General features: G+C 57.4%; 55 protein-coding genes (2 of these 55 only partly in view). 17 read left to right on the top strand and 38 right to left on the bottom strand.

Going from position 1 to position 57,496, the window contains the following annotated elements:
• The 27 genes from fliF to rfbF all read right to left on the bottom strand — a co-directional run.
• Positions 1-1,038 carry the 5' portion of a flagellar basal-body MS-ring/collar protein FliF gene (fliF, locus tag FZF01_RS12160; protein ID WP_150278442.1) on the bottom strand. The gene continues 696 nt to the left of window position 1, outside the view, so the window shows 1,038 of its 1,734 coding nt (coding positions 1-1,038); its start codon is at positions 1,036-1,038; its stop codon lies beyond the left edge, outside the window.
• Between the two features lie 27 nt (positions 1,039-1,065).
• A complete protein-coding gene (fliE, locus tag FZF01_RS12155) occupies positions 1,066-1,404 on the bottom strand; it encodes a flagellar hook-basal body complex protein FliE (protein WP_150278441.1) in 339 nt (112 codons plus the stop codon).
• 71 nt (positions 1,405-1,475) lie between these two features.
• On the bottom strand, positions 1,476-2,954 hold the full coding sequence (locus FZF01_RS12150; protein WP_150278440.1) for a sigma-54-dependent transcriptional regulator: 1,479 nt from the start codon (positions 2,952-2,954) through the stop codon (positions 1,476-1,478).
• The gene (locus FZF01_RS12145; RefSeq protein ID WP_150278439.1) at positions 2,951-4,198 is read right to left on the bottom strand and encodes a sensor histidine kinase; all 1,248 of its coding nucleotides are present in this window, start codon (positions 4,196-4,198) and stop codon (positions 2,951-2,953) included. Before FZF01_RS12145 ends, FZF01_RS12150 begins: the two co-directional genes overlap by 4 nt.
• Before the next feature lie 112 nt (positions 4,199-4,310).
• Complete coding sequence (locus FZF01_RS12140; RefSeq protein WP_150278438.1) at positions 4,311-5,777, bottom strand: sigma-54 dependent transcriptional regulator; 1,467 nt, start codon at positions 5,775-5,777, stop codon at positions 4,311-4,313.
• Positions 5,778-5,917: 140 nt separating this feature from the next.
• Positions 5,918-6,244 carry a flagellar protein FliT gene (fliT, locus tag FZF01_RS12135; RefSeq protein ID WP_150278437.1) on the bottom strand — a complete coding sequence of 109 codons (327 nt, stop codon included), beginning with the start codon at positions 6,242-6,244 and terminating at the stop codon, positions 5,918-5,920.
• Entirely contained in the window at positions 6,225-6,608 is a 384-nt protein-coding gene (gene fliS, locus FZF01_RS12130; protein ID WP_150278436.1) for a flagellar export chaperone FliS, read from the bottom strand. The genes fliT and fliS (FZF01_RS12130) overlap by 20 nt, the downstream gene beginning before the upstream one ends.
• Before the next feature lie 125 nt (positions 6,609-6,733).
• Entirely contained in the window at positions 6,734-7,132 is a 399-nt protein-coding gene (fliS, locus tag FZF01_RS12125; protein WP_150278435.1) for a flagellar export chaperone FliS, read from the bottom strand.
• Positions 7,132-8,604, bottom strand: a complete 1,473-nt coding sequence (gene fliD / locus FZF01_RS12120; RefSeq protein WP_150278434.1) for a flagellar filament capping protein FliD — start codon at positions 8,602-8,604, stop codon at positions 7,132-7,134. The genes fliS (FZF01_RS12125) and fliD overlap by 1 nt, the downstream gene beginning before the upstream one ends.
• 103 nt (positions 8,605-8,707) lie before the next feature.
• Positions 8,708-9,112: a flagellar protein FlaG gene (locus FZF01_RS12115; RefSeq protein ID WP_150278433.1), complete on the bottom strand. Its 405-nt coding sequence runs from the start codon at positions 9,110-9,112 to the stop codon at positions 8,708-8,710.
• Between the two features lie 75 nt (positions 9,113-9,187).
• A complete protein-coding gene (locus FZF01_RS12110) occupies positions 9,188-10,390 on the bottom strand; it encodes a flagellin (RefSeq protein ID WP_150278432.1) in 1,203 nt (400 codons plus the stop codon).
• 241 nt (positions 10,391-10,631) lie between these two features.
• Positions 10,632-15,692 (bottom strand): glycosyltransferase, encoded by a 5,061-nt coding sequence (locus FZF01_RS12105; RefSeq protein ID WP_223825496.1) that lies wholly within the window; start codon positions 15,690-15,692, stop codon positions 10,632-10,634.
• 122 nt (positions 15,693-15,814) lie between these two features.
• Positions 15,815-17,119 carry a polysaccharide pyruvyl transferase family protein gene (locus FZF01_RS12100; RefSeq protein WP_150278431.1) on the bottom strand — a complete coding sequence of 435 codons (1,305 nt, stop codon included), beginning with the start codon at positions 17,117-17,119 and terminating at the stop codon, positions 15,815-15,817.
• Between the two features lie 11 nt (positions 17,120-17,130).
• Complete coding sequence (locus FZF01_RS12095) at positions 17,131-18,090, bottom strand: FkbM family methyltransferase (RefSeq protein WP_150278430.1); 960 nt, start codon at positions 18,088-18,090, stop codon at positions 17,131-17,133.
• Positions 18,091-18,103: 13 nt separating this feature from the next.
• Positions 18,104-19,168: an NAD-dependent epimerase/dehydratase family protein gene (locus tag FZF01_RS12090; RefSeq protein WP_150278429.1), complete on the bottom strand. Its 1,065-nt coding sequence runs from the start codon at positions 19,166-19,168 to the stop codon at positions 18,104-18,106.
• 1 nt (position 19,169) lies between these two features.
• Positions 19,170-20,039: a class I SAM-dependent methyltransferase gene (locus FZF01_RS12085; RefSeq protein ID WP_150278428.1), complete on the bottom strand. Its 870-nt coding sequence runs from the start codon at positions 20,037-20,039 to the stop codon at positions 19,170-19,172.
• On the bottom strand, positions 20,033-20,863 hold the full coding sequence (locus FZF01_RS12080; RefSeq protein WP_150278427.1) for an SDR family oxidoreductase: 831 nt from the start codon (positions 20,861-20,863) through the stop codon (positions 20,033-20,035). Before FZF01_RS12080 ends, FZF01_RS12085 begins: the two co-directional genes overlap by 7 nt.
• Positions 20,850-21,911: a Gfo/Idh/MocA family protein gene (locus FZF01_RS12075; protein ID WP_150278426.1), complete on the bottom strand. Its 1,062-nt coding sequence runs from the start codon at positions 21,909-21,911 to the stop codon at positions 20,850-20,852. Before FZF01_RS12075 ends, FZF01_RS12080 begins: the two co-directional genes overlap by 14 nt.
• Positions 21,908-22,795 (bottom strand): sugar phosphate isomerase/epimerase family protein, encoded by an 888-nt coding sequence (locus FZF01_RS12070; RefSeq protein ID WP_150278425.1) that lies wholly within the window; start codon positions 22,793-22,795, stop codon positions 21,908-21,910. The genes FZF01_RS12075 and FZF01_RS12070 overlap by 4 nt, the downstream gene beginning before the upstream one ends.
• A gap of 1 nt (position 22,796) precedes the next feature.
• Positions 22,797-24,602 carry a thiamine pyrophosphate-binding protein gene (locus FZF01_RS12065; RefSeq protein WP_223825495.1) on the bottom strand — a complete coding sequence of 602 codons (1,806 nt, stop codon included), beginning with the start codon at positions 24,600-24,602 and terminating at the stop codon, positions 22,797-22,799.
• On the bottom strand, positions 24,599-25,789 hold the full coding sequence (locus FZF01_RS12060; protein WP_188434395.1) for an FkbM family methyltransferase: 1,191 nt from the start codon (positions 25,787-25,789) through the stop codon (positions 24,599-24,601). Before FZF01_RS12060 ends, FZF01_RS12065 begins: the two co-directional genes overlap by 4 nt.
• Before the next feature lie 10 nt (positions 25,790-25,799).
• The gene (locus tag FZF01_RS12055; RefSeq protein WP_223825494.1) at positions 25,800-27,713 is read right to left on the bottom strand and encodes an N-acetylneuraminate synthase family protein; all 1,914 of its coding nucleotides are present in this window, start codon (positions 27,711-27,713) and stop codon (positions 25,800-25,802) included.
• Positions 27,692-29,044: a GHMP family kinase ATP-binding protein gene (locus tag FZF01_RS12050; protein ID WP_223825493.1), complete on the bottom strand. Its 1,353-nt coding sequence runs from the start codon at positions 29,042-29,044 to the stop codon at positions 27,692-27,694. The genes FZF01_RS12055 and FZF01_RS12050 overlap by 22 nt, the downstream gene beginning before the upstream one ends.
• An 8-nt stretch (positions 29,045-29,052) precedes the next feature.
• Entirely contained in the window at positions 29,053-29,748 is a 696-nt protein-coding gene (locus tag FZF01_RS12045; RefSeq protein WP_150278423.1) for a sugar phosphate nucleotidyltransferase, read from the bottom strand.
• Positions 29,748-31,070, bottom strand: a complete 1,323-nt coding sequence (gene rfbH / locus FZF01_RS12040) for a lipopolysaccharide biosynthesis protein RfbH (RefSeq protein WP_150278422.1) — start codon at positions 31,068-31,070, stop codon at positions 29,748-29,750. Before rfbH ends, FZF01_RS12045 begins: the two co-directional genes overlap by 1 nt.
• Positions 31,067-32,134, bottom strand: coding sequence for a CDP-glucose 4,6-dehydratase (gene rfbG, locus FZF01_RS12035; protein ID WP_150278421.1), 1,068 nt, complete (start codon positions 32,132-32,134; stop codon positions 31,067-31,069). Before rfbG ends, rfbH begins: the two co-directional genes overlap by 4 nt.
• Positions 32,125-32,895, bottom strand: coding sequence for a glucose-1-phosphate cytidylyltransferase (gene rfbF / locus FZF01_RS12030; RefSeq protein WP_150278420.1), 771 nt, complete (start codon positions 32,893-32,895; stop codon positions 32,125-32,127). Before rfbF ends, rfbG begins: the two co-directional genes overlap by 10 nt.
• Before the next feature lie 262 nt (positions 32,896-33,157).
• Here rfbF and rfbB point away from each other — a divergent pair, with 262 nt between their 5' ends.
• The 4 genes from rfbB to rfbD are packed head-to-tail and all read left to right on the top strand — an operon-like array spanning position 33,158 to position 36,558.
• Positions 33,158-34,258 (top strand): dTDP-glucose 4,6-dehydratase, encoded by a 1,101-nt coding sequence (rfbB, locus tag FZF01_RS12025; protein WP_150278419.1) that lies wholly within the window; start codon positions 33,158-33,160, stop codon positions 34,256-34,258.
• Positions 34,259-34,263: 5 nt separating this feature from the next.
• The gene (rfbA, locus tag FZF01_RS12020; RefSeq protein WP_150278418.1) at positions 34,264-35,151 is read left to right on the top strand and encodes a glucose-1-phosphate thymidylyltransferase RfbA; all 888 of its coding nucleotides are present in this window, start codon (positions 34,264-34,266) and stop codon (positions 35,149-35,151) included.
• Complete coding sequence (rfbC, locus tag FZF01_RS12015) at positions 35,138-35,680, top strand: dTDP-4-dehydrorhamnose 3,5-epimerase (RefSeq protein ID WP_150278417.1); 543 nt, start codon at positions 35,138-35,140, stop codon at positions 35,678-35,680. The genes rfbA and rfbC overlap by 14 nt, the downstream gene beginning before the upstream one ends.
• Positions 35,677-36,558 (top strand): dTDP-4-dehydrorhamnose reductase, encoded by an 882-nt coding sequence (rfbD, locus tag FZF01_RS12010; RefSeq protein WP_150278416.1) that lies wholly within the window; start codon positions 35,677-35,679, stop codon positions 36,556-36,558. Before rfbC ends, rfbD begins: the two co-directional genes overlap by 4 nt.
• 299 nt (positions 36,559-36,857) lie before the next feature.
• Here the strand turns inward: rfbD and FZF01_RS12005 are convergent, their stop codons facing one another.
• A complete protein-coding gene (locus FZF01_RS12005) occupies positions 36,858-37,172 on the bottom strand; it encodes a YdcH family protein (protein ID WP_223825492.1) in 315 nt (104 codons plus the stop codon).
• A gap of 164 nt (positions 37,173-37,336) precedes the next feature.
• Here FZF01_RS12005 and FZF01_RS12000 point away from each other — a divergent pair, with 164 nt between their 5' ends.
• Positions 37,337-38,206 carry an alpha/beta fold hydrolase gene (locus FZF01_RS12000; protein WP_150278415.1) on the top strand — a complete coding sequence of 290 codons (870 nt, stop codon included), beginning with the start codon at positions 37,337-37,339 and terminating at the stop codon, positions 38,204-38,206.
• 413 nt (positions 38,207-38,619) lie between these two features.
• Here FZF01_RS12000 and FZF01_RS11995 read toward each other — a convergent pair whose 3' ends face one another.
• Together FZF01_RS11995 and FZF01_RS11990 are read right to left on the bottom strand one after the other, a co-directional pair.
• The gene (locus FZF01_RS11995; protein ID WP_150278414.1) at positions 38,620-40,368 is read right to left on the bottom strand and encodes a putative bifunctional diguanylate cyclase/phosphodiesterase; all 1,749 of its coding nucleotides are present in this window, start codon (positions 40,366-40,368) and stop codon (positions 38,620-38,622) included.
• A gap of 379 nt (positions 40,369-40,747) precedes the next feature.
• Positions 40,748-41,602 carry an SDR family NAD(P)-dependent oxidoreductase gene (locus tag FZF01_RS11990; protein ID WP_188434396.1) on the bottom strand — a complete coding sequence of 285 codons (855 nt, stop codon included), beginning with the start codon at positions 41,600-41,602 and terminating at the stop codon, positions 40,748-40,750.
• Positions 41,603-41,817: 215 nt separating this feature from the next.
• Between FZF01_RS11990 and FZF01_RS11985 the strand changes: the two genes are divergently transcribed.
• Positions 41,818-43,044: a substrate-binding periplasmic protein gene (locus FZF01_RS11985; RefSeq protein WP_150278412.1), complete on the top strand. Its 1,227-nt coding sequence runs from the start codon at positions 41,818-41,820 to the stop codon at positions 43,042-43,044.
• Positions 43,041-43,499, top strand: coding sequence for a PA0061/PA0062 family lipoprotein (locus tag FZF01_RS11980; RefSeq protein ID WP_150278411.1), 459 nt, complete (start codon positions 43,041-43,043; stop codon positions 43,497-43,499). The genes FZF01_RS11985 and FZF01_RS11980 overlap by 4 nt, the downstream gene beginning before the upstream one ends.
• Here FZF01_RS11980 and FZF01_RS11975 read toward each other — a convergent pair.
• Entirely contained in the window at positions 43,474-44,286 is an 813-nt protein-coding gene (locus FZF01_RS11975; protein ID WP_150278410.1) for a hydroxypyruvate isomerase family protein, read from the bottom strand. The two genes, FZF01_RS11980 and FZF01_RS11975, sit on opposite strands and share 26 nt — an antisense overlap.
• A gap of 165 nt (positions 44,287-44,451) precedes the next feature.
• On the opposite strand from FZF01_RS11975, the gene FZF01_RS11970 reads away from it, so the two are divergent.
• From FZF01_RS11970 to phnE, 4 genes are read left to right on the top strand one after another with little or no spacing between them, the layout of a single operon-like run.
• Positions 44,452-45,318: a putative selenate ABC transporter substrate-binding protein gene (locus FZF01_RS11970; RefSeq protein WP_150278522.1), complete on the top strand. Its 867-nt coding sequence runs from the start codon at positions 44,452-44,454 to the stop codon at positions 45,316-45,318.
• Positions 45,319-45,321: 3 nt separating this feature from the next.
• Positions 45,322-46,146, top strand: coding sequence for a phosphonate ABC transporter ATP-binding protein (locus FZF01_RS11965; protein WP_150278409.1), 825 nt, complete (start codon positions 45,322-45,324; stop codon positions 46,144-46,146).
• Positions 46,137-46,976, top strand: coding sequence for a PhnE/PtxC family ABC transporter permease (locus FZF01_RS11960; RefSeq protein WP_150278408.1), 840 nt, complete (start codon positions 46,137-46,139; stop codon positions 46,974-46,976). Before FZF01_RS11965 ends, FZF01_RS11960 begins: the two co-directional genes overlap by 10 nt.
• Complete coding sequence (gene phnE / locus FZF01_RS11955) at positions 46,973-47,737, top strand: phosphonate ABC transporter, permease protein PhnE (RefSeq protein WP_150278407.1); 765 nt, start codon at positions 46,973-46,975, stop codon at positions 47,735-47,737. Before FZF01_RS11960 ends, phnE begins: the two co-directional genes overlap by 4 nt.
• Positions 47,738-47,751: 14 nt before the next feature.
• On the opposite strand, the gene FZF01_RS11950 is transcribed toward phnE, so the two are convergent.
• A complete protein-coding gene (locus FZF01_RS11950) occupies positions 47,752-48,060 on the bottom strand; it encodes a DUF2288 domain-containing protein (RefSeq protein WP_150278406.1) in 309 nt (102 codons plus the stop codon).
• A gap of 307 nt (positions 48,061-48,367) precedes the next feature.
• Between FZF01_RS11950 and FZF01_RS11945 the strand changes: the two genes are divergently transcribed.
• From FZF01_RS11945 to FZF01_RS11925, 5 genes are all read left to right on the top strand, one after another.
• Positions 48,368-49,489, top strand: coding sequence for a branched-chain amino acid ABC transporter substrate-binding protein (locus tag FZF01_RS11945; RefSeq protein WP_223825504.1), 1,122 nt, complete (start codon positions 48,368-48,370; stop codon positions 49,487-49,489).
• A gap of 110 nt (positions 49,490-49,599) precedes the next feature.
• On the top strand, positions 49,600-50,526 hold the full coding sequence (livH, locus tag FZF01_RS11940) for a high-affinity branched-chain amino acid ABC transporter permease LivH (RefSeq protein WP_150278404.1): 927 nt from the start codon (positions 49,600-49,602) through the stop codon (positions 50,524-50,526).
• Complete coding sequence (locus FZF01_RS11935; protein ID WP_150278403.1) at positions 50,523-51,782, top strand: high-affinity branched-chain amino acid ABC transporter permease LivM; 1,260 nt, start codon at positions 50,523-50,525, stop codon at positions 51,780-51,782. The genes livH and FZF01_RS11935 overlap by 4 nt, the downstream gene beginning before the upstream one ends.
• A 5-nt stretch (positions 51,783-51,787) precedes the next feature.
• A complete protein-coding gene (gene livG, locus FZF01_RS11930; RefSeq protein WP_150278521.1) occupies positions 51,788-52,552 on the top strand; it encodes a high-affinity branched-chain amino acid ABC transporter ATP-binding protein LivG in 765 nt (254 codons plus the stop codon).
• A gap of 12 nt (positions 52,553-52,564) precedes the next feature.
• A complete protein-coding gene (locus FZF01_RS11925; RefSeq protein WP_150278402.1) occupies positions 52,565-53,266 on the top strand; it encodes an ABC transporter ATP-binding protein in 702 nt (233 codons plus the stop codon).
• A 6-nt stretch (positions 53,267-53,272) separates the two neighbouring features.
• Here FZF01_RS11925 and FZF01_RS11920 read toward each other — a convergent pair whose 3' ends face one another.
• Positions 53,273-53,926: a hypothetical protein gene (locus FZF01_RS11920; RefSeq protein ID WP_150278401.1), complete on the bottom strand. Its 654-nt coding sequence runs from the start codon at positions 53,924-53,926 to the stop codon at positions 53,273-53,275.
• A 147-nt stretch (positions 53,927-54,073) separates the two neighbouring features.
• Here FZF01_RS11920 and FZF01_RS11915 point away from each other — a divergent pair, with 147 nt between their 5' ends.
• Entirely contained in the window at positions 54,074-54,634 is a 561-nt protein-coding gene (locus tag FZF01_RS11915; RefSeq protein WP_150278400.1) for an OmpA family protein, read from the top strand.
• 112 nt (positions 54,635-54,746) lie between these two features.
• Here the strand turns inward: FZF01_RS11915 and FZF01_RS11910 are convergent, their stop codons facing one another.
• The 5 genes from FZF01_RS11910 to FZF01_RS11890 form a co-directional block, all read right to left on the bottom strand.
• Positions 54,747-55,265: an Hcp family type VI secretion system effector gene (locus FZF01_RS11910; protein WP_150278399.1), complete on the bottom strand. Its 519-nt coding sequence runs from the start codon at positions 55,263-55,265 to the stop codon at positions 54,747-54,749.
• A gap of 283 nt (positions 55,266-55,548) precedes the next feature.
• Entirely contained in the window at positions 55,549-55,896 is a 348-nt protein-coding gene (locus FZF01_RS11905) for a Na+/H+ antiporter subunit G (RefSeq protein ID WP_150278398.1), read from the bottom strand.
• A 9-nt stretch (positions 55,897-55,905) separates the two neighbouring features.
• Positions 55,906-56,175, bottom strand: coding sequence for a K+/H+ antiporter subunit F (locus FZF01_RS11900; protein WP_150278397.1), 270 nt, complete (start codon positions 56,173-56,175; stop codon positions 55,906-55,908).
• Positions 56,160-56,663, bottom strand: coding sequence for a Na+/H+ antiporter subunit E (locus tag FZF01_RS11895; RefSeq protein WP_373286439.1), 504 nt, complete (start codon positions 56,661-56,663; stop codon positions 56,160-56,162). Before FZF01_RS11895 ends, FZF01_RS11900 begins: the two co-directional genes overlap by 16 nt.
• Positions 56,663-57,496, bottom strand: the 3' portion of a protein-coding gene (locus tag FZF01_RS11890; protein ID WP_150278395.1) for a monovalent cation/H+ antiporter subunit D. Its footprint extends 690 nt past the window's final position; 834 of the gene's 1,524 nt are visible here — the last part of the coding sequence; its start codon lies off the right edge, out of view; it ends in the stop codon at positions 56,663-56,665. Before FZF01_RS11890 ends, FZF01_RS11895 begins: the two co-directional genes overlap by 1 nt.

The following is a 57,496-nucleotide window of genomic DNA, read 5'->3' as shown; positions in this document are numbered from 1 at the left end:
AACCTCGGGGGCCTGCTCGGGAACCTGCGCCGCGCCGGGGGGCTGATTGGTCAGGGCGCCGGGAATACCACGGGCCTCCTGACCGGCACCGCGGGCTTCGGTCATGACCTGCTCACTGCGCAGGGCCGACTCGGGGCTGTACATTTCGGCAGTGGACTCGACAGTACTGAAATCAACATCCGCGGAAACTTCTGCGCGGTAACGTCCCTCACCGACAATCGGCAGCAGAATTCCGTTCACGCGGCGCTCGTAGCTCTCTTCCATGCGTCTTGCGTAGTCAAACTGGCGACCGGCCACGGTCAGTTCGCTCAGCTCACTCTGGTCGGACAACAGATTGCCTGCCTGGTCAACGATGGTGACCTGATCCTTGTCCAGCTCGGGAACGCTGGTGGCCACCAGGTTGACGATGGCCATCACCTGGGCCGGCTCGAGCGAGCGGCCGGAATACATTTCGAGCAATACCGAAGCGCTGGGCTTGCGTTCATCACGCACAAAAACGGTGGAACGGGGCATGGCGATGTGCACCCGCGTTGATTTGATGTTGTACATACTGGAAATGGTGCGGGCAATTTCGCCTTCCAGACCGCGTCGGTAAGTCGCCGCCTCCATGAACTGACTGGTGCCCAGGCCCCGCTCACGATCAAGAATTTCGAAACCCAGATTGTCATCACGGGGTGTTACGCCAGCGCCGGCCAGGCGCATGCGGGCATCGTTGATATCCGCACTGGCAACCAGCAGGGCGCCGGTATTGGGGTCGATACGGTATTCGATACGGCTGGTCTGCAGTATTTCGGTTACCTGGGCTGAATCGAAACGCTGCATATCGTTGTAGAGGATCTGGTAGTCAGGCTGCTGTGACCAGAGCACAACCGCAAAACCGATGGCCACGCTGGCCGCCAGACCGACCAGCAATCCAAACTGACGCAGCATCGGGAGCTGGGCCAGGTTGTCAAGAAAGCTCATCCCCAGAAACGGCTTGCGATCAGCGGAAGCCTCGGGCCGGGTGGCCGGTGTATTTGCAGTGTTCGCGGAATCCATTTTCTACCCTCGGTCAATCACGGCAAATCAGATGGGCATGTTCATGATGCTTTCATAGGCAGACACCATCTTGTTCCGGACCTGCAATGCAGCCTGGAACGCAACGCTGGATTTCTGCGAAGCAATCATAACCTGGGTGAGATCAATGCCGGCATCGCCACGCTCATAGCCGGTTTGCAGTTCGGAGGTAGTCTTCTGTAATTCGCTTACCCGGTCCACTGCATTTTTCAGTAGATCGTCGAAGGCGGGGCCTTTGACGTCGGCGTTCTGCTCCAGGGGCGTCGGCGCTTGCGGCCGGCCCATGGCTTCCATCTGCATGGAACGCATCTGCAACATCAAACGATTGAACTCGACACCCTGGGTCATACCAATCTCCAAACCGTATTTTTTTGACGGCGACTGTAGCTTTAAGATTGATACAGCAAGATCGATGCCAACTAAAAGCGCATCTCGATGTCCAGCCCCGCATCACGCATCTGGGCCAGCTTGTAGCGCAGAGTGCGTGGACTGATACCCAGTTTGTCGGCCGCCTCTTTGCGGCGGCCGCGTTCGGTCCGCAACACATCGAGAATCAACTGGAACTCGCGCTGACGCACACCAGCCCCGAGATCGGTTGTCAGATTGTTGGCAGCCGAACCTGCCGGTTCAGCCAGGTCATACGCCGGCGACAGATTGCCGTCATGGTCGGCTGACGACACGGTCGATGGCATGACCGGCAGTGTCGGCGCACTGAATGCCGGACGCTCTGAGGCACCGATAGCACCCGGAGTAACAGGGCTGCCCGGGAGTACTGCCAGACAAAGATCCTGGGCATGAATAACGCCACCGTGTTGCAGGATCAACGCGCGCTGCACGGCATTGTCCAGCTCACGAACGTTCCCCGGCCAGCCATGCTCACGCATCGCCTGGCAGGCATCCTCCGCAAATCGCACTGGAGACTGGTTCATCTTGCGAATGTGCTTGTCGAGCAAACGCTGGGCGATTGGCACTATGTCCCCTACCCGCGCGCGCAGCGGCTGCCACTGCAGCGGAAACACGCCAAGACGATAGTAGAGGTCTTCCCGGAACCGCCCCGCCGCCACTTCCGCAGGCAGATCACGGTTGGTAGTAGCGATCACGCGGATATCCAACTGAATGAGCTTGCGACCGCCAACGCGTTCCACTTCCCGCTCCTGCAGGACGCGTAACAGCTTCGCCTGAAGGGCCAGGGGCATCTCGGATATTTCATCCAGCAGCAGGGTGCCGCCGTTGGCCTGTTCAAACTTGCCGGACTGCGCGGCTACCGCTCCGGTAAAGGCGCCCTTCTCGTGACCGAATAAAGTGGCCTCGAGCATGTTATCGGGAATAGCGGCGCAGTTGATCGCAATGAAGGGCTGCCGGGCTCTGGAGGACGCCTGGTGAATGTAGCGCGCCAGTACCTCCTTGCCCGTGCCGGACTCGCCGGAGATCAACACTGTCGAATCGCTGGCAGCAACCCGGCTGGCGAGCTGCAACAGCTGCTGACTGGCCGGCTCCACCGCCACCGGACCTTCGAGCTTGCCCGACTGCAGTCGTCCCAATGCATACTGACCCAAGAGGTCAAGCAGAGCCTTGGGCTCGAAGGGCTTGACCAGATAATCCACCGCGCCATCGCGCATCGCGCCAACAGCGTTCTGCACAGTGCCATAGGCGGTCATCAACAACACCGGCAGATGCGGGTGCTGCTGGCGCAGGGCCCGCAGCAGGCCATGGCCATCCATACCCGGCATGTTCACATCGCTCACCACCATGCAGACCGATTCGCGCTGCAGTAACGCCAGGGCGCTTTCGCCGTCGCCTGCTTCGATATAGTCATAGCCGCCCAGGGTCAGGGTATCGGCCAGGGCTTCACGCAGGGCGCGATCGTCCTCGACCAGCAGAATGCGAGGCTTGCTCATGGGTGTGCTTCCCGGTAAGTACCGTCTGCCACAACCGCCTGCAAGGGCAACAGCAGTTCAGCGCAGGTACCCCAACCGGCCTTGCTGCGTAGAAAGAATGCGCCGCCATGGGCTGCCGCAACGGATTTGACTACCGAAACCCCAAGACCTGTGCCCTGGGATCGCGTGGTAAAAAAGGGCTCGCCAATCTGGGCGCGCTGGGATGCATCCATGCCGCATCCGGTATCGACCACGGCCAGACTAAGCTGACCTTCGATCAGCCGGGCACAGACCTTGAGCTGCGGATAGTGCCCGCCAGCCTGAATGGCGTTATCTATCAGGTTGGTCATCGCACCAATCAGGGTGTCCTGATTACAGCGCAGCAATGCCTGGCTGTCACAACGGTTGTCCCAGCGGCAGGTAGCGCCCGCCTGACCCAGCATGGGTTCGGCCTGCTGGCGCAAGGCATCAAACAGCTCGGTAATGGTCAGCCGATCTGTCAGGGGCAGGTCACCCTTGGCAAACAGCAGCATGTCCCGCACCTGGTGTTCGATGGTCTGCAGCCGGCAGGTCAGACGCTCGCCGAAACGCTGGCGGTGTTCCAGCGGCAAAGCGCTGTCATTCAAATGACTGGCATACAGCATGGCAGTGGAAAGTGGGGTACGAATCTGGTGGGCTAGCGAGGCGACCATGCGCCCCAGGGCAGAGAGGCGTTCATGGCGGGCCAGTTGGCTCTGCAGCTGGCGGGTTTCGGTCTGATCGTTGATCAGGATGATCTGACCCGGCTCGCCATTGAGCGAGCGGGTTGCCAGGGATACACGGCGACCGCTGCGCAGGGACACCTCATGGTAATCATCATCTCGCGGGGCAAAGCGTTCCCGGATCAAATCCCGCCAGAGCTGGCCTTCGAGGGGTTCACCGAGCAGTTCACGGGCGGCAGGATTGGCCTCGCGCACGCGGCCATTGCCGTCCAGCACCACGACACCGCCGGGCAACAGATCCAGCAGATTCTGCAAGCGTGAGGCCAGGCAGGCTTTTTCAGCCAGTTCCTGATCACGCTGCACGCGGGCCTGATCCAGCTGACCCTGAAGAGAAGCGACCTGCGCCTGCAACAGCGTGTGGGAGGAGGACAGCCGGTCCGACATTTCCTTGAACAACGCATGGGCCCGCTCCAGCTGGGCTTCGCTACGCTGCGGGCGGGCGCCGGGCACGGTAACCTGTGGGTCGGTTTCGGTAGCGGGCAGGTGTTGGGCAGTCAGAACCATTGGGTATCCCCTGATTACAATACGTCTAGTCAGGGGTGACAAAGCAAGGCTTGTGCCACAAGGCCAGTATCCTTTTATATCAGATACTTACAAGCCGTTGAGTTATTTCGCGTCAGTCTTCTGACAGATCGACACCACGGTTGATACCGTATTTACGCATCTTCTCAACCAGGGTGGTTCGACGGATACGCAATCTCTCGGCGGCCCGGGCAACCACGCCATTGCACTCATCCAGCGCCTGCTGAATCAGTGTCTGCTCAAGCCCGCCCAGGTACTCCTTGAGATCCAGACCTTCCGGAGGCAGATAAGCCGGGCTATCGAGTCCAACCAGGCCGCTGAAGGCCTCATCGCGCTCGTCCTCATCGGTACGCAGCTTGCGAAGATCCTCCTGGTCGTCTTCCACATAACGGAATTTGCGAGGTAGCTCACCCACACCAATCACGCCATGGGGATGCATAATGGCCATGCGCTCCACCAGATTGGCAAGCTCGCGCACATTGCCCGGCCAGTCGTGCTGACACAGGGACATGATCGCCGAGGTGCTGAAGCGGATCGAGCCCCGCTTTTCCTTTTCCAGACGCGTGATCAGCTCATTGAGCAGCAGAGGAAGATCCTCGATACGCTCACGCATGGCCGGCATCTCGATCGGGAACACGTTCAGGCGATAGTAGAGGTCTTCACGGAACCCGCCGTCCACTATCATGGTTTCGAGATTCTTGTGCGTGGCTGCAATCACCCGTACGTCGGCAGTCTGTACCTTGTTACTGCCAACGCGCTCGAAGGTTCTCTCCTGCAGTACGCGAAGCAATTTCACCTGCATCGGCAGCGGCATGTCACCGATTTCGTCAAGGAACAGAGTGCCACCCTGGGCCAGTTCGAAGCGGCCAGCACGGCTGGTGATAGCGCCAGTGAAAGCACCTTTCTCATGGCCGAAAAGCTCGCTTTCCAGCAGCTCGGCCGGTATGGCGCCGCAATTAACCGGCACAAAAGGTTCATCCTTGCGCTTGGAATGGTAATGCAGATTGCGCGCAACCACTTCCTTGCCGGTACCGGATTCACCGAGTATCAGCACGGTCGCCTCGGTGTCGGCAACTTGCTGCATCATCTGCCGTACAGACTGGATGCTGCGGCTGGTGCCTACCAGACTGCGAAACAGGTTTGGTTCGCGCTGACGCTGACGACTACGTTCGTCGAACACCTCGCGGTATACCTGGGCGCGATGCAAGGCATCAAGCAACTGGTTATAGCCCAGTGGTGGCGACAAGACCGCCAGCAACCGTTGGCGCAGATGCTCAGGCCAGTGAGCAGCCTGCTCGACGTCCTGCAGAATAACCGGGAGATTTTCATCCCACTTATCCAACTGGCCGATCAGACCCTGAACTCCTGTGGTCTGTTCGCAATGACCAAGGATCACGCATTTGAAGGTACCCGCGCTGGTGTCCTGTTTTTCCACTTCCTTTTGCCAACCGGCAGAGGTGGCCAGAACAACCTCTTCACCCAGAAAGGCGAGAATCACGCTCAGGTCCTGGCGACCATTGGGCGCATCATCGATCAGCAAAATATGGCTGTTGGGCAACATAGGCGGGGTGGGCGTCCTGTAAACACACGTTATAGGGCACTGCGCTTTGATAGCGTAGTGCCACACTTATAATCTCTGGTTAAAGGTAGTCAGATTTAACGTGCGAGTCAAATAGTTGGCGCAGTTTTATGGCACAGCCCTCAGCCGAACATCTGGTAGACCTTGGCACCCTGCTTGCTGCGCTGAAGATCCTGAAGCTCTTCGGCAAGCTTGCCCTGCACTGCCTGGCATAGCGCCACAACTTCCCGATAGGTAGTCAAAAGATTGTCCAAGGCATCTGCCAAGGCCTGATCGTCGCGGTCTTCCTGGGCCATGGCCTGGGCGACAAGTTCCCGACACACACCATCAAGGCTACTGACCTGCTGCCAGTCACCGGCATGCACCGCCTCGACCAGCGCGCGATGGGTATCTTCCAATTGCTTGACCGCAACCGTCATGATGCTTTCCTCAGTGTTGGGCAATGCCATCCCAGCCTTCTTTCACGTCCCGCAGCAACGCCGCGACTTCATCCAGCATGGCCGGATCATTGTGCAGGTTGGCCATACTCAGGCGCTGCAGCATGTAAGCATAAAGGCTATCCAGATTGGCCGCCACTTCGCCGCCTTTCTCCAGGTCCAGTGCGTCGCGCAGACCGGAGACGATGCCCATACTTTTGCCGATCAATTCGCCTTTAAGGGGGATGTTGCCAAACTGCATGGCGCCCCGAGCCTGAGCAATACGCTGCAAACCGCCTTCCAGCAACATCTGGATCAGCCGATGTGGGGCAGCTTCGCTGACCTGGGCGTTAACATTGACTGTCTGGTACTGCTTCATCGCTGCGTAAGCATTCATGGCGATATCCTGAGGTGAAGAACACATACCTCTGTATCGGCGATCCCGGGAAAACTTGAGGGGCAAAATGCAAAAAACACAGCGGGAGTGTCTCAACAAAAACGAGCGCAATGCGCCCGTATCCGTCAAGCGGGGGGTGTTTCCTGTTCAGCGTGCAAATTCGGTTCGATCGCATCCCAACCGTCTTTGATTTCTTCGAGCAGACCCTGCACCTCGTCCAGGCTACGCGGCGTATCATCCAACGCGACACCCGCGAGCTTACGGGTCATATAGTCATACAGGGCATCCAGGTTTTCGGCGATCTCGCCACCCAGATCCTTGTCTAGCGCCGCCTGCAGCGCACCAATGATACTGAGGGTGCTGCTTACAGCGACACCACGGCGTTCGGGGTTACCCGTCGCCTGGGCGTGGCGAGCCAGCTTGACGCGTTCAATCGCGCCGTTGAGCAGCAGTTGTACCGCGCGATATTGCGACACTTCCTGGGAAATGCTGACTTTTTTATAGGTATCGATTGGGCTTTTCATTAACGTCTATCCTGTCTGACAACGCCTGGGAGATTACTGAGTGCACCGCTTAGATAGTCGCTGGTGCCCGAGAGCTGAGCCACCAAGGCATCCATGGCGTTGAACTGGGAAAATAGCTGCGCTTCAAGCTTGTCGATGCGGCGTGTCAGTTGTTCACGCTGACCATCCACGCTGGAAAGCGTATTTTGCAGTGCCTTGGTGCGCGACTCGAGAATGCCACCACCCTGGGTGTAAGGGTCAGTCTTGGCTTCCAGTCTCGAAAGGATACCTGAGTCGCCAGTGAGGAACCCGCTCAGCTCCTCGAAGTTTTCCTCAAGTACCGTATCCATTCTCTGATCATCGATTTTCAACGTGCCATCGCGCTGGGTGGAAATTCCCAGGTCGGCGAGCAGGCGAAGGCCATTGGTTCCGCCCTGGGTAGAACCGAGCTCATTTCGAATAGCAGAGGAAAATGACCGCACCGAAGCATCACCAACAAGGGCTGCAGCCAATGGCTCTCCGTCATCACCACCTACCGAAGTTACCTTTGTCAGGCTGCCGATCGTACCCATCATCTTGTTGTAGGCATCGACAAATTTCTTCAGCGATCCCTTGACGCCCGCCCGATCCTCGGCAACACCCAGACTTATAGTGCTGGCGTTCTGCAAGTCCTCTGCGGATTGCGCAGACTTAAGGGTCAGCGTGACCCCCGCAATAGCGTCTTCAACAGTATTGCTGGCACTCGAGAGAGGGATGCCATCAATTGCCAGATTGGCGTCCCGGGCGTAGCTGATCACACGGGCCGCACGGGGATTTGCCGGGTCGTACGCTGCAGGTTCGTAATCAATCAGGGTCGGATCTGGGGGGGTGAAGTCCAACTGACCTAGGTTGCCGGTAGTACTGCTGGAGCTGACGCTGATATCGTTACCGTTACCCGCCTTGTCCGAACTCAGTACCAGACGTGCTCCGCCTGCACCGCTGGGGTCGCTTACGATCGTGGCGGACAGGCCGCTGTTTTTTCCGGCCGCATTGATCGCATCGCGGATCCCGGCAAGACTGCTGTCGTTTTCACCGATGGAAATATCGAGAGCTTCTCCACCCACAGAAATAGTGAGTGTACCGGTACCAACGGGGTCAGTGGCGTTATCCAACCCCTGCAGGGACAATTTGCTGGTCTGCGCCAGATTGAAGACCTGGACGCTGAAGTTGCCTGCGGTTGCCGTTCCATCTGCCTTGGCGGTAAAGATGTCCTGCTTGGCGGAGGTGGCACTACGTTTCTCGAACAGGGCGGGATCGTTGAGATCCTTGATCGCACTCTGGAAGTCGGAAATCGCACTCCGAAATTGTCCAAGCCCGGAGAACTTGGCCGTGGTGTCCCGCTCCAGACGATTCAGTTGAGCGGTTTTGGGAGCGCTTTCCGCATTCACCATTGCCTTGACGATATTATTGATATCGAGACCGGAACCAACACCTGTAAAACCTTGAATAGCCATAAGCCTGCCCCTACGACCGTTTTTTGGCGGTCTGCGTACCGAATAGAATGTCCCGGTAATGCAGGCAAGTTATGTGCCAGTAGAACCGGCCAGCAGCAAGCCCTCAGGCTTCTGCTTTAAACAGCAAGCTGCGAATTTCGGAAAGGCTCTCCGAGAGTCGCAACGCTTCTTCCGAGGGAATCTGGCGAATCACTTCGCCACTGGTAGCCTCGGTTACATTGATTACCACCCGGCCGCTGCTGTCATCCACGTTGAAGTTGATGTCACGCTGGACCGACTGGACGAAATTCTGCATGTCAGAAACGGCCGCATCTATTGCTTCACGGTCTGCTTCGACGGGCTGATCTGTCAAAGATGAGCGAGTAGCCTCATCCGTTTTGTTCGAGCTGATTGCTGATGCAACATCCGTTTGCTTGCCGGCAGCCCTGCCGACACTACCCGCCTCAACCGAAACACCGGCGCGTGCAGTGCTAGTTACTTCAAACGGTTTGAGAACGCCCATTTCCATGGTGCTTACCTCGCAAAGGAAAAAGCGGAGGGAAGGCTTTCAGCCCTCCCCCCGCAGTCTAGCTCCTATTCGACCTTAGCCCAAGAGGCTGAGGACGGCCTGGGGCAGCTGGTTGGCCTGGGCCAGGATTGAAGTACCAGCCTGCTGGAGGATCTGGTTCTTGGTCAGCTTCGCAGTTTCAGCAGCGAAGTCGGTATCCTGAATCCGGCCGCGAGCGGAAGAAGCATTCTCGGACACGTTCTGCAGGTTGCTGATAGTCGACTGGAAGCGGTTCTGGGCAGCACCCAGGTCCGCACGCTGGCTATCGATGGACTGCAGGGCGGCGTCGATGATGTAGACGGCTTCCTGAGCACCTTTGGCAGACGTGATGTCGATATCTTTCACAGAGTTATTAGATGTAACATCGGCCAGCGCCACTGCAGTCCCACCGCTGGCGGCCGTTTCGGCAGCAGCAGCAGTGGTGTCAGTAGCGAATGCGATCGACAGCTCACCCTTGTTGGCAGTACCAAGATCAGCATCAGTGATGACGTCAATTCCACCAGCGTCGTTGACGAACGCACCTACACCCATGTTGGCATCGTTGATAACTGTTGCCAGCAGCTGGGTCTGCTCGGCAGCGGTGGCGCCGGAGGCATATTCAGCGCTGATGGTAAATACGCGATCAGTACCGTCTGCACTGCCCTGCTCCACAGTGAAGCTTACAGCAACCGCACCGCTAGCCGTTGCTGCGGCTTGTGTAGCAATGGTACCGCTGCTGATGGAATCGGATTTCAATTCCTTGGTGCTAACCTCGTCCAGCTTGAGACTGATCGCTTCGTTCGCAGCACTACCAACCTGGAAGGTTTCGGTTCCGAAGCTGCCATCAAACAGCTTCTTGCCACCGAATGCAGTGGTGTTGGAAATCCGGTCCAACTCTTTCTTCAACTCGGTCACTTCAGAATTCAAGGCGTCACGCTCGGTGTCGCTGTTGGAGCCGTTTGCCGACTGCAGGGACAGATCACGCATACGCTGCAGGATGTTGGTGGATTCCTGCAGAGCGCCTTCGGCAGTCTGAGCGATCGAGATGCCGTTGTTGGCGTTCTTGGTAGCAACACCGAGACCATTGATCTGGCTGGTCAGACGGTTGGCGATCTGCAGGCCAGCCGCGTCGTCCTTGGCGCTGTTGATCTGCGAACCGGAAGACAAACGCTGCAGGGAAGTCTGCAGGTTGTTGGAAGATGCACCCAAGTTACGCTGGGCGTTGAGTGAAGCTACGTTTGTGTTGACTGTAAGAGCCATGGTAAGTACCTCGTAAACTTGGTTATGTTTGCCTGAGCAGCGATCTCAGGGCCGGCTTTGCCCAGGCACCCATTGAGTTCGCATTCAAGTACTGTATCGACGCCACTCACCAAAGCTTTAGGGGTTTTGAAAAAAATCTTTGTCAACCCGCCTGCACCTAATGTGGCGAGGCCGAGATACCAACCAGCCCTACCCTCTTATCGTCCACATTCGGACATTCTTTAACTCGGCAACTGGAAGATCATTCCGGCAACCACGCCTTACGCCAAAGATCGAGATTCGCCCCTTCAAGCATCCATTGGCTAGTCACCGCATCTCGAAGGGCGTCGCCCATGGCCTCACTGGCGTCAAGGTCTGCAAGATGCATCCGTATTGCCTCGACCCAGTCCTTGTAGCGATTTTTGACCCGTGTAACCGGCAAGTCGCCTTCATAACAGCGCAGTTCGCTACATATCACCGGATAGCCGCATGCGCCGTATTCCAGAAGCCTTAGGTTACTTTTGCATTCGTTGAACAAGTTCTGTTCTACCGGGGCAAGAGCCAGGTCTAGATTTAGCCGCGCCAACGCCGCCGGATACTGTGCGATCGGAACACCAGGATGATACTCATGGATATAGGGCCTTAATTTGTCAGGGCACATCCCGAAGAACACCCATTCCACCTCGTCAGAAAGCGCTTTGACTACATCCTCAATCATTTCCAGATCACCCGTGTGACTCGCCCCACCTGCCCACCCCACACGCGGCTTTTTGGCGGTACGCCTGTAGCTGACGGGTAAACTCCCCCTCCACAGTAGCGGATCGAGCGTGTTCTGCCTGACACGTATATCCGAATGGAAGTCGCCAAAAGCTTCGGCGATGGCGTCTGTGGAAACGACAAAACGATTGACAAAAGACAAGCCACGCCGCAAGGATTTGACAATATCCTTGGGCATGTGACTTCTATGCACACTTTTAAGCGGTAGATTCGGCAAATAGTCGTCCAGCTCATAGACTTTGAAGGCCCTGGAAAATGCACGCATCCGCCGCATCGCCTCAAGCCGTTCGTTGCTTATTTGTCGCTGCAGAACCACCACATCCGGATCGTAGCGTTCAAGATCAGTGACATGCATCAGCCCGCGAGAAAGGGCACCATCAATCAAACCAGCTGTCTTCAACGCGCTAAAAGGTTGAATGACCCGATACTGCCCACACCCGGTTTCATCAGCAGGATGCGCCAAGATGACAGGTACCGGACGAAAGACATTCAGAGGTCGCCAGGATATCTGCGGATCAGCCAGCTTGAAGCCGCCCGGCTTGGCTAGCGAGAAGTTGGGGTTATAAGCAGGGTCCCGCGCTAAACGAGGCAACCAGCGAGCGAAAAGCGCATCTTCGACCGCAACTGGCATAGCCTTTTTTTCAGCGCTATGAAGCAAGGTAGCTCTAGGCGTCCAGACCAGCATATGTCCGCTATCAGTAATACGCAGGCAGAGATCGACATCGCTCCCCTGATCAGCAAAGTGCTTGGCATCCATGCCGCCCACGTCAACATATAGCGACTTGCGCACCAACAGGCAGCTGTCAGCCACAGCGCTGATGTTCTGATCTACCTGTAGACGCTGCATGTATCCTGTAGCATCCAGTGACTCACCCAGAAACATGCCGGCAGCGGGGCCTTCCAGTCCGAGCACGAGGCCCGCGTGCGTAACCAGACCTTCCGAATTCACCGTACGCGCACCCACTACGCCGACTTCCGGTCTTTGACCGTGATTCATCAATGCATCCAGCCAATCTGCATCAATCACCGCTACATCTGGGCGCAAGAGCAACAGGTAATCACCGCTGGCGTTCAATGCGGCCTGATTACAGGCTTCGCTGTGACTCAAACGCTCCGGGGAGCGCATTACCTTTATCTGTTCGCTACCCATTTGCTCGACACCCTTCAACCAATCGAGTGTCGGCGACCTCTGGCTCTGATTATCGATCAGTAAAATTTCGTAGTTGGGGTAGTGAGTATTTTCGAGAACACTCATGACACAGCGCTGGGCCATCGCCAAATCGTCGCGCACAACAATCACCACCGAGACCATTGGTTGTTCCGAATGCCCATATTCCACCCTGTACTGGCCAGGACGGACGCTACTCAATTGTGCCTTTGAATAGCCGCGAGCCTGGAGATGCGAGAGTATCGCTGAGCGTTCGTCCGGGCTGTCGCGCAGGGTAGGCGCTGCCGAAATGACGAGAGGTTCGGGGATATGGCCAAGGCCGCTGATACCTTCCTGATTGACCAGACGCAGGATCAGGTCCAGTTCCATGGCCTCGCCCATCTGCTCGTCAAAGCCATCAAGACTGAGTAGGTGTTTGCGATTAAACAGCCAATGCTGCGCAACCCCACGTGGAAAGCTGAGTAGGTAATCAAGATTGAAGTCAGGACGCAGCGCAGCGCCATAGTCATCGTCGTCCTGACGATAAAGTGCGTCGCAGTAGATGCCGCGGCACTGCGGATCGGCCAGGAGTTCCAGCGAAGTCATCTGCAAACCGCTGGCGGTCAATTCGTCGCCTGCGCGCACCAGCATAATCCAGTCACTGTTATCGGCCACGAGCAGCTCGTTGAGTGTAGCGACCCAGTTATCCGGCTGAACCTGAAACCAGGAGCCCAGATGACCTTCCGGCTTGGATGAAGTGCTCAGCACCAGGGGATTGACATTATTGACCGCGACAAAATTCTGTATCGAATCGAGACTGCGGGTCAGCCCCTCAGTGTCACCATCCAGATCAATGATCACCACTCCCAGTTGCGCCGTATGATCCTTCTGTTTCTCCGTATACTCGGCGATCAAACGCTGCTGCACTGGCGTCAGGGTTCTGGCAGCCAGCCAGGTGCGTACGGATGCCGGGGCACCCTTTGCAACGACTCCCAGTCTACGCAACTGCGCGGCGCGTCCCTGGCGAACCTGTTCGCTGCCCAGATCAGAATGGCGACGGTAGATTTCCTGGTAAAGCTCGGCGTAGTTCTTTGCAGCTTGCTCTGATCGCCGTTCAGACGTTTCGTCAGCCACGCGCATCCTGACTTCAACGGTGGTCTGCTGCAGGTGTATGAACTGTGCACGGGAGGCCAGGCGCAGAAGAAAATCCCAGTCCTCCAGCCCTGACAAGGTTTCATCAAAATCACCAGCCGCTATCGCAAGACTTCTTGCGCATGCAAAGGTGTTGACCGGTATGTAATTGTCGACGAACAGCCGTTCCTTCGAGTAGATATCGTGAACATAGCGATCCTCACGAACCAACTCGATACGGGAGTCCTGTTCCAGCTTCTCGGTAACAAACACCGCATTCGCGTAAACGACGGCGTCAGGATAGCTCTTTATCGCAATAGCCAGCGACTGAAGGTGGTCGGGCAGGAAGACGTCATCATCATCAAGGTAAGCAACATAGCGGCCCCTCGCTAACCGCAGCGCCGCATTACGAGCGGCAGCCGGGCCTCTATTCGCGCCCTGGCGCAAGTAGGTCAGGGGAAAATCAAAGCCATCAAGCAACGACTCGACCGGATCACCGTGATCGTTGACCAGAATGACTTCAAAATCCTGCAGGCTCTGCTCGGCCAGGCTACGCAGGGCATCCATCAGCATGGCTGGGCGGTTATAGGTGGTAAGCACGATAGCGAACAGAGGCTGCCCATTAGACTCAGCCAACGCTTCTAGCCGTTCACATAGCTGACTCACTCGCAATCCCAAAGACGAGGACTGTTCACCTGGATACAAAGCGAGGCGCCGGCGAAGATGCGCGGCAACACTGAGTTCATGATCTCGGAGCTTATTCTCCGCCCCGCGCTCGAAGACTCCCTCGACTATGCGTATATGGTCAGCTAGCGGCGCACTGGAAGAATAGAACTCGGTCGAGAGTTGAGCAGAGTGGGCTCGATAGGTGACCCCAGGTTTGCTCAGGAAGATAAAGTCAGGATATTTTTCTGCCACTTGCAACATCGAGAGCCAGTCACCGGCGCCATTGAGCTTTGAATCTCTCCGCCAAACCTGCAAGAAGGGATCACGCTGGATCAGCGTGGCAGACGGGGGGATGTAGCTGTCATGAACCAACAAGTCCGCGACCTCGTTGCGACCTCCCACATAATCCTGATCTTTGTAACCCGGATGCCTGGGCATATTGAGCATATTTCCCTGCTCATTCACCCAGCGGATCGCCGTATATCCAACAACCACTTCAGGATTTTCTAGCATGCGGGGCAGCAGGCTGGACAAGAAACCAGGGTTGTAATAATCGTCAGCCATCAGCAGCGACAGGTAGTGCCCCTGAGCGATCTGGATACCGTTGAGTACGTTATAGCTGGGGCCCACATTGCGTGAGTTGCGGATATAGCGGACACGAGGCTCATCGGCAAACGAGCGCACAGCCTCAGCGGTGTTGTCGGTTGATGCGTTATCGAGCACCAGGATCTCTATGTTTTTATAGCCCTGATCCAATACCGACAAGATGGTTTGCTTCAGGAACCGACCATAGTTGTAGGCCGGAATGATGACACTGAGCAAAGGTCTCGAGTCGCGAACTGTAGCGGCATCACCAGCAATAGCAGCCGTTAGCGCTGTAACCCAGAAATCGCTAGAATAGGGGTAGCTGCTCTTATTCGCAAAAAAAGCATAAAGCTTTTCGCCAGCGGCCTGCACACGCGCGTTACAGTAATCCTGCAGCGAGGTTTGACCATGCCGATCATGTCCCTCGATATAGCTACCTTGCGGGACCCATTCAGGAACCGACCAGTTGCCTAGATGCACCGGCACGCGACCAGTTTCCAGACATTCGCACCATTGCCGCGGGAGTAAGCCTGGCAATTCAGGCTCATCATCACAGGGTAACCATTCATATTTGCTGACCGAGGATGCCGGCAGGGTAAATGCTTGATTCAGGGAAACCAATTGGCCATCGGTGAATGGCTCGCCGAGAGGAAGAAAAACTCGTGAGAACGAAGTCTCGTGTTCGGGGGCCACGCGTGCTTGATTGCCTCGTAGCAGTAGGTAACGACGAACCTGCGAACTCAACCCCGTTAGCAGTTGCCCGGAATGATCGCTCAGCACTAATAACAGGGCATCATGATCAACATTGTCGCCGTGCAAAATCGGCTCAAAGATCAATCCATGGACTCCGGCATAAGCTTTCAGCTGTTGCCAGGGCAGTTGACGCATCAAATCCAGCCAGAGTGCGTCGCTAAGAACGAAAGGCCGCTCCGGGTCGGCACTGCTGACGCCTGCGATCCCTACCCGCCACGGCTTGCCGTGGCAACGACCTCCGGCCATCAAGTCAAACTCCATCATTCCCAACTTCCTTCTTTTGTACCTGGAAAGACATCCCTGCAAGTGACTTCGCCACAAGCCAGATGCCTTCAGCCAATACGTGCCCATACCAGTCAGGCAATTGTTCTATACCGCCAACTTGCTTAAGAGAGCGCATGAAAAGTCAACAGGTCGTGGAACAAACAGCCATGCTCGACCCCTTTTTCCTGTAGGCGCGTCTCGGCATATTCCCGTCCTGCAAACGTCGAGATAAAAACGTATACGCCCTCACGCCGCAGTCCATCCAGAGCATCCGAGCGCACCACCGATACGCCACAGAAGCGATCTGCTTGCAAATATTCATCAATTACTGCGACCAGCTCGCTGCCCGGCCGCAGCTCTCCGATGGCACGACTCAGGCGAACACCGTGGGTATTGGCTCCCCAAAAAGCAAAGCGCAGGGGAACTCGACCAGGAGGCAGCATCTGCTCCAAAGCTTGCGTCATCATATGGTTGTACTGACTAGACTCACGGCTTTCGTAGAACGCGCTGATTTCAGCCCATGGTGCCCAGCGCTCGCGAGCCCGGACAATCTGTCTGGCAGCCGCGCCAAGTATCATCTGCTTGGTTTCCTCCAGATCAGGCACGCTAGGATTCCAGTTGATCTGGGCAAAGGTTTCGTGAGTGTGGATCTTCACATAACGATCCAGCCACGCGAAACGATCACTGATATTGTGAGCAACAACGATTGTAGGAATCCCCATCGCGATACAGGGAGCAGCGCAATGCAGACGGCTGGTCACGACCAGAACGCCCTCGTCCGCATAGCGTTTGCATAATTCACGCGCCAGAGCGTCCAGACGATCAGCTTCCTTCTGGTCGGAGGGAATGCGCTCGTATGGGTATACGTGTGTCAGATGCTCCGCCTTGTCGAGAAGCTCCCGGGGCATGTGCTCCAGCACTTCGTTCGGCACATCTACAAGAAACACCTTGCCCTTTACCGGGGCATGCTCGCGGCGAGGGAAAATGATGGTCAAACATCCCGAAAGGAAGGCAGCAACGCCGCGCGAGCGGAACATCTGCATAACCCGTTCGTCTCGGGTACCTATGGGCTCGTAGCGGCGAAAATGGTCCAAGTCTGCAGGATCATCGACATCGCTGGAGAGCCCAAAGCTGAAGTATACCGGAATGATGTAGGGCGATAGAGGCAATGGACTTTGCGCGTTACCCAAGGTGAAATAGCCACACATCGGCATGAGGATATAGCCGTGGCGCCCGTCATACTCCTGGAATTCATATCGGTTCAGCCGCACAATCTGGTCTGGCGTAATACCCATAAAAGCGTACAAATGCTCGACCGCATGAGTCTGGATATCGTCGCCAAGATTACTCCGGCTTCCGGCCGTAAGGTGGCCAAATGTCATTACATTGGTGATAAGACCGTATTTCATGGCCGTTGGCGCGAGCATGGGACAAACCTCTATCGGGCGGGCAATTCCCACTGGGAAATCACATCTGCGTGCTTTTGTGGATGCATGAAGACGTAGTTTGTCTGCATGGTGTTTTCGGTAACGCGAGGACAGCCCTCTAGCTTGTGATCCTCGGCGAACACCCAGGCTCGATAACCGTATCTCTCCAACAGAGTGAACACGTCGTTGGGGTGGTAACCAAACTCGCGGGACCACTTTCGCAACAGCTCCATCAAGATGATCGGGGTGCTTTCCAAGATCTTCTCGCCGCCCTGCACTACCATCAACTCCGCGCCTTCCACATCGATCTTCAGCAGCGAAGGTACTATGTCGCGGCTGGCGCAAAAGACGTCCAGGGTGGTTGTTCGGCACGTCACATTCTGGATTGAAGTACGTCCTCTGGACTGTCCAGTCATCTTCAGCGAGGTGGCGCCGGACACGTCGGGGGCGAAGAGGAAGTTCAGCTCGTCTTCCTTGTTGAACATACCCATGCAGACCGTCTCGATATTCTCAAGGCCGTTGAGGCGGATATTCTTCTCCAGCACCTCCACCGTGGACGGAATCGGCTCAAAGGCATAGATTCTTGACTTGGGGCAGTTGCGGCCCAGCACCAGAGAGTACCAACCGAGGTTGGCGCCGATGTCGAGAAATACCTCTCCATCACAGAGCACCGATTTAAGGAAACTGGTTTCATCTGTCTCATAGCTACCGAAGTCAAGCAGGGTGTAGGGCGTGGCGTGCAGATCCACGGCATCTATAAACATGGCGATGCCATGAGCGGCAGAGGTCACCACGACCCCTTGTGCGGTAATGCGAATTTCCTGAACATCGGTCCCCGCCAGGAACTGCGGATAGTCGAAGAGTCTGGCGTGCTGATCATTGATGTATTCAGCATACTGAAATTTGTCTATTTCGCCGGCATCGAACTTTACCTTGGCCAAAACCAGGCGATTATTATTGATTTTTTCCATTTCGAGCTTCCATTTAGGACTGAATGAAATAGCGCAGGGTCCGTTCAAACCCCACTTCAGGCGAAATGGTCGGCCGCCAACCCAGGCGTTCCATCTTGCCGAGGCAGAAATGTCCGCCGGTCCGGAACAGCGCTTGCCGTGTCGAACTATGCGGGGGGCACCTCACCTCAAGGCCTGGGGTTGGTGAAAGCCGCGCGATCAGTCTGGCCAGATCGAGGATAGTCGTCTCCTGATCGAGACCGACATTGTAAGCGTTACCTCCCTCTCCCCGCAGTAGCAGGATCAGAAAGGCGGCGGTCGCATCAGCCACATAACAGAACGGCCGACTGCCAGAGCCATCACTGCTGAGCACAATGTCTCGTCCCGCCAGCGCGTCGGCAATGAAATCGGCGAAAGACCTTCCATCGTCCAGCGCGATGCCCGGACCATAGGTGTGGGAGATGCGTGCCATGACAGCCGTCACGCCGTGCTGCCGGTGGTAATCGGCGCAGAGCGTCTCAGCTACTCGTTTGCCCTCGCCGTAGCAGGCGGAGATATCCAAGGGATCCAGGGCGCCATAATCGGTTTCAGTGATGGGGCTATCGCTATCTCCATGGCCGTAGACCGCACCGCTGCTCATGAACAGCAAGCGTGACTGATGCTGGCGCGCCAATTCAAGCAGGTTGAGCACGCCTAGAACGTTAGAGCGGGTAGTGCCTATGGGGTCGGCCAAGTACTGCTTTGGGCTGCCCGCGCCAGCCGCATGGACGATGAAGTCCACGTGATCCATTGCCGGGAGAGGGTCGCAGACGTCCTGAATTATTGGCCGGAACCAGCTTTGCTTGCTCAGGTGCGGGAAGCGCGAGTGTAATTTATCTGAGTTCCGCGCCAAGGCGTGAATTACCACTGGCTGCTCCGGCCAACATTCGCTCAGCGAGGCAAAGAACTCGACTAGGTAGGCCGCCAGAAAGCTGGTGGCGCCAGCAATCAGCACATGACTGCCGGCGAAGCGACGCCAATCCTCAGGCCGTGAGAAGATCAGCGCCAGGTCCTCGGTGATCACGGGGTGACGCTTTGGACTGTCCAGAAGCGGCTCCATGTCAGGTCGACCTCGCCAACACGCCCATTACCTCGCCGCGAGTCCAACCCACGTCTACCGGCAGGTGCAGCACATCCAGCACCGTCAGGCCCAGGCGCTCCAGAAGCCGGCGCATGGCAGTTTCGGTAAAGAAATTAACGTGTTCGTGCCAGTGTCGCTTACGGTGTGCCAGATCCAGATTGCCCGGGTGCTCGCGCATCAGAGCCTCGTGGGGAACTTCCAGATAGAGCAGTGCCCCAGAATCAAGGGCCGGCAGCATCCGCTCCACAAGCTCCAGTGGGAACGACACATGCTCCAACACTTGGCTGCAAGTCACCAGATCGTAGTGATTCTGGCTGATTTGCTCAATGTCGACTTGCTCGGCGCCGGGTACCAGCTCTACACCAGAAATATCATGGATATGCAGTAGGCGTTTACGCTCTCGGAACAAGCTGTTGATGCCGCTATCACCGCCCCAGTCCAGTACGGCAGGGGCCTCGGGCAAGTGTGGCGCTAGCCACGTCTCCACCTCATCCAGATAGGCGGCGCGCTGATGGTAATGCGGCACGACCTTAACGTAGTCCGGCTCGAAACGAATGCGTTGCGCATTGTACTGCGCATCGCGATAGTTGTGGTACAGCGCTGCCATCTGCTCATCGGTAAAGCGGTAGTCAAGGAAAAGGGCGCCACACTCCTGACATTGCAGCGAGTTGCACAGGGTGTAGGCCATCCCTTGACGCAAATCACGCAGCCCCCAGTCTGCGGTGATTTCCACCGGCTCATGACCAAAAACGCGTAGCGCAACGAAGGGCATCAATACTGCCGGAGACTTTTCCAAATTACCGCCACCACAACAGATACAGTGACGAGCAATCAGTTCGCGACTCACCATGTGCTGCGACCCCCGTCGATTACCAGGTTGGCACCATTCATATAAGAGGAGGCGTCCGAGCAGAGGAACGCGATAGCGCCGCGATATTCATCAGCGCCAGCCATGCGGCCAAGGGGTATAAGCTGCGTCAGCTTGGCGACGAACACGTCGTTCTGGCCGGCATAGACACCACCCGGCGACAGCGCATTGCAGCGTATGCCCTGCTCACACCAATAGGTCGCCAGATACTTGGTCAAGCCAATCAGGCCATGCTTGACCACCGAGTAAGTCACCGGCTTGACCGGTTGGTTATCCGGTTCAAGGCCCTCGACACGATAGAGGCGCTGGTCCGGCGCAATAACGCCAAGATCGGAGGCGATATTGATGATCACCCCACTACCCTGCCGCGCCATCTGCGAACCAAATACCTTGGCGCAGTTGAAGGCTCCACCCAGGCCAACATCCAGATCCAGACGCCACTGTTCCCAGGGAAAGTGTTCCAGACGGGAAAAGTCCTGATCACCAGCCTTTTCTACCTTGGGATTACGCGCGGCATTATTGATCAGAATATCCAATCGCCCATGATGTGCCTGCACTTGCTCATCCGCCGAGCGTAGCGCGTCCACGTCCGTGATATCGGCGACCAGCGTCAGCGCCTTGTATCCCGTTTCAGCTTCAAGCCTCGCGGCGTTTTTCATCAGCTCGGCGGCGTTGATATCAAGCAGCACCGGCAAGCCGCCCAGCGCCGCAATGGTGGCTGCATGCTGATAGCCCAGTAAACCTGCGCCGCCGGTAATCAACGCCACCCGGTCATCCAGGCGAAACAGCGTTTCAACGCTGGCCATGGATGTTCACCTCACTCAATTGCACCTCGCACCCTTCGCGCAACGAGCGCCGTGCAGCCAGTGCCATACGCAGACTCTGCACACCTTCGGTGATATCCACCACGGGCTTGGTGCCGTTAGTCAGACAATCGAGAAAATGCCTGGCCTGCGCCAGAAACATGTCATTGCGGTTAAAACCGGCAAAGTCGTTCTGCTCGCAGAGTTCTCCCACCTCATCGTAGACATACAAGCAGTTGGCAATCAGATCCATTTCGGCGCAGCCAGCATCGCCGACGATCTTGAATCTGCGCGACGGTGGACGTTGCACAAAATCCTGATGCAGCATGAGAGGAAAACAACCATTGTCACCCTCGAAACGCATCAAGGATGAAGCAGTGTCTTCCACATCGATTTCCAACCCGCTGAGATGGCCACCATGGCAGACCAGGCTGCGAGGTAGACCGAAATACCAGTAGATCAGATCCATTTCGTGAATCTGCGAGAGGATGACGCCACCGCCCTGATCGGCCCGAGCGGCATACATCTGCCGATAATCCTCATAGCGGTGCCAGTTAGGCAGATACTCTCCGATCTCCGAGCGCACGCTGACAAGCCGCCCAAAGAATCCCTTTTCGAGCAAGGTCTTGAGCCGCTGTAACCCGGGATGAAAACGGAAGTTGTAGCCAACATGGAACAGCAGCTTGCGCTTCTCTACCTCGGCAAGCAGCTGGTCAACATCTGTCAGATCACTGGCCAACGGCTTTTCCATGAACACGGGAACACCGGCACGCACACACTCCAGTGCTACCGGCACGTGTAGCGCGTTGGGATTGCAGATAAAGACCGCCGCTGGCTGTTGCGCCAGCGCCTCAGCCAGCTCATGGTGTACCTGGATGGCGTAATCCTTTTCCAGATCCGCACCTTCATCGATTGTCAGGTTGTCCAGCAACTTGATGCGCTGGCCCCGCACACGATAGGCGTGCACCTCCAGCGCATCACCCAGCAACAGGCGCAGGTTACGCAGATGGCGCTGACCAATCCCCCCCAGTCCACAGAACAGAATCTTCACGTTATATCTCTCTTTTCATCATTCAGGGCGCAACCACGCAACCAGTCAGCCGCGAGATGCGCCATTTCTGAAAGCCAGCGCGGCTCATCCCCAGCCTCGCCACGAGCGACCTGAAGCACAAAATCACCGTGATAGTCGTATTTGAGCAGTTGCTCGCGCAAGCTGCGAAAGTCCGTATCGCCCTGCCCCAGCTCCACCGTGCCGGCGCCCCGTTGACGGTCCTTGATGTGGACACTACCGACCCGCGCACCATAGGCCGCGAACTCCTCCTCGGGTAGGTACCCGAGCGAGGCGCTGTTGCCCGCATCGTAGTTGACGCAAATCAGCGGGTGTTCAAGCTCCGCAAGCAGCTGGCGGAACGCCTCCGGGCCGAGATCGGTTTCCAGGTGCAGTTCCACGCCCTGACGCTCGGCGCTTGGCAGCACTTGCCGCAGCGCCGCAACCACCTGGGCGCGCTCCGCAGCATTGCGGATGCTGGACGCATCCACGAATGGCAACACCACCCGCCCGACCCCCAGCTCGGCACACACGCCGAGCAGCCACTCCAGCCGGTCAATCAAGGCCCCGTGCTCCTCGGGACTGCAACGCAAAAGTGGACGATCCATGAAGTAGTCGGCACAGACGGACACCACAGCAAGACCATGCTGCTCCAGCAGTCCGCCGAGCTCTCGACGTCCGGATTGGGTTTCTATCGGGTTGCTGCCTTCTCCGTAAAGGTCGTAGATCCATTCGATACCCCGCAGCCCGATCTGCGCGGCACGTTCGATTTCCAAACGCCACTGGCTACGCGGGAAGGATTGAAAGCGGCCCTCTTCAGGCTCGCTGAGTCGGCCTTGCATGGTATACAAGCCGCCCTCGGCATAAGCTGCCAGGTAGTCGGTCATATCACTCCTCCACCAGGGGAATCAACATGTTGGCGCGCAGCTCATCGCGCTCCAGAAAGGGGAAAAGGTCTTCCAGAGGACTTGAAACCATGACGCCGTTATGTTCGATTCGCGACGTTATCCGTGGACCAATTGCCTGATCAGGCTCAACCATGACCTCACAGACCACAGGCCCGTCGAGCGCCAGAGCCTGCTCAATGGTAGAGCGCAAATCACCGGTGCCATCTACCTGCATAACCGGCAGACCGAAAGCTGCAGCCAGCGCCGAGATATCTGGCAAGGTCAAGCCAGAGGCCGGATCGCAGCCTATGATCTGTTTGAAATACCCACCCTGAGATGCCCGAATCGAAGCATAACCATTGTTGTTGAGAACAAAATACTTAATCGGCAGCTTCAGGCGCCGGACCACTTCCAGCTCCTGAATATTCATCACAAAGCCGCCATCACCATCAATTGAAACCGTGCGACGCCCGCCGCTGCCCAGGCAGCCGCCGATGGACGCCGGCAGACCATAACCCATGGAGCCCAGCCCCCCAGTGGCCACCGCACGTTGCCCCCGCTTCAGGCGCAGCGCCAGCCAGAAGGTGTCCAGCGCCGCGCCAGAACTACCTGGGATGATCTGGTCTCCCTCGGACATCAACTCAGAGAGCAGCTCGGTAAATACATAGGTATTGACGTAGGCGCCCGCCTGCCGATACTCGGGCAACACCACCGCATAAGCCTCCTTCCAGGCAGCGCAGCGTGCACGCCATGCCTCGCAGTCCAGCGACCCGCCGTCATTGATACTGTGCAATTGCTTAATGAACTCTTTTGCATCACAGACAAAACTCTCATCCGGCATGTCGCCCAGCTTCAGTATCTCTGCCGGATCGATATCAACCACCACTATCTCAGCTGCGCGAGCAAAATGGGCGCGATTGAAGCCGGTGATGGAAAAATCCATCCGACAGCCGATGGCGATCACCAGGTCGGCATTCTGCACTGCAAAGTTCGGTCCGCGAGGTGCCACCGTGCCGCACCGTCCGACGTAAAGCGGATGCCCATGCTCCAGCAGGTCGGCACCAATCCAGGTCGTCAGCGTCGGGATACCCAGATCCTCGATCAACTGGCGCAGCTCAACTTCCGCCCCGGCGGCATGCACGCCATTGCCCACTAACAGTACCGGGCGCTGGGCAGCCCGCAGCCGGCCCATCAGACGCGCCAGTGCGGCCTCCTCGGGCCAAAGCGAGGCTTCTGCCTGTTCCGGCACGAACCCCTCCAGTTCCTGAGGATCTATCTCGGTTGCCTGCACATCCAAAGGCACGTCAATCCAGGCCGGTCCCTTGCGGCCACTGAGCATCAGATGCAGCGCTTTCTCTAATTCATAGCGCACGCGCAACGGATCCAGCAGGCAGACCGCGTATTTGCTCAGCGGCCCAGCGACACTGACAATGTCGAGTTCCTGAGTACCCAGTTGGCGCAGGCCAGTGTTGCCTTTCAGGTCCGCACGTTTGACCTGCCCGGACACGAAGAGCGTCGGGGTCGACTCGAACCACGCCCCGGCCAGCCCCGTCATGGCGTTGGTGGCCCCCGGCCCGGAGGTCACCAGGCATACCCCGAGGCCACCAGACGTACGCGCGTAGCCCTCCGCAGCAATAGCGGCGCCCTGTTCGTGCAACATGCTCACAGGCGTCAGATCAGTCCGGCGATACAGCGCATTGTTCAAATGCATGGCACCACCACCAGGCAGGAAAAAAATGTGGTTAACGCCCTGTCTGGCGATGAAATCAAAGATGTAATCGGCAACACGCATGGAATTGGTACTCATACCGGTAATGGGGCGGGGATACGATCAGCAGGAACCGCGTAGAGAACCAGGTCCCAACCATCACTGACATGGGGGCAAAGACTGTAGCGGTAGCCCTCGTGGTATTCGTGCAGCTGCAGCAGAATGCGCCATAGGTGGTTCTGTTCGTGGTAGACGCTCACCGCGATCAGCGGCTGGAGCTCGGCAATCAGCCGACGGCCACCGGCGAGACATTGAGGTTCGTGGCCTTCGATGTCGATCTTGATGAAAGTAGGGAGCATGCCCTGGGCCGCAAGGTGGTCCAAAGTAGTCATGGGCACCCGCTCGTCACCCATACCAACCCTGGACGAGGGGCCGTTAGTCGCTTCAATCAGCACTCCGCCAACGTTGTCGCCGACCGCCAGGCGGTGGACATACAGGTCGGGGCGCGCCAGTCGCTTCAGGCAAGTCTGCAGCTCGGCGAAGTTACGTGCCACTGGCTCGAAGCAATGATACTCGCGGTAGCCGCGACCGCTGGCCAGATAGCCCTCCATTGTATCGCCGTTGAAGGCGCCCAGGTCGAACACTACCTCCTCGGCGAAATCGGTACTGAACCGGGCGTCAAAGTAAATCTGCAGCGGCGAAGAGACCGGCAGCAGATCGTGATCCAGATGCAGCCGCCACTCGACATGGTCAACGAACAGCCGACGCGAAGTCTCATCTCCCAGCAGAGCGAAGGCGCGGCGGATAGCATCAGCCTCCGGCACCACGTACTCTGGCAAATCCATACAATAGTGTGGCAAGAAATCCTGCGGATACCGCCAAGCCAGGTGCCCAAACAGTGCGATGCGTTTAAACCCCAACTCACGCAGCGGTTTAAGTCGATCTTCCATGCAATCGTGGATATGGCCACTCCAGATGGTACATATCACTGCTGGCAGCTCGCCGCTCCATTGATCGACTAACTGCGCGGGGCTATACACCGGCACCGATTCGATATAGGTCCCCCACAGTGCCGGATTGTTATCCATGAGGGCGCAAGGGGCCAAGCCCTTTTCCTTCAGAACCATCAGAGCCTTGCGACCAAGGTGGCTGGCTCCAAACAGTGCGAAGGGACGGTCGAGGCCTCCTATCAGGCGCTCCAGAGTAGTGGCCTGGCGCTCGCGGATGGACTCCAACGGCTCGCATAGCAACGACTCCAAACGCTGGGTGAGATCGTCGGTATTCATAGATGGAGCCTCATAATGATTGCAAGTAGACCAGGGCCGCCCAGAAACCCGCACCGTGGTCCTTGTGGCCCTGCCAGACTTCGGGAATGAAGCTGGCATCTGCCTCCCTGATCTGCGCCCAGGTCGCCGGCCAGTCGACATCTCCAGTACCCATCAACACACCCTCGCCATTGGTGCCCTTGGCATCCGCCACGTGCAGATGCGCGGACAACGGCAGCAGGCGCCGCAACGCGGCCTGAAAATCCAGCTCAAAGTGAAAGCAGGTCATCTGCAGATGGGACAGGTCCAGACACAGGCGCAAACCAAGGGCCTCTGCCTTCTGCGCCAGTTCGTCCGGCATCATGAAGATATTCTGATGCCGCTGTCCGCCGAAGTGCCACGGGAACGGCGCCATGTTCTGTGGGATCAGTTCAGTGGGGCCAAAATCAATTTGCGCGCAGGACTCGCTGAAACGCTGGTACAGCATCTCGCGCCGCGCGACGGGAAGAGGAGCGTCGGCGGAGAAACCACCCACATTGGCCACGATCAATTGCGCGTCAGCCTGAGGAAAGAAGGCGGCAATACGTTGCGTCGCATCGACAACACGTTGCAGGTTGGCGATTGAACGCTGGCGGTACGCTTCGTCATCTGCCACCAGGTCAAGCAGCTCACTGTTCTCGAACAGCTCAGGCGCATGCACGACCAGACGGCTGCATGCCACCGGCTTGAGATAGGGCTCGGGGTCAACCGACAAATCACGATAGGACAGATGAAACTCGTATAGATCCGGTGCTATGCGCGAATGATACTGCAGAAAATCATGGTAGCGCACAGGAACGCCCCAACGAACCGGCAAATCAAATTTCAAGGTCTTCTGCTCGGCGCCGTCAATATCGCTTTCAAACAGAAAATCTCCCTGCTCAATGTCACGACAGGCGCTCCGGCCAAGCAGGTCTGCCAGGCGATAAGGTGCCAGGCCCTGACCGGGACTCGCGACGCGCAGCTTGTCCTGGGTGAATACATCGCCAGATTTGATCGCAGTCACGGCAATCACGCTCTTGCCAAGGTTTTCGCGATTCAGCAGCTCGCCCTGACTGACCTGGCGCCGCATGCCCGGGCAGGGCAATGCCTTTTCCAACTGACGCACACCCTCCACCAGCTGTCTGAATTCTGCAGGCTCAAGGCTGGCCAGGTGGTCCGGACCTTCCATACCGCGATCGAGCGTGATGTGTCGCTCGATCAGCTTGGCACCCAGCGCCACTGCGGCTAGCGAAATGGCGATACCCCGCTCATGGCCGGAGTAGCCGATCAAGCCGTGCAGTTCACGCATGCGCCCGATGTAGTTGAGCTGGATATCGGTTTCCGGGGCTGGATAGGCACTGTTGCAGTGCAACAATGCGAAGGGAACATCCAGCTCACTCAACTGAGCGATAGCAGCAACGACCTCATGCTCGAATGACATACCCGTGGAGAGAATCATGGGCTTGCCCAGGGAGGCTGCCTTGGCGATCAGATAGGGGTTGCAAAGGTCTGCCGAGGCCAGCTTGACGGCCGGGAGATCAAAGTCGGCAAGCGCGTCGACGCTGGACTCATCCCAGGGTGTGCAGAGATAAAGCATGTCCTTGCTGGCGCAATAGTCGCGCAGATCACGATGCTCCGCCAGCGTCAGTTCTACCTTGTCCAGCAGATCCTGGATGTACTCCACACCCAGGTCCTCAGCCCGGGAGCCATCTGCCTTGCTACGATACAGCGCGGCCCGGTCACGCAGCTGGAACTTGACGCAGTCGGCACCTACGGCAATGGCGGCGTCGACCAGCTCTTTGGCCAGCGGCAGCGAGCCGTTGTGATTATTACCCACCTCGGCAATCACGAAGACCTGGTCGCCGCCGACAGTGAAGCCACCGACATCCATCACTGCGGGAGTCATTGTATTTTCGTTCGCCATGAAGTCACGCCACTCGATTCAAATCGGAAATTGGTTGTCGCACAGCCCAGTTCATTCACCGCACGGACCACCGCCTGTCGATGCTGAGGCTGCACATAAAACAGGAAGAAACCGCCGGCTCCGGCGCCAAGCAACTTGCCACCAAGCGCACCTGCCGCTTGAGCGATGGCATAGATTTCATCCAGTTTGGCGTCGCTCACTGCAGACGAAAACTGCTTCTTCAGCATCCAGGCCTCGTGCAGACACAAACCGAAGTCGTGGAGTTCACAGCGTATCAGGTGCCGATGCATGCGCCGGCAGAGCGTCACACTTTCGCGCAGCAGATCAGTTTGCGACAACTCCGCTTCCATCTCTTGGCGCTGCCTTTCGTGCAGTTGCCCCGAATTATGAACAAGGCCGGTGTCGCAGAGCACCAGGCAAGCTTCCAGCTCGAAACGGGCCGCGTCTTCGAGGCGAATCGGGTGTACCAGATTGCGCTTATTTTCGAACTCAATAAGATTAAAACCGCCGAAAGCTGACGCATACTGGTCCTGCCAACCCCCAGCAATGCCGAAGCACAAACGTTCAGCCTGAAACGCCAGCTCGGCAATTTCATAGGTATTCCAGCGATCCTGCCGCAGCTCGTTGAAAGCGGCAATGATTGCCGTGGTGGCTGCAGATGAGCCGCCCAACCCAGATCCCACCGGAAAATCCGAGCGCAGATAGAGATCAAAGCCGTAAGCAGGGCGAATCACCGAAACGATGGTGCCGAGCAGGCTCTTGTTTTCGCTCACTAGCAACTGGGCCAAGCTATCGTAGTGTTCTTCACATCCCAGATCTTCGGAAAAGATATGCACGCTGGCGTCATCCCGTGGGACCAGGGTGGCGTGCGCATACAGACCCACCGTACAACTCAGTACGGCTGCAGGATGATCAACAAAGAAATAGGTCAAATCCGCCCCACCACCACAAAAGCTCATGCGCACCGGTGCGCGGGCGCGCGCCAGTACAGGCACTTCAGGGCTCGCCGTCATCTGGCGGGTGTAGATTTCTTGTAGACGACCTTGCGCATCCAGCCCAGGCAGAGCATTGAAGCCGAGGTCGAAGGTTTTCAGTAACTGTTCGCGCGTCGCCCCGACCTCAACTGCACGGAAGTTGCTGTTCATGCAGGCAACCACCGGCAGCTTGGTATCGCCGCCCTGCAACAAATAGCGCCGCACGTCGCCGTTGGTCACCACCCCCACCAACCGCTGGTCCGACTCGACGACGAAAGCGATCTGCAAATCACCCGATTCGATGCACTTGACCGCATCGAGGATAGATTGCTCGGACCCTACCGTGAGCGTTTCCAATAGGCGGCTCATCGCGACGGACTCCATTGCTCTGATTGTGTGAAGGCAGCCAGAGAGGATGGCGTGCCGATATCGACAAAGGGGCCGTCGTAGTGAACGGCGAACAACTGCTCGCGTTCGATCAGCCCGGGCAGGATATCCAGTTCCATCGAGCAGGCACGCGGGTGCTCCGCAGCCAGCGCGTCAGCAGTAAAACAGTAGACACCGGCATTGACCGGCCCAGCGCCTGCGCTGCCCTTCTCGCACAAGGCAAGGACCAGCCCGTCGTCATTGATACACAGGCTACCGTAACGCGTACGCTCCGCAACATCGGCGGCCAGAATCAAATTACGCTTGCCATCAGCAAGCAAGGAAAAGGCCTCGCTGCTCAGGTAGGTATCGGCATTGAGGACTAGATAAGGCTCATCAACCGGCCAGTACTGCAGCGCATGCAGCAAAGCTCCCCCGGTACCCAGCGGTGATTCCTCCACCACCAAGTGCAGGCGCAATTCGGCTCGCTTGGCCAGGGACTCAAGCAGGCTTTGCAACTGATCTGCCCGATGTCCGGCACAGAGCACCACTTCCTCAATCCCGGCCGCCCTGAGCTCCTTCAATACCAGTAGCAGAAAGGGCTCGCCCTGAACATCTACCACCGCTTTCTGTCCACCCTTTGTCACAGACTGCAAACGCGTGCCCAGGCCACCACACAGCACATAGGCGCGCATCAGATGATCCTCGCGAAAAAGGTTTCTATGCTGCTGGCAATGTGCTCCAGATGCTCCTCGCTGAGACCAGGCCAGACGCCTACCCAAAAGGTGTCGCGCATAACCTTCTCGGTTACCGGAAGCGATCCGGCCACACGAAAATTGCGACCCTGCATGTAAGGCTGACGGACCAGGTTACCGGCGAACAGCAAGCGAGTTCCGACGCCCTGGGCATCAAGAAAACGGAGCAGGTCGACACGCTGATGGCGCTCCCCATCACGCAACGTGAGCGGAAAGCCGAACCAGGACGGATCACTGTTGGGCGTCGCCTCGGGCAGAATCAGATAGTCGCTGCTGGCGCTCAGTCGCTCATGTAGCCAAGCGAAATTGCGCTTGCGCGCCGTGATGAAATCATCCACCTGGTCCATTTGCGCCAAAGCGCAGGCCGCCTGCATATCCGTGATCTTCAGGTTGTAGCCCAGATGTGCGTAGGTGTATTTGTGGTCATAGCCTTCGGGCAATCCGCCCAGTTGCCAGCCGAAGCGCTTCCCGCAGGTATTGTCTTCTCCAGGCGGACAGTAGCAGTCGCGTCCCCAGTCGCGGAAGGACTCCATGATACGTTTGAGCAACGGCTTATCGGTAAAGACGGCACCTCCCTCTCCCATGGTGATGTGGTGCGCCGGATAAAAGCTCAAGGTGCCAATGTCTCCGAAGGAGCCCACCATTCGGCCATTATAGGTGGCGCCCAGGGCATCGCAACAATCCTCGACCAGCCACAGCCGGTACTTGTCACACAACGCCCGGACCACGCCAAGGTCAAAGGGATTGCCCAAGGTATGAGCCAGCATTATCGCCTTGGTACGCGGCGATATGGCCGCCTCGATCAGTGCCGGATCAATATTGCAGGTCACCAGATCAACATCCACAAAGACCGGCACCGCACCGCACTGAATAATCGGATTTACCGTAGTTGGAAAGCCCGCAGCAACGGCGATAACCTCATCACCGGGAACAATCGCCCTCTCGCCCAGGCGCGGTGAAGTCAATGCCGAAAACGCCAGCAGGTTGGCCGACGAGCCAGAGTTGGTGGTCAACACGCTGCGTCGTCCGAGGTATTTGGCCAGACGTTTCTCAAAGGCGTCATTAAAACGCCCGGTGGTCAGCCAGCCATCCAGCACAGCCTCAGTCATCATCTGTAGCTCGCCAGCACCGATCACCTTCCCCGAGGGCGGCACCAGCGAGCTGCCGGGAATAAACGGTGTGGGCGCCAGGCTGAGCTCGGCATACTCCTTCACTTTTATCGCTATTTCTTCACGCAATTGCTGCTTGCGGGCATCACTCATACTGACTCGCCTTGATGGAGGGCTATCTGTTGAAGGCAGAGCGCCTGCAAGTCATCACCCTTGCGCCAGGCGCTGTGCCAGTCGAGCGTTCGCTGCAGTGCCATGTCGAGAGTCCAGTGCGGGCGCCAGGCCAGCTGACTACGGGCACGGGACGAGTCCAGCGCAAGCACTCCGGCTTCATGCGGTTGACTGGCCTCGACGCATCGCCAACGTGCTTGATCGTACGTCCAGAGCGCTGCCATTCGAGCCACCACCGACTCCACGCTGACAACACTGTCATTGTCCGGTCCGAAGTTCCAGGCGCTGGGACCGCTCGTCCCCACAGCCAGCAAATACTCCGCCAGCTTCAAATAACCGCTCAGGGGCTCCAGCACATGTTGCCACGGACGGGTGGCCCCGGGGTAGCGCAAGGTCAGTTCCTCACCCGCGTCCCAGGCACGCAGCACATCTGGCAGCAGCCGTTCCGCACCCCAGTCGCCTCCGCCTATTACGTTGCCCGCGCGGGCTGTTGCCAGTGCCACTCCCGCTGGAGTAAAAAACGCATCGCGGTAGCTCGCACATACCAGTTCTGCGCAGGCTTTGGAGTTGCTATAGGGGTCGAATCCGCCAAGTCGATCGGTCTCGCGGTAGGGCCATTGCCATTCCTGATTCTCGTAGCACTTGTCTGTGGTTACCACGACGATGGCCTTGACCGACTCGGTTTGGCGCAATGCTTCCAGCAGATGCACTGTGCCCATGACATTGGTCGAATAGGTTTCTACCGGATCACGGTAGGAGGCACGTACCAGCGGTTGCGCCGCCAGGTGGAAGACAATCTCCGGCGCAAACGCCAGCACCTTGTCGGTCAGCGCTGATTGATCGCGTATGTCGGTAAAACTGCCATCCACACAACTTGCAAGACCTGCGGTGCTCCACAGTGAGGGTTCGTTTTCAGGAGCCAGGGCAATACCGTATACCTCGGCGCCGAGGCTCCGCAGCCAGATGGCCAGCCAACTGCCCTTGAAACCCGTATGACCAGTCAACAGCACCCGCCGATCAGTCCAGAAATCAGTGTTCACTCCCATAAGCGCCACTCCGCGTTGCCACTGGCCCAGCGCTCTTCCAGAAAATTGCGGTCACGCAGCGTATCCATGGGCTGCCAGAAGCCCCGATGAAAATGGCACATCAGCTCACCATCGCTGGCCAGCTGGCGCATGGGCTCGAACTCCCAGGTTGTGCTGTCATCAGCGATATAGTCGAGTGCCGCTGGTTCCAGCACAAAAAAGCCGCCATTGATCCAGCCGCCATCACCGAGCGGCTTTTCCTGAAAGCCATTGACCTGGTTACCCTTAATATCCAGAGCACCGAAACGGCCCGGGGGCTGCACAGCAGTAACAGTCGCAAGTTTGCCGTGCCTACGATGAAATGCGATTAGCTCAGGAATATTGATGTTGGATACACCGTCCCCGTAGGTAAAGCAGAAGCTCTCGTCACCCAGGTAGTCACGCACTCGCTTGAGACGCCCGCCCGTGCTGGACATCTCACCGGTATCAACCAATGTCACACGCCAGGGTTCTGCATGCCGCTGGTGAATGTGCATGCGATTCTCCGACATGTCGAAGGTCACATCCGACATATGCAGGAAGTAGTTGGCAAAATACTCCTTGATGACATATCCCTTGTAACCCAGGCAGATCACGAAGTCGGTAATCCCGTAATGCTGGTAGATTTTCATGATGTGCCAGATTATCGGCTTGCCACCCACCTCAATCATGGGCTTGGGCTTGAGATGCGACTCCTCGCTGATTCTGGTACCGAGACCACCAGCCAGAATGACTGCCTTCATTGTTCAATCCTTATTCTGAGGCTACTGATCGCCAACATCTTGGCATATTGTTGACTAAGAGGACGTTACCCGAGTCTGAGCAAGAATCTTGCCAATCGAAATCATTTTGCTATCAGCGCCTCTGTCTGACAACACGGGGCGCAAACGAGCCCCGGTCAATCAGGCGCAAATAGATCCATTTGCCCTCACCACAGCCCTGTATCAAACTATCGCCAATATCGGCGAACCCCCTTCGGATGGGTGCCGAATGCGAGGAGCAAGCATGGGTTTGAGATTCCTAATCACCGGCGGCGCCGGCTTCATAGGCTCCGCCGTGATCCGCCACCTTCTGGCGAACACTGTGCAGGTCGTCGCCAACGTCGACAAGCTTACCTACGCTGGCAACCTCGACTCACTCGCCGAGTTTGCGGGCAGTGACCGCTACAACTTCCATCAATTGGACATATGCGACCAGGCGGCAATGTCGAAGCTCATGTCCGCATTCCAACCAGATGTGGTGATGCACCTGGCGGCTGAGTCGCACGTAGACAGGTCGATTGATGGCCCATCCGATTTCATCCAGACAAATATCGTCGGCACCTACAGTCTGCTTGAGGCTGCCCGAGCCTACTGGCAAACGCTGGACAGGTCTCGCCAGACATCCTTCCGCTTCCACCACGTCTCGACTGATGAAGTGTACGGCGATCTGCATGGCGTCGAAGCGCTGTTTACAGAAGAAACGCCCTATGCGCCCAGCTCACCCTACTCGGCGACCAAGGCGAGCTCAGACCATCTGGTTCGAGCCTGGCAGCGCACTTACGGGTTACCTGTTGTTATCACCAACTGTTCGAACAACTACGGACCCTACCACTTCCCCGAGAAACTGATTCCCCACATGATCCTCAACGCGATCCAGGGCAAGCCGCTGCCGGTGTACGGCGATGGCGGGCAGATTCGGGACTGGCTCTATGTAGAGGACCACGCTCGCGCACTGGTGGAGGTGGCGACACGTGGCCGGGTGGGAGAAACTTACAACATCGGCGGGCACAACGAGAAACGCAATCTGGAAGTGGTCGAGACGCTGTGCACGCTGCTCGACGAACTGGCCGCAGATGAGAGACCCGCGACCCTGGAAAGCTATAAAGAGCTGATCACCTTTGTGAAGGACCGCCCAGGGCACGATCAGCGCTATGCGATAGATGCGTCAAAGATCCAGCGCGAGCTCGGCTGGGTTCCGCGCGAAACGTTTGATTCCGGGATCCGCAAGACCGTAGAGTGGTATCTGATCAATCGTGCCTGGTGGCAGCGCGTACTCAGTGGTGACTATCAGCTCGCCCGTCTGGGGGCAGCAGAATATGCTACCGCCACAGTGGAAAAGGATTAACCAATATGAAAGGCATCATTCTGGCAGGCGGATCGGGCACCCGCCTTCATCCGATTACACGGGGCGTATCCAAGCAACTGCTGCCGATCTACGACAAACCGATGATCTACTATCCCCTGTCGGTGCTGATGCTTGCCGGCATTCGGGAGATTCTGGTCATCTCGACGCCGGAGGACCTGCCCAGCTTTCGCAAGTTACTCGGTGATGGATCGGATTTTGGCATCAGTCTGGAATATGCCGAGCAACCTTCACCAGACGGCCTGGCCCAGGCCTTTCTGATTGGTGAGCATTTTATCGGCGACAGCAATGTGTGCCTGATCCTGGGCGACAATATTTTCTATGGTTACGGCTTCAGCGCGATGCTCAAAGAGGCCGCAGCTCGCAGCTCGGGTGCCACTGTGTTCGGCTATCACGTGAGCGACCCGGAACGCTTCGGCGTGGTGGATTTCAACGCTGAAGGCCGTGCTATCTCTATCGAAGAAAAGCCAGCCGTTCCCAAATCCAACTACGCGGTGACCGGTCTGTATTTTTACGACAACGACGTGATAGAAATCGCCAGAAACATCAAGCCATCACCGCGCGGCGAACTGGAGATCACCGACGTGAACAGTGCCTATCTGGAACGAGGAGATCTCAACGTCAGTCTGCTGGGACGGGGATTTGCCTGGCTCGACACCGGTACCCATGAGTCTCTGATGGATGCCGGCCAGTTTGTGCAGACCATTGAAGCGCGCCAGGGTTTGAAAGTCGCCTGTCTTGAGGAAATCGCGTTCAATCAGGGCTGGTTGTCGGCTGACAAACTGAAAGCCCAGGCCCAGGCACTCAGCAAAACAGGCTACGGCCAGTATCTGAGTAAAGTCCTCGCCCAGGGGCCGAGCAATGAAGATTATTGAAACAGCACTGCCTGGCGTTTTCATTATCGAACCCACCGTATTTGGCGATGAGCGAGGTTTCTTCCTGGAGAGCTTTCATGCCGAGCGTTATCGTGACGCCGGAATGGATATGGCATTTGTGCAGGACAATCATTCGCGTTCCAGAAAAGGCGTGCTTCGCGGTCTGCATTTCCAACGCCTACATCCCCAGGGGAAACTCGTACGTGCCAGCCGAGGCTCGATATTTGATGTTGCCGCAGACATCGACCCCGCCTCCCCTAGCTTCGGTCAGTACGTCGGCGTTACGCTATCAGACGAGAACCATCGCCAGATGTGGATCCCACCGGGTTATGCCCACGGATTCTGCGTACTGAGTGAGGTGGCTGATTTCGAATACAAGTGCACCGACCTGTATTACCCCGAGGATGAAGGCGGGGTGCTGTGGAGCGACCCTGATCTGAACATTCAGTGGCCCATTACGGAGCCTCTGCTTTCAGCCAAGGATCTGGCGCTGCCGTCACTCGCTGACCTGGCAAAACACGCCAGATGAGGGTCCTGCTCACAGGCGCCTCAGGGCAGGTTGGCCATGAAATCGAACGCCTGACCCCGACTGGCTTCGAGCTTCTGGCACGAACGTCTTCCCAGCTGGGTATAACGGACGCCAGTGCAGTGCAAACAGCAGTATCAGAATATAAACCCGCCATCATCATGAATGCCGCTGCCTACACCGCAGTGGATCAGGCCGAAAGCGAGTCAGAACGCGCCTGGAGCGTTAATCAAATAGGGCCTGCCAATCTGGGCAAGGCCGCACAGAGTGTCGGCGCTGTTGTTTTTCATCTGTCGACGGATTACGTATTCGCAGGTGATCTGAATCATGCGTACAGGGAAACAGACTCCACAGGACCCACCGGGGTCTACGGTGCCAGCAAGCTGGCAGGCGAGCAGGCGCTCCTGGCTCAGCTGCAAAGATCGCTGATCCTGCGAACCAGCTGGGTATTCGGCGTACACGGCAAGAACTTCGTCAAGACCATGCTCAAACTGAGTAATGAGCGGGAAGAGTTGAGGGTTGTCGCGGACCAGAGAGGTTGTCCGACGTCGGCAGCGAGCATCGCCAACTGCCTCTGGGAACTGGCAGTGCGTTATCAGAAAGCCGGGGATCTTCAGTGGGGCACCTACCATTTTGCTGGTTCGCCAGCCTGTACCTGGCATGACTTTGCTCAGGAAATCCTCAACAGAGCCCTTCAGTCAGGACTGCTCGACAAGCTGCCCGCCTTACGTCCGATCACAACGCAGGACTATCCAACTCCCGCCCAACGCCCAGCGTTCTCTGTACTGGATTGTTCGCTGATTCAAAATACCTTTGGCATCTGTCAGCCCGACTGGCGAGTCGACCTGGATAAATTATTGGAAGAGCTGAGGCAGGATTAGTCTGGGGAAGGAGCGCGCGGGCCGAAGGAGTGCTGACCGGGGTCCTACGTTTTGAATATGAGAGGCGCCCGCGAGCATCCGAGTCCCGGTTCGGTCGGGGTGAGCTCTGCTGGCGCTGCTGTCGAGGTGGAACTCGACAATTCCCAGGTACCGGACTTCATGGAAAATCCATCGCCAGCCTGAGCAATTGCAGCGTGGCGTGAAAGAAAAGGCACAGGCCGGGAGGGGCATCCTGTGAGTGGTCGAGTTCCATCTCGGCCAGGCGTGTCGAGCCAGACAACCGCCTGGCCCGGGGAAACTCAGGACCCAGACAGCTCTGAAGATTCATACTCGCGAATCATGCCAACCAACTGGTCCTTGAGGCTGAGACGCTGCTTCTTGAGATTCTCCAGGTGCTCATCAGAGCAGTTCTCTGCACCTGTTTCAAATCGATGCACCGCATGATCAACCTCATGGTATTCCTCAAACAGCTTTGCGAAGTGATTGTTACTGGTTTTCAGCTGGTGAATCGCTTCTTTTGCTTCGGGCATTTCGTGAATCAGATCGTGCTTTTCCAATGACATGCAGACAGCCTCTGTGGTTGGGGTGGATAACTCTTCACCACTATCAGCCATTTGCACTCATCCAGCTGTTGATCCTGATCAAGGAAGCAGTGATTGGAGCAAGGATACAGCGTGACAGTTAGGTGAAAGTCGATCAGCGGCAGGCAACTGAAATGCCGCTGACATCCGCATGAGGTTAGCTGTGACAAAACCCAGCTGATGTCATGAGGTGAACCATGTATGCCGAAAAATCCGTTGTTCGCGTGCATCGCGACCTGAAAGTCCACACAACGCTCTATCCCAACCCGCGCACCAGCGCGACCATCATTCTGGTCAATGGCTCATTGGCGACCAGCGCTTCGTTCAGTCAATCAGCGCGTTATCTGCAGCCATTGTTCAACGTGGTGCTGTTTGATCAGCCCTATCAGGGTCAGTCGAGGCAATACAATCCCGGCATGCCGTTGATCGACAAGCAGGATGAAGCGCTGATTCTGCTGGATCTTATCGAATTGTTTCGTGCTGACCATGTGCTGGCGTTTTCCTGGGGCAGTGTGGCGACTCTGCTGGCGCTGGCGCAACGGCCAGAACGGATACGCAGTGCGGTGATCAGCTCCTTTTCACCTGTGCTCAATCCCGCCATGCAGTCCTATCTGGATCGTGCACAACACAGCCTGGCCGCGTGTGACCGGCAGGCAATCGGTGACCTGATCAACGGGACTATTGGCGAGCACCTTCCCTCACTGTTCAAGCGCTGCAACTTCAGACATGTAAGCTCCCTGGAAGAGTTCGAATACGCCCAGATGCTGTTTCACGTGCGGCAGGTGCGCGAGCTGGACTCGGCGCAGTATATGAGTTGCGTGGGCAATATCGATGTGCCTTTGCTGTTCATCAACGGCGAGTGGGACCGCTATACCTCACCGGAAGATGCCAGGCATTTCCGGGCGCTGGCACCGCAGTCAGATTTTGCCACTATCGCGCATACCGGGCATTTTCTGGAGATGGAACACAAGACCGCGCTGCAGGATGTGCAATCGGTGGTTGAGAGATTCTTGTTGCGTGGACGTGTTGCCGAAGGGCAGCAGCCGCGGTTGGCGATGGCTGGGTAGCACTCAAAATCAAAATGGTTTACCGCGTTCGCGGGAATGACGATGGGGTCGGAAGCTGGGTAACGGCCGATACACCCGGGAGTGGCCGAGTTTCATCTAGGCCTTGGGCGCAGCTTTTCCCCTTTTGTCGAGGTGGAACTCGACACTCCCAGGACGGAGCTTGGCGACTTCCGGGAGTGGCAGAGCTCCATCTAGGCCTTGGGTGCAGCTTTTCCCCTTTTGTCGAGGTGGAACTCGACACTCCCAGGGCGGAGCTTGGCGACTTGCGGGAGTGGCCGAGTTCCATCTCGGCCTGTGTGGATTCAGGTTGCTTCGCTATCGAGCTGGAACTCGACGCTTTCCTGTTGGTAGTAGGTGCAAAGGCCAGGGCGCGAACGAGGTCCCGACCACTGAATCTGAATCACCAAACATGCTCAGTTGTCCGAATCGAAACCAGCCATGAATGCCGGCATCTGATCCGCCGGCATCGGCCTGGCATATAGATACCCCTGGGCCTGGTCACAGCCCAGGTTTTTAACCAGCTCATCCTGCTCTGGGGTTTCCACGCCCTCCACTACTACATTTAGGCCAAGCGAGTGCCCAACGGTAATAATGGCCTGCATGATGGCCAGGTCACTCTCGTTTTCCAATGCATGATGCAGAAAGCTCATATCAATCTTGAGGCTGCTGACCGGCAGCTTTCGCAAATACACCAGGGACGAATGACCAGTACCAAAATCGTCTATCGAAATGTGCACCCCGGCCTGTTTCAACCGCTCCAGCTGCCTTATTTGCGCTTCATCTCCCCCAAACACCTCGTTTTCCGTCAGTTCCACGCCCAGCTGGCCGGGGGTCAAGCCGTAATCGTGGAGCGTCTGCAGAATATGATCCGCCAGGTGCTGATTGATCAGTTGCTTGCCGGATAAATTAATATCCACCCGCAACGCCTCGAGTGCTGTGCCTTGCCAGGCCTTGAGCTGTTTGCAGGCCGACTGGATTACCCATTCACCAATACGATTGATCAGACCGGACTTCTCCGCTACGGGAATAAAAACGGCCGGGGATATGGCTTGAGATCGCTCGTCGAAACACCGTAGCAAGGCTTCGCAGGCTCCGATGCGCCCATTTCTCAAATCGACTTGCGGCTGAAAATAGAGCTGCAAACTATCAGTTACGATGGCGCGCTGCAGGATTGCAGTGACCTCCTGATATCGAATCAGACGCTCATTGATGTCTGAAGTATAAAAACACACACTGTTTTTACCCTTTTCCTTGGCCTGGTACATGGCTGCATCAGCATTGCCCATGAGTTCGGCCACCGTAGTGCCATCGGCCGGATACAGGCTGACGCCGAAACTGGCGGTTACCTGATAACAGTCTCCATCCAGAAAAAAGCCCTGATCGAGCTTAACGATCAGCCGTTTGAGGAGTTCATGAATACGCTCTGCACTATCGAGATCAAACAGCAGCAAAACAAACTCATCACCGCCAAAGCGGCTCAACAGATCATAGGTACGCACTTCGGTTTTCAGGGCTTCAGCAACGGCCTTCAGTAGCTCATCGCCATAATGGTGGCCCAGGGTGTCGTTGATCAGCTTGAAATTATCCAGATCGATAAACACCACTGCCAATGCGCGATTCATGCGGTCTGCTTCGGCCAGACGCTCCGACAATTCAAATTCCATCATTCGCCGGTTCGGCAATTGAGTCAAATCGTCGAAACTCGCCACCCTAATTAGCTCATCCCTGGCCTTTTTCTGCTCCTGCAAGGAAATGTCGATACAGAACATTTCACATTCGCCGGTATCCTGTTTGATCATGACATGACTGGAATAAACCGGGACGAGGTGACCCTCCTTGTGCTGCAGTTCGATTTCTGCCGCGGGAATGCTGACGTTGTTATCTAACCAACCCTGGTGGGCTTCTATTACGCCCTTGCGCATCTGGTCAGGAATGATCAAGTCTTCCAGCAACCGGCCGTGCGCTTCCTCCCGGGTATATCCGTAGAGGCGCCTGCTCGCTTCGTTCCAATAAATGACCTGGCGTTTTTTGTCGTAGCCCTGCACCGCGACCATGGGTAGGCTCTCGATCAGCTCATAGAACTTTTGTTCGCTCTGTACAACCGCCGTTGGTGAGGCGCTGGCCGATGTGGGCGATGCCGCAGGATCCTGTTTATCTGGCATGGTCTGTAACTCCGAAAACCTTCCGGACGATTGAGCTCGGGGCCAAAAGATCAGGGTCAGGTTTTGCGTTTTGCCTTCAGGTCGAACCGGGACGCTTAACAAATCTGCACATTTATCCAATGCGCCTCATGGATTAAATCAGACTGGATCCGTTTTGCGATATTTTCAAGTTTCATCGCCCTGCACCTGTTGCTGGTGAGAGGATCTGTGGGGAGCTTGGCTAGCTGGGTAGTGAGGGATACGCCCATTGAGCGCCGGGTGAGCGGGTTTCTGGTGCAACACTTTGATTTAAATTACCGGGAACGGCCGAGTTCCATCTCGGCCAGGGTGCTTTCAGCGCACATTTGATCGAGGTGGAACTCGACCCTCCCAAGGGCGATTACTGCGGATTCATCGAGTCAAATACAGTCGTTTCCCTGTCTGCAGCCGCTGCACGCATGGCAATCAGTTGTTTGATCTTGCGATGCGGGAAGACGTAGAACTGATCGTCTTCGACGGCCTTAAGTGTCATTTCGGCTACGTCTTGGGCTTTGACTCGGCCTTTTTCTACAGCTGCTTTGAGAGCCGCGGCGCGTTCCTGATCGATCGCGCTCGGAGCGAGCGTGTCGGCCATATCCGCAGGGCGGTTACGGGCTGAGTCGTGAATGCCGGTGGGGAAGAAAGCCGGGCACAGAACGGTCACACCAACGTTATTAGCGCCCACGTCATGCAAATCCAGCGCCAGCGTCTCGGAGATCGCCACGACAGAATGCTTGGTCGCGTTATAAACCGCCATGCTCGGGCCGTTTACCCAACCAGCGGCGGAGGCGACGTTGACGACATGGCCTTCGCCCTGCTCGATCATCATCGGGATAAAGGCCTTGAGACCCCAAGCTACTCCGTACATATTGACGCCAACCACCCATTCCCAGTCCGCCTGGGTATTCATCCATACGGGCCCGCCGACGCTGACACCGGCGTTATTGAACAATAGATGTGCGCCACCAAACCGGCTTTTTGCCAGATCAGCAAAAGTCTGAACCTGCTCTAGCTTGGAGACGTCCAAGCGCATGGTTACGGATTCAATACTGGAGTCCAACTCATTGACCTGATTCAGGGTTTCTTGCATGCCGGCTTCGTCGACATCCCCCAGTACCAGTTTCATACCCCGTGCGGCACAACGCAGCGCGAATTCGCGGCCCAGACCACTACCACCACCGGTAATGACCGCTACTTTACCTTTCAGGTTTTGCATGTGCTCTCTCCTTGTGGGGCCGCAAGCCGTACCCGCAGCCAGATTATTGATTTGATGAATAGCATGCCCGCATTGCCCTACCCAGACCAGATCTATCATCCAGGTTGATCAGCGTTTATCAGCCCGTGCTGGTCGGACGCCGGAAGTCGCACGAACTTCCTCTTAGGCTATAGTCAGTCATCTGTTTCAAACAATAAAAGGAATGCACTGTGAGCATGGCCCGCTCGATATCTCTATTGGCACTGTCGCTGGTTGCGCTGACCACGGAGGCCGCGCCCATCATCCTCAATACCGATGTGTCCCCGCCCTATCAGATTCGTACGCCCGAGGGCCTGGAAGGCTCATCAGTGCGCACACTGGAATGTGTTTTCGAGTCCATGCAGCAAGCGTACGAGATAAAGATTCTGCCCTGGGAGCGGGCCATCTATGAGGTGGAGCAGAACCGGGCAGATGGCTTTTTCTCTGCAACCCAGATGCCCCGGGCTGAGCCCTATGCCACGCTGTCCGCGCCGCTGGCGTTGGAAAAATGGTTCTGGTATAGCAATACAGATAGCGCTGTAAAACCAACCGCCCGCCCGCGAACCGGAGCTATTAGAGGCAGCAATCAACTGGCCTGGTTGCTGGAAAAGGGCACCGAGGTAGACCAGGTGGTTGGCACCACCGAGCAATTATTGCAATTACTGGATCGCGGTCGGATTGATCGATTTCTGGCCGATCAGAGCACCCTGCGTACTGTTCTTACCCAGCAACCCGTCCAACTGCGGCCTGGTTTCGAGCAGTTTTACAAATACGCCACGCTCGGTGTCTACTTCTCCAATCGCTTGCTGGCACGCGAACCTGATTTGCTGCAACGCTTTAACCGGCAGGTTTACTACTGCCTGGCAGAGACGCCCGCGCTGCATGCTGCGGAGAAAAAACAGATTGCCCAATTGCATCGCGACCTTTACCAGAGTTGGGCAGACAATCGGGTCCTGATTGACGCTGTGCGCCAGCAAAATAGGGAGCATGTGCAGCTTCACACCAGGGAGATTCTGGCACTGGACAGGCAATGGGTTAAAGAGACCAAAACCGGCTCCGCCCCCATAGCCGATGGGCTGCTGGCGCGACCCTTCTCGGCATGGCTCAAGACTCAGCAGGCAGAGAGCAACGGTCTGATAACCGAAATAATGGCCACGGACCGACTGGGTTTGCTGGTGGCCGCCAGCGAGCGGACCACCGATTACTGGCAGGGCGATGAGGCCAAGTTTTCCGAGGCGTTTTTTGCTATCAACAACGAGGCCTATATCGGTACGCTGCAATATGACCAGTCGAGCCAGGCCTATCAGGTGCATATAAGTGAGCAGATCCGTGACCCTGACACCAAGGAAGTAATAGGCACATTGATTATCGGTCTGAATATTGAGCGTGCCCTTTTGAAATCGGATCTTGGAGGCAAGTTATGATGCGCACCAGCCAACGCATCACGACCGCTTGCAGTCTTATGCTGGCGGCCGGGGTTCTGCTTGTGGGCTGCGCTGCGCCGCAACCCAAGGGCCCGTTAAGCGAGAAGCTTGCGCGGGTAACGCTGGAAACCCGGCCCCAAGATCGCATCGAAGCTTACAGGCTGGATGGCCAGTTGGTTAGTGGTCTGCATTTTGATGATCTGGCGCCTGGTAACCACGACCTTCGGGTACGTTATTATTTCGAAATTCCCGGCTCCGCTGGCGGCGCGGGCTCACTCGGGGAGTCTCGATGGGAGCGTTGCATTCTCGGCGTGCGCTATGCGGGCTTTGACGGGGGCCAGGATTACATTTTTCAGGCACAACCCATGGGGTTTCGAGCGTCGGGGTCGCTGCGCTCTGCCAACGGCGAAAAACTGGCAGAGGCACAAGTCATACGTTGCGGCCCGGCTGCCTGATAAAGCCTGTCTGACGCCACAGTGGCAGCCAGGCAAGATCATCTGAATCCTGAGCCGAGTGGTACTCGGCGCCTATCCAGCCTGCATAGTCGCTGGCCGCCAGAGCTGCAAAAGCGGCTGCAAAGTCCAGATCCCCGGTCCCCGGTGCGCCCCGTTCCGGCGTGTCGGCGAACTGCACATGCCCGATCTTGCCCTTCAGCCGCCCTATAACCGCGGGCAATGACTCACCCATGCGCTGCATATGGTAAAAGTCCAACTGCGCCGACAGATTCGGGTGACCGACACAGTCGATCATCTGCGCCAGCTCCTCGCCAGTGGCCAGCAGAAAATCGGGCATATCGATCCGGTTGATCGCCTCGCATACCACCTTTACATCCAACCCGGCAAAAGCCTCTGCCGTAGTGGCCAGATTCCTCGCCAGGGTTTCCAGGGAGCTGTCGCGGGTGGTGCCTGCAAGCAAACGGCCCGGCAGCACGTTGACCCGTTGTGGCCGCGCAATCGCTGCGTAGGCCAGCGCCTGCTCCAGCGCCGCCTGAAACAGCTCTTCCCGACCCGGCACCCCGGCCAACCCTGCCCCGCCCTCAAGCAGATCACCTGCGGGCAGATTGAACAGCACCAGAGGCATCCGGGCCTGCTGCATTGCCTCGCTGAGCTGCTGCGCCGGTACCGCATAAGGAAACTGGATTTCCACACCATCAAAACCATTGCGCGCTGCTGCCCCGGTGCGCTCGATCAGGGGTAAGTGGTTAAAAAGCATGGACAGATTGGCAGACAGTGGCCAGGACATGACGTGAACACCTCTTGATGATCAATGCAGCGATGATAAGCGCAACAAGCCTGCGGACCAAAGGCAGCCGCTGGCAGATGCCCATGCTACAATCGCGCCACGCCCCGGCCGGACTCGACACCTGGTTGGGAGTCTTCCGCTATTGAACCGGAGAAATACATGTCGATCTCAAAACGTCCGCTGGCCGTCATGGCTGGCTTGTGCCTGTCTGTTGCCTCCCTGTTTGCTGCACTACCTGCCGCTGCAGAAACCACCACCCTGCGTGTATCTGCCATTCCCGATGAAGCGCCCACTGAATTGCTGCGCAAGTTCGAGCCCTTGGGCAAGTACCTGGAGCAGGAACTGGGCATGCCCGTAAGCTTCCAGCCGGTATCGGATTACGCCGGGGTGGTTGAAGCTCTGGGCGCCGGTCGCCTTGATCTGGCCTGGCTCGGCGGTTTTACCTTTGTGCAGGCGCACCTGCGCAGTGGTGACGCGATTCCCGTGGTGCAGCGTGAACAGGACGCCGTATTTACCAGCACCTTTATTACCGCCAACCCTGATGTGAAAGAGCACAAGGACCTGGAAGGCAAAAGCTTTGCATTCGGCTCTGTCTCCTCAACCTCAGGTCATCTGATGCCACGCTACTTCATGCAGCAGGACGGCATTGATGCAGACAGCTTCTTCAGCCGCATCGCCTTCTCCGGTGCCCATGATGCCACCGCCGCCTGGGTCGAATCGGGCCGTGTGGATGCCGGTGTATTGAATGCTTCGGTATGGGACAAGCTGGTTGCCGAAGGCAAGGTCGATACCGACAAGGTACGCGTCTATCAACGCACGCCTACCTATTTCGACTACAACTGGACGGTGCGCGGCGACCTGGATCCGGAACTGGTCGAGAACATCCGCCAGGCGTTTCTCAAGCTGGATCCCGAAAACCCCGAGCACAAGGAAATCCTTGATCTGCAGCGCGCCAGTCGCTTCATCGAGACCAGCCCGGAAAACTACGCAGGCATCGAGCAGGCCGCACGCGCTGCCGGCCTGCTGCAGTAAGCCGTGGGCGTCGTACTCGAGGGTGTGGGCCTGACCCACGCCGGCGGGTTGCCAGCACTGCAGGGTATCGACCTGCGCATCGAGGCCGGTGAGCGGGTCGCCGTCATAGGCTCCTCAGGTGCTGGCAAGACCACCCTTTTGCGTCTGCTTGCCACCGGCTTGATGCCCAGTAACGGGCGACTGATGCTGCTGGGGCAGACACCCGCGCAACTGGGTTCCGCTGCCTTGAAAAAGCTGCGCAGCCGTATCGGCCTGATTCATCAGAGCCCGCCGCTGCCACCCCGCCAGCGTGTGGTAACAGCGGTGCAGGCCGGGCGGCTGGGGCAATGGTCCCTGCCCCGGGCGCTGATGTCGCTGTGCTATCCGCTGGATATCGACGGGGTCGAGCAGGTCCTCACGCCCATGGACCTGACCGACAAGCTGTTCAGCCGCTGCGATCAACTTTCCGGCGGCCAACTGCAACGGGTCGGCATTGCCCGTGTGTTGTATCAGCGTGCGGAACTGGTATTGGCTGACGAGCCCGTTGCGGCCATGGACCCTTTGCTGGCAGATCACACTGTCGCTCTGCTTAACCGGCTTGCCGCTGAGCGCCAGGTAACCCTGGTGGCCAGCCTGCACGCCGTGGATCTGGCGCTGAAGCACTTCCCCAGGGTAATCGGGCTGCGCGCGGGGCGGGTTCATTTTGACTGCCCCGCCGGGCAGGTAACCGACGCATTGCTCGAGTCCCTGTATGCCAACGACGAACTGGGCCCGGTGCAAGCGCAAGCAAACCATCCGGTTCCCCAGACTTTCGGGCCTGTGGCAGGGGTCGCTCCGCGATGCCTGTAGGATTACCGCCGCGCAACCGATGGCGTGATCCGGCAGCACTTCCCCGCCTGCTTATGACCGTCGCGGCGCTGATTATTCTCTGGCCGGGACTGGTATTGACCGAGTTCAACCCGGCCACTCTGATCGACCCTGATAACGCATCAGTCATGGGACGATTTCTGGCAGGTTTCTGGCCACCTGATCTATCCCCCCGCTTTCTTGCCCTGCTGGCAACCGCCACCCTGGAAACCCTGGCGATGGCCACCGCAGGCCTGACTTTGGCTTTGTTACTGGCCGTACCCATGAGTCTGCTGGCCACCCGATCCTTGTCGGTCTCATCGTTGCTGACAGGCCAGCCGGCGCGCTGGTCATCCGTGGCGCGCTATCCGGTGAGGCTGGTGATGATACTGCTGCGCAGTATTCCGGAGATTGTCTGGGCGTTACTCTTTGTGCGCGCTGTCGGGCTTGGCCCCACTGCCGGGGTACTGGCCATCGCCATCACCTACAGTGGCATGCTCGGCAAGGTATACGCCGAGATCTACGAATCTGTGGATCAGGCCCCCGCACGCGCCCTGCTGCAGAGTGGCAGCTCGCGACTCGCCGCGTTCTTTTACGGCATTCTGCCGGGCGCCGCACAGGAGCTGACTTCCTACACCCTGTATCGTTGGGAATGCGCCATTCGCGCCTCGGTCATCATGGGTTTTGTCGGGGCTGGCGGATTGGGGCAGATGATTGATCTATCGATTCGCATGTTTGCCGGCGGCGAAGTGGTTACCATCCTGGCGAGCTTTCTGCTTCTGGTGTTGCTGGCCGATCAGCTCAGCTCCGTACTGCGCCGGAGGCTGGCATGAACCGGCCCTGGCAGACACTTATTCTGATTGGCTCGATCCTGACAGCGATTATCGCGTCGTTCCTGTACCTGAGCATGGATCTGGGCGCCCTGACGCGGGGCGACGGGCCCGCGCAGATGGCAACCTACGCACAGTCGTTTTTCCCACCCGATACCTCTGCGCCCTGGCTGCGCAAGATCGGTTGGGGGCTGCTGGAAACCCTGGCAATATCCGCCGTCGGCACGCTGCTCGCCGTTATTGCCGGGGCCATTATCAGTCTGCTCGCCGCAGGCCGATTGGGGGAAATAGCCCGCGGGCTGGCGCGCTTGCTGCTCAACGCACTGAGATCGGTACCGGAGCTGGTATGGGCTGCATTGATGGTACTGGCCGCGGGTCTCGGACCCTTTGCCGGCACGCTGGCTATTGCCCTGCATACCACCGGCGTGCTCGGCAGGCTGTTTGCCGAGGCTCTGGAAAACAGCCCCCGGCAGCCAGCAAGAGCATTGCAGGACAGCGGCGCCGGGGCCACTGCAGCTTTTTTCTACGGCACCCTGCCCAACGTGTTGCCGCAATGGCTGTCGTACAGCCTGTATCGCTGGGAAAACAATATTCGCATGGCCGCGGTGCTGGGTTTTGTGGGAGCGGGCGGGCTCGGCCAGATGCTCTATGTCACGCTCAGCCTGTTTCAGCAATCAAGGGCGCTGAGCGTGATTCTGGCCATGCTGCTACTGGTCCTGGCGGTGGATGGTCTGAGCGCCTGGTTGAGACGGCGCCTGGCCTGAAAGAGCTGGCCGCATCAATGTGTTGCGGCGCGCTCCTGCACCAGCACCCAGGGGCGAATGACCACCGCCCACAAAGTGTCGGGGTTGCGCCGGCTCCAGTCCGCCGCCTCCTCATCCGAGGCGGGGCCCAGCTGCTTGTCTTCCATCCAGCGACGAACCTGCCCTGTGTCGTCACGGGTAAAGGCGCCAGCCACTTCCACCAGGTCCAGCTCGCGGCTTACCGAAAGCAGGTTGCCTGCAGCAAAGTGCCGCTCCAGCGCCTGCCACTCGATCTGCGAAGTCGCGCCCAGAATTGCGGCGTAGGTCTCATCGGGGCCTGTCATGGCGATGCATCCTCATCAATATTGATTCAGCGCATGGTAACCATCCTGCCTGCACTTGCAACAATTGGTCGGCAAGTCCGGGAAAAAAGCCTATTGTGACAAGGGCGTGTCGACTTTCAGACATAATGTTGCAGCAAGAGGACATTGGCCCATAAATGACCCGGAAATTACCAACCGCTGATTCCCTGCGCACACGCACATTGCTAAACTGCGCCGGTACAGTTCCGGGAGAGGGACAGGATATGGCACCTGCCGACACCGCCAACTCTTCGATCTAACGAACATCAAGCGAGAAAATAAAATGAAAATGGCTCAGAAAAAAGCAATCTCCCTGTTTATTGCCGCCGCCGCAGTTGCCGGTGCCAGCAACTTTGCGCTCGCAGCAGACAACATCAAGATCGCCCTCGCCGGCCCCGTCACTGGCCCCGTTGCCCAGTACGGCGACATGCAGTTCATTGGTGCCAAGATGGCCATCGAACAGATCAACAAGGCCGGTGGCGTGAACGGTAGCCAGCTCGAAGGTGTCGTATTCGACGACGCCTGCGATCCGAAGCAGGCTGTAGCCGTGGCCAACCGCATTGTCAACGAAGAGATCCAGTACGTAGTAGGCCACCTGTGCTCAAGCTCTACGCAGCCCGCCTCTGATATCTACGAAGACGAAGGCATTCTGATGGTTACCGCCGCCTCCACCAGCCCGGAAATCACCGAGCGTGGCTACGAGCTGGTGTTCCGCACCATCGGTCTGGATAGCCTGCAGGGCCCAACTGCTGGCAACTATATTGTCGAGCAGGTCAAGCCGAAGAAAGTCGCTGTTATTCACGACAAGCAGCAGTATGGTGAAGGCATCGCCACAGCCGTGCGCGACGTGCTGGTCGAGGGTGGTGTAGCGGTACCGGTATTTGAAGGCATCACTGCCGGTGACAAGGACTTCTCTGCACTGATCGCCAAGCTGCGTCAGGAAGGCGTCGATTTTGTCTATTACGGTGGCTACCATCCCGAACTGGGCCTGATCCTGCGTCAGTCTTCCGAACAGGGTCTGGATGTGACCTTCATGGGCCCTGAAGGTGTGGGTAACCCCGACATCTCCGCGATCGCCGGTGAGGCGTCAGAAGGCCTGCTGGTTACCCTGCCCAAGGCATTCGATCAGGATCCGCGTAACGCCGAACTGGTTGCTGCATTCAAGGCAAAAAACGAAGATCCATCAGGTCCTTTCGTATTCCCGGCTTACGCAGCGGTGCAGATCATTGCTGACGGCATCAAGCTGGCCGGCGAAAATGATACCTTCGAAGTAGCCAAGGCCCTGCGCAGCAACGAGTTCGATACACCTACCGGCACCTTGAGCTTTAACGAAAAGGGTGACCTGCAGGACTTCAACTTCGTTGTCTACAAATGGCACGCTGACGCAACCAAGTCTGCTCTGACCGAGTAACACCAGGTTCGGGCCCCGGGGCAAAGCTACATTCGCCCCGGGGCCCGTTTTTTTGATGCCCGTCTGTCCTGACCCGCATTGCTCATCCTGCTATTCCAGGTGTCGTGACCATGCCCGAGTCACTCTATTATTTCCTGCAACAGATACTGAACGGCCTTACGGTCGGCAGTACCTACGCGCTGATCGCGATCGGCTATACGATGGTGTACGGCATCATCGGCATGATCAACTTCGCCCACGGCGAGGTCTACATGATCGGCAGCTACATTGCATTCATAACCATTGCCGCCCTCGCTTTATTCGGCATCGAATATGTACCGCTGATGATTATCGGTGCGTTCATCGTCAGCATGATAGTAACCAGTGCCTACGGCTACAGTATCGAACGTGTTGCTTACCGCCCCTTGCGCGGTGGTAACCGACTGATTCCGCTGATCTCTGCTATCGGTATGTCGATCTTCCTGCAGAATCTGGTACGCCTGGCGCAAGGCTCACGGGATATCGCCATGCCCAGCATGATCACCGGTGGCATCACCATCGGCCCGGAAGACGGCTTTGCAGCAACTCTCTCTTACATGCAGATGATCATCTTTGCCGTCACACTGATCACCATGACCGGCCTGACCTTCTTCATTACCCGCTCGCGCATGGGCCGCGCCTGCCGGGCCTGTGCTGAAGACCTGAAAATGACCAATCTGTTGGGTATCAATACCAACGGCATCATTGCGCTGACCTTCATCATTGGTGCCGCACTGGCAGCTGTTGCCGGCGTTCTGCTTGGCATGTACTACGGCGTGATCAACCCCTATATCGGTTTCATGGCCGGCCTCAAGGCTTTTACCGCCGCGGTACTGGGTGGCATTGGCAGCATACCTGGAGCGGTGCTGGGTGGTTTGCTGCTGGGTATCACCGAGGCCATCACCGCAGGCTATTTCAGTAGCGAGTACAAGGATGTGGTGGCCTTCAGTCTGCTGATTCTCATTCTGCTTTTCCGCCCCAGCGGCATTCTCGGTCGCCCGGAGGTAGAGAAAGTATGAGGTCTCTCAATTTCAAGGCGGCCTGCATTTCCGCCGTGGTAGTGATAGTGCTCACCGCACTGCTGATGGGCGTGCGCCTGGAGCAAAGCGGAGCCGGGCTGACGGTCACCGGCGCAGGTGAAGACGTACTGTGGAAGATTGCCGCAGCGGCCGCATTCCTGTTCTTCTTCAACCTGTTCCGCGACCAGATAAATGGTCTGTGGCGCGCGATTCCCAGCGTGCCAAAAACGCCACCCAAGCTTGCCGATCTGCGTGACAAACCGGCATTGCAGCGTCTGTTCTGGTGTTTTCTGATTGCCGGGGCAGTGGTTTTCCCGTTCATGGCCAACCGTGGCGGTGTGGATCTGGCGACGCTGGTGCTGATCTACATCATGCTTGGCCTGGGCCTGAATATCGTGGTCGGTCTGGCGGGCTTGCTGGATCTCGGTTATGTCGGCTTTTATGCAGTAGGCGCCTACACCTACGCGCTGCTGGCGATGTATTTCGGCCTGGGATTCTGGACCGGCCTGCTGGTCGCCGGCGCCATGGCTGCGCTTTTCGGCTTCCTGCTGGGCTTTCCCGTTCTGCGGCTGCGCGGCGACTATCTGGCGATCGTGACGCTGGGCTTCGGGGAAATCATCCGAATCCTGCTTAACAACATGACCTGGTTGACCAATGGCCCGAACGGTATCGGCAGCATCCCCAAGCCTACCCTGTTCGGCCTGGAATTCAGCCGCCGTGCCAGTGAGGGCATGCAGACCTTTCACGAGTTCTTTGGCCTGGACTACGATTCCAGCCATCGAGTCATTTTCCTGTACCTGCTGGCCCTGGCATTGGTGCTGATCACTCTTTATGTAATCAATCGCCTGCTGCGCATGCCCATCGGTCGCGCCTGGGAAGCTTTGCGCGAGGACGAAATAGCCTGCCGTTCGCTGGGCATCAACCCCACTGCAATCAAACTCAACGCCTTCACCATCGGCGCCACCTTCGCTGGTTTCGCAGGCTGTTTCTTTGCTGCGCGGCAGGGCTTTATCAGCCCCGAGTCCTTCACCTTTATCGAGTCGGCGATCATTCTGGCGATCGTCGTGCTGGGCGGCATGGGCTCACAGGTGGGTGTTATTCTGGCGGCGATCATCATGACTATCCTGCCGGAGCTGGCGCGCGAGTTTAATGAATACCGCATGCTGCTGTTCGGTCTGATGATGGTGCTGATGATGATCTGGCGGCCCCAGGGTCTATTACCGATGAAGCGTCCGCATATGGAGCTCAGAACATGACTGCGATGACTCCCCTGCTCGACGTATCGGGCCTGACCATGCGTTTTGGCGGTTTGCTGGCCGTCAACGGTGTAGGCCTGCAGGTACACGAAAAACAGATCGTCTCGATGATCGGGCCCAATGGCGCGGGCAAGACTACGGTATTCAACTGCCTGACCGGATTCTACAAGCCTAGCGATGGCAAGATCGTGTTTCGCGGCGAAGAGATTCAGGGTCTGCCGGGCTTCAAGGTTGCCCGCAAAGGCATGATCAGGACCTTCCAGCATGTGCGCCTGTTCAAGGAAATGACCGTCGTCGAGAACCTGATGGTCGCACAACATCAGAACATGAATACCAGCATGCTGGCGGGTCTGTTCAAGACCCCGGGTTACCGTCGCAGCGAAAAGGAAGCCCTGGACCGCGCGGCTTACTGGCTCGACCGAGTAAATCTGCACGAATTCGCCAACCGCACCGCCAATACCCTGGCTTACGGCCAGCAACGTCGTCTGGAAATTGCCCGCTGCATGGTCACTCAGCCCAGCCTGCTGATGCTCGATGAGCCAGCTGCCGGCCTCAACCCGCGGGAAACAGAGGATCTCAAGGAGCTGATCGCCGAGTTGCGCGATAACCACGACCTCACGGTCTTGCTCATCGAGCATGACATGAAGCTGGTTATGGATATTTCCGATCATATCGTGGTGATCAACCAGGGCTGTCCGCTGGCCCAGGGCACACCGGAAGAAGTCCGGCTGAATCCTGACGTCATCAAGGCCTATCTTGGCGAAACCTGAGGGTTAATCTGCATGCTGTACATGAAGAACGTATCAACCCACTACGGCAAGATTCAGGCACTGCATGATGTGAGTCTGGAGGTGGAGCGCGGCGAGATTGTTACCCTGATCGGCGCCAACGGGGCTGGCAAGACTACCCTGCTGATGACGCTGTGCGGCGATCCGGCCGCTACCACCGGCAGTATCCGCTATGCCGGTGAAGAGCTGACGGGGCTTACCACTGCCGAGATCATGCGCAAGGACATCGCCATAGTACCCGAGGGTCGGCGGGTGTTTTCGCGCCTGACCGTGGAAGAAAATCTAAGCATGGGCGGGTTCTTTACCCATAGGGACGCGTTCCAGGAGCAGATGGATACCACCCTGACCCTGTTTCCACGGCTGAAGGAGCGGTTCCAGCAACGGGCCGGCACTATGTCGGGTGGCGAACAGCAGATGCTCGCAATCGGCAGAGCCTTGATGAGCAAACCGAAGTTGTTGCTACTCGATGAACCTTCCCTGGGCCTGGCTCCCATCATTATCCAGCAGATATTCGAGATTATCGAACAACTGCGCGAACAGGGCGTGACCATCTTTCTGGTCGAGCAGAACGCCAACCAGGCATTGAAGCTGGCTGATCGCGGCTACGTGATGGAGCACGGTCGCATCGTGACCCAGGACACCGGGGAAGCCTTGCTCAGCGACCCGCAGGTGCGCAGCGCCTATCTCGGCGGCTAGGCTGGGTTAGTCAGCGGATGGCGGGCCTGTCAGGAGGCCCGGGTAGGCACAGCCAGCGAAGCTCTCACCCGCTGTCAGCAGCCGTGTACTGGATTGATAGTAATATCCGTTGAGACGGGAGAAGCAGGGTTTCGGGTATACCCAGAGCTCAACTGGCTCGCCCTCAAGAGTGCGGAAACTCCGCACGCCGTCGGGTAGTTTTTCGGTGATGATCGGTTGCCATTCGTCACCGAGGGTAGTCAGCTGCAGGCCGGAGCCGGCAATGCGTACCATCCATTCGGGCCGCTCGCCTTCCGCAACCCACTGGCTGGCCGCAGCAACCTCGTCTGCACAACCATCACCAGTAGCACCCAGGCGCACAACAGCGCCGGGGCTGATGCTGTTGCCGTCAACAAGTTGTCCGCGGAGTTCGACAAAGAGCACGTTCTGGGCTGGCTCCGCCACGCGCTCAAAAAGAGCTCTCAACTCACCGTCTATCCGCACCTGATGGGCAGAGCCGGAACAGGTTTCAAGCCGTGCCCCCTCCTCTGTCAGGTGCATCAGCCCACTGGTTCGCGAGGACCCTTCCCCATCGGATTGCGGCAACCAGGCGCAGCCGGATAGGGTAACGAGCGCGAGCGTGGTGCTCATTGCGGGCATCGAACAACGGGAAACGGGCATTTGCGGTCCTCGAAATCAATAATATACAGAAATACTTAAAGGTAACTGGTCACAAAAAGATCAACTGGTGCTAGCCTAGCAGGAGTATCGCAACTACCCTAGCAACGCCAGTAACCAATAACATTTGAGCACGACTCCCAGGGCAATATGAAAAAACTAACCGCCGTTTCCGCCGTCATCATCTCAATGGCATTGACCGCCTGCTCTACCCCTCCACCCGCCCCTGTGGCTGTAGCACCGCCGCCGCCCTGGGCAGAGCCCAGGATAGCCAGCCTGACCGCGGTTGCCGAGGCGCAGGGTTTTGAAGTACAGCGTGAAGGCGAGCAGATCCGGCTGATCATTCCCGTCGACGGCACTTTCCACCCCAAGCGCACGCTTCTGTTGCCTTCGGGCCTGGCACCGCTGGGCAAGGTGGCGAAAGCGCTGAAGGATGACATGGGCAGTCAGTACGCGGTAATCGGGCACAGCAGCAGCGACGGTGACCGGGAGCTCAATCGGCGCCTGAGCATGGAGCGCGCTCAGGCTGTGGCCAGCGTGCTGATGCTCGGCGGTGTGAGTAGCCAGCGCATGAGCCTGCACACCATGGGTGAAGACAGGCCGATGGCTGATAACTCCACACTGACCGGCCGCGATCTCAACCGCCGGGTGGAGATTCGTCTGACACCCTATCCTGCTCGCAGTATTGCGCTGGCCGCTACGCAGCCCTGAACCGCGAAGCCTTTACCCAGCGCACCGCGCAGTATGGAAACAAAAAACCACCCAAGGGCTTGAGCCCGAAGGTGGTTTTTTAATGCCTGGCTTTTAACCGGCAAGCCTGGGATCAGGCAGAGATCGGCGTGCGCCAGTCATCGGAACCGGAAGTGCCGGAGACTTCGTGGGTCCAGATAATCTTGCGGTAGGTAAAGTACACATCTTCCAGATGGGTGAAGTGCGACAGATTCGGATCCTGACAATTGGGCATGTGCGACTGCACATCAACGATGATCGCGTCCTGCAGCTCAATCGTATAGTAGTGCTCCTGGGTGCCGGTAGCGGAGGTGCGATACCACTCCAGGCGGCAACTGCTCAAGCGCTCACCTGAGGTCAGGGCGTTGAAGATCAACGGGGAAGACTTGTCGAACACCTTGGTGATCATCAGTGGTTTGTGAACGCGCTGACCGGTTGGCTGACCGGATTGCGGATCACGCGGGATGATTACCTGATGATCGAAGGCCTGAACCAGAATCTGATCCTCGTGGCCTTCCTGGAAGATATTGCCGACCGAGTCCTCGGTAAAAGTACCTGCTGTGATCAGACCTTGCTTGGTGCCTTCGAGGGACATATAAGCGGGTGTTGGCATCGGAGCTCTCCTTGCGGGGTTGTGGACGTTCTACGCCCTGGAGCTCATCTACTTACAAGACCTGTGCCGAACTTATATTATCTTTTAAAATCAAGTACATACGCTATTTTTCATCAGCCGAAAAATCAAACTGTGCGCCAGTTCACGGGATATTGCGCAAAGCCTTGCGCAGCTGCGCGCAGGAAGTTGCCAGAGAGACCGGAGGCCGCTGAGGGCCTCACCCGCCAGCCGAGATAAGCCTTTGAGGTGCAAGCAATTGCGCAAGAAGCTGCACACCCCCGACCTACTCCCAGGGCTTGCCCCGGGTTCTCTCGACGCGAGTCACCCGACCATGCATCGCGGCCTTGGCCAACATATGTGCGCTGACCGGCGCAGTGATAAACAGAAAAAGTGTTATCAATAGCTCATGCAGGCTGATCCCGTCGCGGGTGGCACTGAAATACACCAGTGAGCCGATCACCAGAGCACCTACACCGAGCGTTGACGCCTTGGTAGGGCCGTGCAGCCGCATATAGAAATCCGGCAGCTTCCAGAGCCCGATAGAGCCGATCAGGGCAAATACACTGCCCAGCAAAATGAGCGCAGCCACAACCCATTCTACGGCACTGGCGCTTTGTATGGCTTCTAGCATCTTGGCTTCCTATTCAATGATGTCACCACGCAACAGATGCTTGGCAATCGCGACCGTACCCACAAACCCCATGACCGCAATCAACAGGGCTGCCTCGAAAAACAGATCGGACCTCAGATAGAGCCCAAGCAGCACGATCAGTGCAATGGCATTGATGTACAGGGTATCGAGCGCCAGTATGCGGTCAGGCAGATCAGGGCCCTTGAACAGACGCAACATGTTCAGCACCATCGCAACAGACATGATGCCCATGCACAGAAAAATTACGGCTGAGAGCATTCGAACACCTCCATCAGGGGTCGCTCATAACGCTGCTTGATCGTCTCGATCAGAGCCTGTTCGTCGTCAACGGTCAGCGCATGAATAAGCAGAGTCCGGCGGTCATCGCTTATATCGGACGAGACGGTGCCTGGCGTCAGGGAAATAGTGCTGGCCAGGAGACTGATGGCAAAATCATCGGTGAGCTCCAGTGGATACTCGATAAAACCGGGCTGCAACTTGGTATTGGCGCCAACCACCAGCTTGGCCACCTCGAGGTTGGCAATAGCAATATCACCCAGAACCCGGACAGCAAAGCGCAGTAACACCAGGGGATGATGCAGTTTTGGCGGATTGGGCCAGAACACATCGGTCAGCTGCGGTATGCCCCAGGCAAGAAAGACGCCCAATACCCAGGTACCGGCAGAAAGACTGTTCATGAGCAGCAACCACACGAGCAGCAGCACCAGGCTCAGCCAGGGGTGTGGAAAAAACGCACTGCGAGCCATCATGGTTGAACTCCCGAAGCGACTGGAACGACCGACATGACTTGCTCGATGTAGGTAGCAGGTGCAAGTAATTGCGCCGCGGTAGCATCCAGGTAGGTAAGTACCGGATTGGCAAAAAGCACCAGCCCGGGGCTACCAACGAGTAACAACAGAGCTGCCACAAGGCGCAGCCTGTCCAGTGGCTCGGCAATTGCCGGAGCCGCATCATGACGCCAGAACAAAGTGGTGCCTGCCCTGCTCATGGCCACAAGTACAACCAGGCTGCCGACCAGCAGCGCAGGGTAAAGCAGCGCCGCTTTTAAGCCTGTGCCTGCCGCGGCAAGGAGCATCGCCTTGCCGAGGAAGCCAGAGAACGGCGGCATGCCTATCACCGATATCGCAGCGATAAAGAACAGGGCACTGACCAACTTGGCATGTTCCATTTGCGGGCCGGGTATCAGACGGGACCCGAAGCGGGGGCCGCGTAAGCGGCTGATGATACCCGCCAGCAAAAACAGGGCCCCGCTGACCCAGGTGGTATGGATCAGGTAATAAAGGCTGGCGGTCAACGCCTCCTGGGTTCCCAGCGCAATACCCGCCAGCAGGGTACCCACGGAGACCACGATCAGATACGAAATCAGGCCATTGAGGCTGGCTGCCGCCAGTGCGCCGATAGCGCCTAACGCTATGGTGACCAGCGCCACCGGCCAGATCCAGGCGCTTGCCAGATTCGCCAGCTCCCCCGCTTCAGCGCCGAAGATCAGGGTGTAGACGCGCAGAATGGAATACAGCCCAACCTTGGTCATGATCGCAAAAAGTGCAGCCACCGGGGCAGTCGCCGCCGCATAAGCCTT

Source organism: Halopseudomonas salina (genome assembly GCF_008641105.1).
The sequence above is the reverse complement of the archived record's forward strand: the minus strand, read 5'-3'. Positions and strand labels throughout refer to the sequence as shown.

Bases quoted from the DNA above. Each gene is read 5' to 3' on its own strand.
- FZF01_RS11945 (WP_223825504.1), top strand. From the start codon at position 48,368: ATGGCTCAGAAAAAAGCAATCTCCCTGTTTATTGCCGCCGCCGCAGTT.
- FZF01_RS11915 (WP_150278400.1), top strand. From the start codon at position 54,074: ATGAAAAAACTAACCGCCGTTTCCGCCGTCATCATCTCAATGGCATTG.
- fliT (WP_150278437.1), bottom strand. From the start codon at position 6,244: ATGGCATTGCCCAACACTGAGGAAAGCATCATGACGGTTGCGGTCAAG.
- FZF01_RS11935 (WP_150278403.1), top strand. From the start codon at position 50,523: ATGAGGTCTCTCAATTTCAAGGCGGCCTGCATTTCCGCCGTGGTAGTG.
- FZF01_RS11950 (WP_150278406.1), bottom strand. From the start codon at position 48,060: ATGACAGGCCCCGATGAGACCTACGCCGCAATTCTGGGCGCGACTTCG.
- FZF01_RS12085 (WP_150278428.1), bottom strand. From the start codon at position 20,039: ATGGTGAGTCGCGAACTGATTGCTCGTCACTGTATCTGTTGTGGTGGC.
- FZF01_RS11900 (WP_150278397.1), bottom strand. From the start codon at position 56,175: ATGCTCTCAGCCGTAATTTTTCTGTGCATGGGCATCATGTCTGTTGCG.
- FZF01_RS12145 (WP_150278439.1), bottom strand. From the start codon at position 4,198: ATGGTTCTGACTGCCCAACACCTGCCCGCTACCGAAACCGACCCACAG.
- FZF01_RS12005 (WP_223825492.1), bottom strand. From the start codon at position 37,172: ATGGCTGATAGTGGTGAAGAGTTATCCACCCCAACCACAGAGGCTGTC.
- livG (WP_150278521.1), top strand. From the start codon at position 51,788: ATGACTCCCCTGCTCGACGTATCGGGCCTGACCATGCGTTTTGGCGGT.
- rfbB (WP_150278419.1), top strand. From the start codon at position 33,158: ATGGGTTTGAGATTCCTAATCACCGGCGGCGCCGGCTTCATAGGCTCC.
- FZF01_RS11975 (WP_150278410.1), bottom strand. From the start codon at position 44,286: ATGTCCTGGCCACTGTCTGCCAATCTGTCCATGCTTTTTAACCACTTA.
- FZF01_RS11985 (WP_150278412.1), top strand. From the start codon at position 41,818: ATGGCCCGCTCGATATCTCTATTGGCACTGTCGCTGGTTGCGCTGACC.
- FZF01_RS12105 (WP_223825496.1), bottom strand. From the start codon at position 15,692: ATGATGGAGTTTGACTTGATGGCCGGAGGTCGTTGCCACGGCAAGCCG.
- FZF01_RS12000 (WP_150278415.1), top strand. From the start codon at position 37,337: ATGTATGCCGAAAAATCCGTTGTTCGCGTGCATCGCGACCTGAAAGTC.
- FZF01_RS11895 (WP_373286439.1), bottom strand. From the start codon at position 56,663: ATGGCTCGCAGTGCGTTTTTTCCACACCCCTGGCTGAGCCTGGTGCTG.
- fliS (WP_150278435.1), bottom strand. From the start codon at position 7,132: ATGAAAAGCCCAATCGATACCTATAAAAAAGTCAGCATTTCCCAGGAA.
- FZF01_RS12110 (WP_150278432.1), bottom strand. From the start codon at position 10,390: ATGGCTCTTACAGTCAACACAAACGTAGCTTCACTCAACGCCCAGCGT.
- FZF01_RS12070 (WP_150278425.1), bottom strand. From the start codon at position 22,795: ATGACCGACTACCTGGCAGCTTATGCCGAGGGCGGCTTGTATACCATG.
- FZF01_RS11995 (WP_150278414.1), bottom strand. From the start codon at position 40,368: ATGCCAGATAAACAGGATCCTGCGGCATCGCCCACATCGGCCAGCGCC.
- FZF01_RS12065 (WP_223825495.1), bottom strand. From the start codon at position 24,602: ATGAGTACCAATTCCATGCGTGTTGCCGATTACATCTTTGATTTCATC.
- FZF01_RS12100 (WP_150278431.1), bottom strand. From the start codon at position 17,119: ATGCTCGCGCCAACGGCCATGAAATACGGTCTTATCACCAATGTAATG.
- FZF01_RS11925 (WP_150278402.1), top strand. From the start codon at position 52,565: ATGCTGTACATGAAGAACGTATCAACCCACTACGGCAAGATTCAGGCA.
- rfbA (WP_150278418.1), top strand. From the start codon at position 34,264: ATGAAAGGCATCATTCTGGCAGGCGGATCGGGCACCCGCCTTCATCCG.
- FZF01_RS11990 (WP_188434396.1), bottom strand. From the start codon at position 41,602: ATGCAAAACCTGAAAGGTAAAGTAGCGGTCATTACCGGTGGTGGTAGT.
- rfbH (WP_150278422.1), bottom strand. From the start codon at position 31,070: ATGAGTGATGCCCGCAAGCAGCAATTGCGTGAAGAAATAGCGATAAAA.
- FZF01_RS12140 (WP_150278438.1), bottom strand. From the start codon at position 5,777: ATGTTGCCCAACAGCCATATTTTGCTGATCGATGATGCGCCCAATGGT.
- FZF01_RS12095 (WP_150278430.1), bottom strand. From the start codon at position 18,090: ATGGAAAAAATCAATAATAATCGCCTGGTTTTGGCCAAGGTAAAGTTC.
- fliD (WP_150278434.1), bottom strand. From the start codon at position 8,604: ATGGCTATTCAAGGTTTTACAGGTGTTGGTTCCGGTCTCGATATCAAT.
- livH (WP_150278404.1), top strand. From the start codon at position 49,600: ATGCCCGAGTCACTCTATTATTTCCTGCAACAGATACTGAACGGCCTT.
- rfbG (WP_150278421.1), bottom strand. From the start codon at position 32,134: ATGGGAGTGAACACTGATTTCTGGACTGATCGGCGGGTGCTGTTGACT.
- FZF01_RS11905 (WP_150278398.1), bottom strand. From the start codon at position 55,896: ATGCTAGAAGCCATACAAAGCGCCAGTGCCGTAGAATGGGTTGTGGCT.
- FZF01_RS11910 (WP_150278399.1), bottom strand. From the start codon at position 55,265: ATGCCAACACCCGCTTATATGTCCCTCGAAGGCACCAAGCAAGGTCTG.
- FZF01_RS12045 (WP_150278423.1), bottom strand. From the start codon at position 29,748: ATGCGCGCCTATGTGCTGTGTGGTGGCCTGGGCACGCGTTTGCAGTCT.
- phnE (WP_150278407.1), top strand. From the start codon at position 46,973: ATGAACCGGCCCTGGCAGACACTTATTCTGATTGGCTCGATCCTGACA.
- rfbF (WP_150278420.1), bottom strand. From the start codon at position 32,895: ATGAAGGCAGTCATTCTGGCTGGTGGTCTCGGTACCAGAATCAGCGAG.
- fliS (WP_150278436.1), bottom strand. From the start codon at position 6,608: ATGAATGCTTACGCAGCGATGAAGCAGTACCAGACAGTCAATGTTAAC.
- rfbD (WP_150278416.1), top strand. From the start codon at position 35,677: ATGAGGGTCCTGCTCACAGGCGCCTCAGGGCAGGTTGGCCATGAAATC.
- FZF01_RS11920 (WP_150278401.1), bottom strand. From the start codon at position 53,926: ATGCCCGTTTCCCGTTGTTCGATGCCCGCAATGAGCACCACGCTCGCG.
- FZF01_RS12055 (WP_223825494.1), bottom strand. From the start codon at position 27,713: ATGGCGAACGAAAATACAATGACTCCCGCAGTGATGGATGTCGGTGGC.
- FZF01_RS12080 (WP_150278427.1), bottom strand. From the start codon at position 20,863: ATGGCCAGCGTTGAAACGCTGTTTCGCCTGGATGACCGGGTGGCGTTG.
- FZF01_RS12090 (WP_150278429.1), bottom strand. From the start codon at position 19,168: ATGGAGCCGCTTCTGGACAGTCCAAAGCGTCACCCCGTGATCACCGAG.
- rfbC (WP_150278417.1), top strand. From the start codon at position 35,138: ATGAAGATTATTGAAACAGCACTGCCTGGCGTTTTCATTATCGAACCC.
- FZF01_RS12115 (WP_150278433.1), bottom strand. From the start codon at position 9,112: ATGGAAATGGGCGTTCTCAAACCGTTTGAAGTAACTAGCACTGCACGC.
- FZF01_RS12060 (WP_188434395.1), bottom strand. From the start codon at position 25,789: ATGAATACCGACGATCTCACCCAGCGTTTGGAGTCGTTGCTATGCGAG.
- FZF01_RS11960 (WP_150278408.1), top strand. From the start codon at position 46,137: ATGCCTGTAGGATTACCGCCGCGCAACCGATGGCGTGATCCGGCAGCA.
- fliE (WP_150278441.1), bottom strand. From the start codon at position 1,404: ATGACCCAGGGTGTCGAGTTCAATCGTTTGATGTTGCAGATGCGTTCC.
- FZF01_RS12150 (WP_150278440.1), bottom strand. From the start codon at position 2,954: ATGAGCAAGCCTCGCATTCTGCTGGTCGAGGACGATCGCGCCCTGCGT.
- FZF01_RS11980 (WP_150278411.1), top strand. From the start codon at position 43,041: ATGATGCGCACCAGCCAACGCATCACGACCGCTTGCAGTCTTATGCTG.